The 57,671-nt window shown below is 67.6% G+C and carries 40 protein-coding genes, 1 tRNA gene and 1 pseudogene (1 of these 42 running past the window's edge); 33 read left to right on the top strand and 9 right to left on the bottom strand.

The features are described 5' to 3' along the window. The 5 genes from KAH28_RS08370 to KAH28_RS08350 all read left to right on the top strand — a co-directional run. On the top strand, positions 1-324 hold the 3' portion of the coding sequence (locus KAH28_RS08370; RefSeq protein ID WP_290575590.1) for a 3-oxoacyl-ACP reductase. It extends 1,038 nt beyond the left edge of the window; the window shows 324 of its 1,362 coding nt (coding positions 1,039-1,362); its start codon lies off the left edge, out of view; the stop codon is at positions 322-324. Positions 325-406: 82 nt separating this feature from the next. Beyond that, complete coding sequence (locus KAH28_RS08365; RefSeq protein ID WP_290575588.1) at positions 407-1,216, top strand: crotonase/enoyl-CoA hydratase family protein; 810 nt, start codon at positions 407-409, stop codon at positions 1,214-1,216. Positions 1,217-1,224: 8 nt separating this feature from the next. Next, positions 1,225-3,246 (top strand): NADPH-dependent 2,4-dienoyl-CoA reductase, encoded by a 2,022-nt coding sequence (locus KAH28_RS08360; protein WP_290575586.1) that lies wholly within the window; start codon positions 1,225-1,227, stop codon positions 3,244-3,246. Next, complete coding sequence (locus KAH28_RS08355) at positions 3,243-3,725, top strand: hotdog fold domain-containing protein (RefSeq protein WP_290575584.1); 483 nt, start codon at positions 3,243-3,245, stop codon at positions 3,723-3,725. The genes KAH28_RS08360 and KAH28_RS08355 overlap by 4 nt, the downstream gene beginning before the upstream one ends. Before the next feature lie 40 nt (positions 3,726-3,765). Then, positions 3,766-4,860: a MaoC/PaaZ C-terminal domain-containing protein gene (locus tag KAH28_RS08350; protein ID WP_290575582.1), complete on the top strand. Its 1,095-nt coding sequence runs from the start codon at positions 3,766-3,768 to the stop codon at positions 4,858-4,860. Here the strand turns inward: KAH28_RS08350 and KAH28_RS08345 are convergent. After that, positions 4,841-5,737, bottom strand: a complete 897-nt coding sequence (locus KAH28_RS08345) for an alpha/beta fold hydrolase (RefSeq protein ID WP_290575580.1) — start codon at positions 5,735-5,737, stop codon at positions 4,841-4,843. The genes KAH28_RS08350 and KAH28_RS08345 overlap by 20 nt on opposite strands. A 140-nt stretch (positions 5,738-5,877) precedes the next feature. Here KAH28_RS08345 and KAH28_RS08340 point away from each other — a divergent pair, with 140 nt between their 5' ends. Further along, complete coding sequence (locus KAH28_RS08340) at positions 5,878-7,362, top strand: NAD(P)/FAD-dependent oxidoreductase (protein ID WP_290575578.1); 1,485 nt, start codon at positions 5,878-5,880, stop codon at positions 7,360-7,362. Positions 7,363-7,552: 190 nt separating this feature from the next. Here KAH28_RS08340 and KAH28_RS08335 read toward each other — a convergent pair. Next, positions 7,553-7,644, bottom strand: a tRNA-Ser gene (locus tag KAH28_RS08335). Between the two features lie 138 nt (positions 7,645-7,782). Between KAH28_RS08335 and KAH28_RS08330 the strand changes: the two genes are divergently transcribed. The 6 genes from KAH28_RS08330 to KAH28_RS08305 all read left to right on the top strand — a co-directional run bounded on the left by KAH28_RS08330 (position 7,783) and on the right by KAH28_RS08305 (position 17,612). Continuing rightward, on the top strand, positions 7,783-8,052 hold the full coding sequence (locus KAH28_RS08330; protein WP_290575576.1) for a helix-hairpin-helix domain-containing protein: 270 nt from the start codon (positions 7,783-7,785) through the stop codon (positions 8,050-8,052). A gap of 135 nt (positions 8,053-8,187) precedes the next feature. After that, positions 8,188-8,745 (top strand): outer membrane beta-barrel protein, encoded by a 558-nt coding sequence (locus KAH28_RS08325; protein ID WP_290575574.1) that lies wholly within the window; start codon positions 8,188-8,190, stop codon positions 8,743-8,745. Positions 8,746-8,886: 141 nt separating this feature from the next. Next, complete coding sequence (locus KAH28_RS08320) at positions 8,887-9,711, top strand: cyclopropane-fatty-acyl-phospholipid synthase family protein (protein WP_290575572.1); 825 nt, start codon at positions 8,887-8,889, stop codon at positions 9,709-9,711. A 114-nt stretch (positions 9,712-9,825) separates the two neighbouring features. After that, entirely contained in the window at positions 9,826-10,848 is a 1,023-nt protein-coding gene (locus KAH28_RS08315) for an NADP-dependent oxidoreductase (protein ID WP_290575571.1), read from the top strand. 46 nt (positions 10,849-10,894) lie between these two features. Then, the gene (locus tag KAH28_RS08310) at positions 10,895-13,375 is read left to right on the top strand and encodes an MMPL family transporter (RefSeq protein ID WP_290575570.1); all 2,481 of its coding nucleotides are present in this window, start codon (positions 10,895-10,897) and stop codon (positions 13,373-13,375) included. Positions 13,376-13,493: 118 nt separating this feature from the next. Then, positions 13,494-17,612 carry a Calx-beta domain-containing protein gene (locus tag KAH28_RS08305; RefSeq protein WP_290575569.1) on the top strand — a complete coding sequence of 1,373 codons (4,119 nt, stop codon included), beginning with the start codon at positions 13,494-13,496 and terminating at the stop codon, positions 17,610-17,612. Positions 17,613-17,698: 86 nt separating this feature from the next. On the opposite strand, the gene KAH28_RS08300 is transcribed toward KAH28_RS08305, so the two are convergent. After that, positions 17,699-18,343 (bottom strand): 2-hydroxychromene-2-carboxylate isomerase, encoded by a 645-nt coding sequence (locus tag KAH28_RS08300; RefSeq protein ID WP_290575567.1) that lies wholly within the window; start codon positions 18,341-18,343, stop codon positions 17,699-17,701. 159 nt (positions 18,344-18,502) lie between these two features. Between KAH28_RS08300 and KAH28_RS08295 the strand changes: the two genes are divergently transcribed. The 4 genes and pseudogenes from KAH28_RS08295 to KAH28_RS08285 all read left to right on the top strand — a co-directional run bounded on the left by KAH28_RS08295 (position 18,503) and on the right by KAH28_RS08285 (position 23,812). After that, the gene (locus KAH28_RS08295) at positions 18,503-19,747 is read left to right on the top strand and encodes an alpha/beta fold hydrolase (protein ID WP_290575565.1); all 1,245 of its coding nucleotides are present in this window, start codon (positions 18,503-18,505) and stop codon (positions 19,745-19,747) included. A gap of 55 nt (positions 19,748-19,802) precedes the next feature. Next, positions 19,803-20,747: pseudogene (locus KAH28_RS08290) on the top strand (AraC family transcriptional regulator ligand-binding domain-containing protein); the annotation flags it as partial. After that, positions 20,704-20,835, top strand: a complete 132-nt coding sequence (locus KAH28_RS17450; protein ID WP_366918155.1) for an AraC family transcriptional regulator — start codon at positions 20,704-20,706, stop codon at positions 20,833-20,835. The pseudogene KAH28_RS08290 and the gene KAH28_RS17450, both read left to right, overlap by 44 nt. Positions 20,836-20,992: 157 nt before the next feature. Beyond that, positions 20,993-23,812: a hypothetical protein gene (locus KAH28_RS08285; protein ID WP_290575561.1), complete on the top strand. Its 2,820-nt coding sequence runs from the start codon at positions 20,993-20,995 to the stop codon at positions 23,810-23,812. 42 nt (positions 23,813-23,854) lie between these two features. Here KAH28_RS08285 and KAH28_RS08280 read toward each other — a convergent pair whose 3' ends face one another. After that, a complete protein-coding gene (locus tag KAH28_RS08280) occupies positions 23,855-26,041 on the bottom strand; it encodes a beta-propeller domain-containing protein (protein ID WP_290575559.1) in 2,187 nt (728 codons plus the stop codon). A 207-nt stretch (positions 26,042-26,248) separates the two neighbouring features. Here KAH28_RS08280 and KAH28_RS08275 point away from each other — a divergent pair, with 207 nt between their 5' ends. Next, positions 26,249-28,678, top strand: coding sequence for a hypothetical protein (locus tag KAH28_RS08275; RefSeq protein ID WP_290575557.1), 2,430 nt, complete (start codon positions 26,249-26,251; stop codon positions 28,676-28,678). A gap of 7 nt (positions 28,679-28,685) precedes the next feature. On the opposite strand, the gene KAH28_RS08270 is transcribed toward KAH28_RS08275, so the two are convergent. After that, positions 28,686-29,732 (bottom strand): AraC family transcriptional regulator, encoded by a 1,047-nt coding sequence (locus KAH28_RS08270; protein ID WP_290575555.1) that lies wholly within the window; start codon positions 29,730-29,732, stop codon positions 28,686-28,688. 241 nt (positions 29,733-29,973) lie between these two features. Between KAH28_RS08270 and KAH28_RS08265 the strand changes: the two genes are divergently transcribed. From KAH28_RS08265 to KAH28_RS08235, 7 genes are read left to right on the top strand one after another with little or no spacing between them, the layout of a single operon-like run. Next, positions 29,974-30,741, top strand: coding sequence for a 3-hydroxyacyl-CoA dehydrogenase (locus KAH28_RS08265; protein ID WP_366918152.1), 768 nt, complete (start codon positions 29,974-29,976; stop codon positions 30,739-30,741). A gap of 35 nt (positions 30,742-30,776) precedes the next feature. Then, positions 30,777-31,985: an acetyl-CoA C-acetyltransferase gene (locus KAH28_RS08260; protein ID WP_290575551.1), complete on the top strand. Its 1,209-nt coding sequence runs from the start codon at positions 30,777-30,779 to the stop codon at positions 31,983-31,985. Positions 31,986-32,020: 35 nt separating this feature from the next. Beyond that, positions 32,021-34,183: a 3-hydroxyacyl-CoA dehydrogenase NAD-binding domain-containing protein gene (locus KAH28_RS08255; protein WP_290575549.1), complete on the top strand. Its 2,163-nt coding sequence runs from the start codon at positions 32,021-32,023 to the stop codon at positions 34,181-34,183. Between the two features lie 19 nt (positions 34,184-34,202). Next, the gene (locus tag KAH28_RS08250) at positions 34,203-35,672 is read left to right on the top strand and encodes a coniferyl aldehyde dehydrogenase (RefSeq protein WP_290575547.1); all 1,470 of its coding nucleotides are present in this window, start codon (positions 34,203-34,205) and stop codon (positions 35,670-35,672) included. A 26-nt stretch (positions 35,673-35,698) separates the two neighbouring features. After that, positions 35,699-36,850 (top strand): acyl-CoA dehydrogenase family protein, encoded by a 1,152-nt coding sequence (locus tag KAH28_RS08245; RefSeq protein ID WP_290575545.1) that lies wholly within the window; start codon positions 35,699-35,701, stop codon positions 36,848-36,850. Next, a complete protein-coding gene (locus KAH28_RS08240; RefSeq protein ID WP_290575543.1) occupies positions 36,847-37,647 on the top strand; it encodes an enoyl-CoA hydratase-related protein in 801 nt (266 codons plus the stop codon). The genes KAH28_RS08245 and KAH28_RS08240 overlap by 4 nt, the downstream gene beginning before the upstream one ends. Before the next feature lie 4 nt (positions 37,648-37,651). Further along, positions 37,652-39,001 (top strand): CaiB/BaiF CoA-transferase family protein, encoded by a 1,350-nt coding sequence (locus tag KAH28_RS08235; RefSeq protein WP_290575541.1) that lies wholly within the window; start codon positions 37,652-37,654, stop codon positions 38,999-39,001. Positions 39,002-39,100: 99 nt separating this feature from the next. Here the strand turns inward: KAH28_RS08235 and KAH28_RS08230 are convergent, their stop codons facing one another. Continuing rightward, positions 39,101-40,795: an AMP-binding protein gene (locus KAH28_RS08230; RefSeq protein ID WP_290575539.1), complete on the bottom strand. Its 1,695-nt coding sequence runs from the start codon at positions 40,793-40,795 to the stop codon at positions 39,101-39,103. Continuing rightward, positions 40,792-41,463: a TetR/AcrR family transcriptional regulator gene (locus tag KAH28_RS08225; RefSeq protein ID WP_290575537.1), complete on the bottom strand. Its 672-nt coding sequence runs from the start codon at positions 41,461-41,463 to the stop codon at positions 40,792-40,794. Before KAH28_RS08225 ends, KAH28_RS08230 begins: the two co-directional genes overlap by 4 nt. Before the next feature lie 146 nt (positions 41,464-41,609). On the opposite strand from KAH28_RS08225, the gene KAH28_RS08220 reads away from it, so the two are divergent. The 7 genes from KAH28_RS08220 (at position 41,610) to KAH28_RS08190 (ending at position 53,761) form a co-directional block, all read left to right on the top strand. Further along, positions 41,610-43,970, top strand: a complete 2,361-nt coding sequence (locus tag KAH28_RS08220; protein ID WP_290575535.1) for a hypothetical protein — start codon at positions 41,610-41,612, stop codon at positions 43,968-43,970. 1 nt (position 43,971) lies between these two features. Further along, positions 43,972-46,095, top strand: coding sequence for a molybdopterin-dependent oxidoreductase (locus KAH28_RS08215; protein WP_290575533.1), 2,124 nt, complete (start codon positions 43,972-43,974; stop codon positions 46,093-46,095). Positions 46,096-46,194: 99 nt separating this feature from the next. Continuing rightward, positions 46,195-48,291, top strand: coding sequence for a hypothetical protein (locus tag KAH28_RS08210; RefSeq protein WP_290575531.1), 2,097 nt, complete (start codon positions 46,195-46,197; stop codon positions 48,289-48,291). Between the two features lie 218 nt (positions 48,292-48,509). Further along, positions 48,510-50,939 (top strand): hypothetical protein, encoded by a 2,430-nt coding sequence (locus KAH28_RS08205; protein ID WP_290575529.1) that lies wholly within the window; start codon positions 48,510-48,512, stop codon positions 50,937-50,939. Between the two features lie 42 nt (positions 50,940-50,981). Next, positions 50,982-51,461: a DUF4334 domain-containing protein gene (locus KAH28_RS08200; protein ID WP_290575527.1), complete on the top strand. Its 480-nt coding sequence runs from the start codon at positions 50,982-50,984 to the stop codon at positions 51,459-51,461. A gap of 79 nt (positions 51,462-51,540) precedes the next feature. Beyond that, positions 51,541-52,437 carry an alpha/beta hydrolase gene (locus tag KAH28_RS08195; RefSeq protein WP_290575525.1) on the top strand — a complete coding sequence of 299 codons (897 nt, stop codon included), beginning with the start codon at positions 51,541-51,543 and terminating at the stop codon, positions 52,435-52,437. A gap of 169 nt (positions 52,438-52,606) precedes the next feature. Beyond that, the gene (locus KAH28_RS08190) at positions 52,607-53,761 is read left to right on the top strand and encodes an acyl-CoA dehydrogenase family protein (protein ID WP_366918154.1); all 1,155 of its coding nucleotides are present in this window, start codon (positions 52,607-52,609) and stop codon (positions 53,759-53,761) included. A 21-nt stretch (positions 53,762-53,782) separates the two neighbouring features. Here KAH28_RS08190 and KAH28_RS08185 read toward each other — a convergent pair whose 3' ends face one another. After that, the gene (locus KAH28_RS08185; RefSeq protein WP_290575521.1) at positions 53,783-54,949 is read right to left on the bottom strand and encodes a CoA transferase; all 1,167 of its coding nucleotides are present in this window, start codon (positions 54,947-54,949) and stop codon (positions 53,783-53,785) included. Between the two features lie 33 nt (positions 54,950-54,982). Then, on the bottom strand, positions 54,983-56,128 hold the full coding sequence (locus tag KAH28_RS08180) for a CaiB/BaiF CoA-transferase family protein (protein WP_290575519.1): 1,146 nt from the start codon (positions 56,126-56,128) through the stop codon (positions 54,983-54,985). A 104-nt stretch (positions 56,129-56,232) separates the two neighbouring features. On the opposite strand from KAH28_RS08180, the gene KAH28_RS08175 reads away from it, so the two are divergent. Both KAH28_RS08175 and KAH28_RS08170 read left to right on the top strand, forming a co-directional pair. Further along, the gene (locus KAH28_RS08175) at positions 56,233-56,610 is read left to right on the top strand and encodes an OB-fold domain-containing protein (protein WP_057796766.1); all 378 of its coding nucleotides are present in this window, start codon (positions 56,233-56,235) and stop codon (positions 56,608-56,610) included. A gap of 3 nt (positions 56,611-56,613) precedes the next feature. Continuing rightward, positions 56,614-57,671, top strand: a 1,058-nt coding sequence (locus KAH28_RS08170; protein WP_290575515.1) for an acetyl-CoA acetyltransferase, incomplete at its 3' end; no start/stop codon positions are given.

The following is a 57,671-nucleotide window of genomic DNA, read 5'->3' as shown; positions in this document are numbered from 1 at the left end:
ATCGGCGGCATCGCCGGCAACATCGGCCAGACCAACTACGGCGCGACCAAGTCCGCGCTCATCGGTTACGTCGCTGCCGAGGGGCCGAAGCACGGCGCCAAGGGCATCACGGTCAACGCGGTGGCGCCGGGCTTCATCGAGACGCGCATGACCGCGGCGATGCCGTTCGCCATCCGCGAGGCGGGGCGGCGCATGAATTCGATGTCCCAGGGCGGTACGCCCGAGGATGTCGCCGAGCTGATCTGCTTCCTGTCGACACCGGGTGCCTACGGCGTCACCGGGAATACCATCCGCGTCTGCGGGCAGTCGCTGATCGGCGCCTGATTCCGCGGGTTCCGCCCCCGGTGCGCGCGAGGCGCGCGCCGGGACCGGGCCGATCATCATCCGTCGTGTGCAGGGGAGCCGCATGAGCCAACGCGTAAGAACCGATATCGAGGGCGACATCGCCCGCGTCACGCTGACCCGCGCCAAGGCGCACAACGGCGTCGATCAGGCCATGATGGACGGCGTCATCGCCGCCGCCGAGTCGCTGGCCGACGAGAAGAGCGTGCGCGCGGTCATCCTGTCCGGCGAGGGTCCGAGCTTCTGCGCGGGCATCGACGTCAAGGCCTTCTTCGGCAAGGGCATGAGCCTGGATCTCGCCAAGCTCTACGCGCGCCTGTATTCGCCGATGCGCAACAAGTTCCAGCAGTTCAGCCTGGCCTGGCGCGATCTGCCGATTCCGGTGATCGCGGCGGTGCACGGCAACTGCTTCGGCGCGGGCATCCAGCTCGCGCTGGGGGCCGACTTCCGCATCGTGCGGCCGGACGCCCAGCTGTCGGTCATGGAGGCGAAGTGGGGCCTGGTGCCGGACATGGGCGGTGCCGTGCTGCTGCGCGAGCTGGTGAGCGCCGATATCGCCCGTCTGCTGACCTATACCGGTCGCGTGGTCAGCGGTGAGGAGGCCCGGTCGCTGGGGCTCGCGACGCAGGTCGCCGACGACCCGGTCGCGGCCGCCGAGACGCTGGCGCGCGAGATCGCAGCGCGCTCGCCCGACGCGGTTGCAGCCGGCAAGCTGCTGCTCAACGAGGCCTGGCACGACACCGAGTCGGGTGCGCTGGCCGCCGAGCGACGCCGCCAGCGCCAGCTCATGGGGCGCGCCAATCAGCGCGTTTCGGTGGCGCGCAACACCGGCAAGCCGGATACGCCGTACAAGCCGCGTCGGATCACCGGCTGAGACGCGCCGTGTCCGACGTCTATCCGCACCTGCTCTCGCCCCTCGATCTGGGGCACACGACGCTGCGCAACCGCGTGCTCATGGGCTCGATGCACATCGGGCTCGAGGACCGGGCACGCGATGCCGACAAGCTGGCCGCGTATTTCGGCGCCCGTGCCAGGGGCGGTGTCGCGCTGGCAGTCACGGGCGGATACGCCCCGAATCGGGAGGGCTGGCTCTATCCCTTCGCCGCCAAGCTCGCCACACGCGGCGAGCAGGCGCCGCACCGCAAGGTGACCGAGGCGGTACACGCCGAGGGCGGCAAGATCGCGCTGCAGATCCTGCATGCCGGTCGCTACAGCTATCACCCGCTGTCGGTGTCGGCCTCGGCCGTGAAGTCGCCGATCAATCCGTTCAAGCCGCGCGCGATGAGCGATCGGCGCATCCGCCAGACCATCGCCGACTACGCGCGCTGCGCGCAGCTGGCGCGCGAGGCCGGTTACGACGGTGTCGAGATCATGGGCTCGGAGGGGTATCTGATCAACCAGTTCACCTGTCCGCGCGTGAACCGGCGCGACGACGAGTGGGGCGGCGGCATCGAGAACCGCTCGCGCTTCCCGATCGAGATCGTGCGGGCGGTGCGCGAGGCCTGCGGACCGGACTTCATCATCATCTACCGGCTGTCGATGATCGATCTGGTGGAGGGCGGCAACACCTGGGACGAGGTGCTGTTCCAGGCCAGGGCCATCGAGGCGGCCGGTGCCAGCATGATCAACACCGGCATCGGCTGGCACGAAGCGCGCGTGCCCACCATCGTCACCAGCGTGCCGCGCGCGGCCTTCGCCTTTGCCACCGAACGTCTGCGACCGGAGGTGGGCGTTCCGGTGATCGCGGTCAACCGCATCAATACGCCCGAGGTGGCGGAGGACCTGCTCGCCCGCGGCGCCTGCGACATGGTGTCGCTGGCGCGGCCGCTGCTGGCCGACCCCGACTTCGTCAGCAAGTCCGCCGAGGGGCGCCCGGAGCGCATCAATACCTGCATCGCCTGCAATCAGGCCTGCCTCGATCACACCTTCCAGCTCAAGCGTGCGTCGTGCCTGGTGAACCCGTACGCGGCTTACGAGACCGAGCTCGTGCGGCATCCGGCCACCGAGAAGAAGCGGGTGGCGGTGGTGGGTGCCGGTCCGGCCGGGCTGGCGTGCGCGGTCGAGACCGCGGCACGCGGCCACGAGGTCACCCTCTTCGAGCGCGACTCGTCCATCGGCGGCCAGTTCCGGCTGGCCATGCGCATTCCCGGCAAGGAGGAATTCCGCGAGACCATGCGCTACTTCGCGCGGCGTCTGGAGGAAGAGGGAGTGACGCTGCGCCTGGGGCACGAGGTCGGTATCGAGACGCTCACCGGATTCGACGAGGTGGTCCTGGCCACCGGCGTGCGGCCGCGGCAGCCCGCCATCAAGGGCATCGACCACCCCAGCGTCATGCCGTATCACGAGGCCATCCTGGATCCGTCGCGCGTGGGTGGCCGCGTGGCGCTGATCGGTGCCGGCGGTATCGGCTTCGACGTTGCCGAGCTGCTGTCCAGCGCGGAATCGACCGCGTTGGACGCGCAGGCCTGGTACGCGGAGTGGGGGGTCGACCCCGAGGTCCGCGAGCGTGGCGGACTCGCCGTCAAGCACAGCCCCGAGTCCCCGCGCGAGATCTGGCTGCTGCAGCGCAAGGCCGCGGCGCTCGGCAAGGGGCTCGGCAAGACCAGTGGCTGGGTGCACCGAGCCAGCCTGCGCGACCGCGGCGTCAACATGCTGGGCGGCGTGCACTACGAGAGCATCGATGACGACGGCCTGCACATCACCGTCGGTGACGAGCCGCGCACCCTGGTGGTCGACAGCATCGTGGTATGTGCCGGTCAGATATCGGAGCGCGGGCTCGCCGACGAACTCGCGGCGCGGCACGTGCCGACCCACATCATCGGCGGAGCCGACGAGGCCGCAGAGCTAGACGCCAAGCGCGCCATCCGCCAGGCCACCGAGGTCGCACTGGGGATCGGCGGATGAGCCGCCTGCAGGAACGCATCTCCGTGACGGCGCTGTGGGCGCGTCTCGCCCCGCTGCCCGGCGGCAGGGCACTGTTCACGCGCGCCTTCCAGCTGGCCGCGCCGTACAGCGGGACCATCCCGGTGCGGGTGACGGATCTCGCACCCGGACGCGCCACTGCCGACATGCGGGATACCCGCGCGGTGCGCAATCACATCGGTACCGTGCACGCCATCGCGCTGTGCAATCTGGCCGAGACGGTGATGGGGCTGGTGGCCGAGGCCACCATCCCGAAGACCCATCGCTGGATTCCCAAGGCCATGCAGGTCGAGTATCGCGCCAGGGCGCGCGGTACGCTGTCGGCCGAGGCGCGGCTGGCGACCGATGGAACGCTGCCCGACGGCGGTGCGCTCGCGGTCGCGATCGACGTGCACGACCGTGGCGGTGCGCTCGTCTTCCGCGCCAACATCGATATCTGGGTCACGCGCCGTTCAAGCTGATCGGGCACGCTCGCATCACATCCGGAGGAATACCGCAGTCATGACGCATACGATCGAATTCCAGCAGTTGCCCTCGGCCTGGCTCGGCTTCCTGCGCGCCGCGACGGCGCGTGGGAATGGGCTGCGCTCGGGTGAGTCGATTCCGCGCATCGTCGCGCGCTGCCGCGGCGTCGTCGCCGACGCCACCGCACTGCGCAAGTACCGCAGCCTCTGCGGCTTCCGCATCGACGGCAAGCTTCCTCCGAGCTATCCGCACGTGCTGGCTGCGCCGCTGCATCTGCAGCTGCTCACACACAAGGCCTTTCCGTTCAAGCTGCTCGGTGCCGTGCACGTGCGCAACGCGGTGACGCAGCATCGCGCCATCGCGGCCAACGAGGTTCTGGACATCGAGGTTTCGGTGGAAGGGCACCGCGATGTCGATGCGGGCATCGAGTTCGATCTGGTGACGCGCATCACCGACACCAGCGGGCAGGTGCCGTGGGAGTCCACCAGCACGAATCTGATCCGTCGTTCCTCCGGCGGCGGCAAGAAGAAGGGCGAGTGGACGCCGCCGGACTGGTCAGCCTATCGCCAGGTCGAGAGCTGGACGGTGCCGGAGGACATCGGCCGTCGCTACGGACTGGTAGCGGGTGACGTCAATCCGATCCACATGCACACCGTCGCGGCCAGGCCCTTCGGCTTCAAGCGCGCCATAGCCCACGGCATGTTCTCGTACGCGCGCTGCGCGGCCCGGCTCATGCCGACCGACGTCGAGGCGATGACGCTCACCGTATCCTTCAAGCGCCCCGTGTTCCTGCCGTCGCGCGTGGAGCTGCTGGCGCGCGAGGATGGCGACGGCCGCGAGTACCTGCTGACCAACGCCGCGCGTGATCAGGTCTATCTGGAAGGCCGGATCGACTTCGCCAAGGCGGGGACGACGAGTCCGTCCGCCGACGCGCCGGCCGCAGCGGTGAAGAAGACACCGGTCAGGAAGGCCGCCGCCAAGAAGGCAGCGGGCAAGAAGGCTGGCGCCAAGAAGGTCTCTGCCAAGAAGGCTTCCACGAAGAAGGCTTCAGCCAAGCAGGCAACCGCCAGGAAGGCCGCTGCGAAGAAGGCGACCGCGAAGAAGGCGGCGGTCAAGAAGTCGGCGGAGTAGGCCGCCTAGCAGCCTGCCGGGCCAGCCAGTGGCCCACGAAGGGCCAGACTTCGGCGCGGGCGGCGGTGCTGACCACCATGCCCGCGTGGTCGTAGTCCTCGCCCCAGCCACCGGCGCGGCCGAGCAGTTCGAAGCGCGCATCGGTGCCCGCCAGGCGGCGAGCGAAGCGCTCGCAGCCGCTCGGCGGGTCGACGCGGTCGCCGGCGCCCGCCATGGCCAGCTGAGGGGTCGGCAGGCCGGCGAGTCCGGCCAGCCACTCGCCGCCGCGTCTTGCGCTGGTGGTCCATTCGATGGCGTCGCGGACGGCCGCTGCCGGTTCGTCCTCCGGGCCGAGTCCGGCGATACGCGCCGGCAGGCGGCCGAGCAGCGTGACGATGGCACCGGTCAGCCATGCCCCCGGCGGATGCAGCGGTGCCTTGGCGACCTCGCACTGCGCCGCGAACAGGACCAGCCCGGCGCATTCCCGGGGTGGCAGTGAGCCTGCCAGCGCACGCGCCGCCAGCACGCCGCCGAAGGAATGCCCGACGATGAAGGCCGGCGCGTCGGACCGCTGCCGCACATGGGCCCAGGCTGAGGGAAGGTCATGGCGCTCGGCTTCGTTCAGGCCGAGGCGGGCTTCCGTGCGCCCGGCTGCGGCGCCCATGCCGCGGCGCTCCAGTATCCAGCAGCGCATTCCGGCATCTGCGAGATGGGCGGCGAGACCGATCCCCTTCCGGGACAGCCAGAATCCGCGCGCGGTGAACATGCCGGGAATCATCACGACCTCGGCGGTAGGCCGGCGGCGGGGCGCGACTTCGACCAGCACGCAGTGCCCACCGTCGGCGGCGGCGATGCGGTGGTCGACCGTCGACCGAGCGGGCACTTCCGACAGGGGCATGTGCGCATTGTAGGGTGGCCGGGCAGGAGATGATCCGGGCTCGATCCGCTCTCCACCCGATGGCATAATCGACAAAAGTCGCCAAATATCCGTTCGGTCGGCGATATCCGGACAACAGAAACTTCCCCAGGGAGACGAGCATGAATGCGAGAGCCGAAACCCGCGTCGACGCGTCCGTCGAACTCCTCGACGTGCTCATCATAGGCGGTGGATTCTCCGGACTCGGTGCTGCCGTCCAGGCGCGCATGCAGGGCTGCAAGCGCCTGCTGGTCCTGGAGCGCGGCGATGACTTCGGCGGTGTCTGGCGCGAGAACACGTATCCGGGCGCGGCCTGTGACGTGCCCTGGCACCTCTACTCGTTCTCGTTCTACAAGAAGGTAGGCTTCTCCCGGCGCTATCCGCATCAGCCCGAGATCCTGTCCTACATCCGCTCCTGCGCGAACCATTTCCAGCTCTATCGCGACGCCGAGTTCGGCGTCGAGGTGACGTCGGCCGAGTGGGACGAGGGCTCCGCGACCTGGACCGTGAGCGCCGCGGACGGGCGCACGTGGCGGACGCGCGCGCTGGTGTCGGGGGTCGGTCAGCTGTCACGGCCCAGCTGGCCGGAGGTCACGGGTCGCGATGAATTCGCGGGCGCGAGCTTCCATTCAGCGCTGTGGGACCACGACGTTCCCCTTGCCGGGAAACGGGTAGGGGTCATCGGTACCGGTGCCAGCGCCATTCAGTTCATTCCCCGGGTCGCCGAGGAGGCCGGCTCGCTGACGGTGTTCCAGCGCAGCGCGCCGTATCTGCTGCCGCGGCTCGACGGGCCCTACGGCGTGGCGAATCGATTGCTGTTCCGTTATCTGCCGGGGTATGACAAGCCCTTCCGCTTCGCGCTGTGGAAGTCGGGCGAGATCAGCACGGATGCCTTCGATCAGCCCGACAGTCGCGCCAACGGGATCTTCAGACGAGTGGCGCGCTGGCATCTCGAGCGCCAGGTGACCGATCCCGAGCTGCGCGAGAAGCTCACGCCGGACTATCCGGTCGGCTGCAAGCGCGTCCTGTTCTCGAGCGACTACTACCCCGCGATGCAGCGCGACAACGTGCATCTCGAGACCCAGGGCATCGACCACATCAATGCCGATGGCGTGCGTACGCGGGACGGCGTCCAGCACGATCTCGACGTGCTGATCTGGGGCACCGGCTTCAAGGCCACCGAGTTCCTGTCGCCGATCCGGATCACCGGGCGCGACGGGGTCGATCTCGACACGCAATGGGCGCAGGGTGCCGAGGCCTACCTGGGCATGACGGTGCCGGGCTTTCCCAATCTGTTCCTGATGTATGGCCCGAACACCAACCTGGGCGGCAACTCCATCATCTTCATGATCGAGTGCCAGATGCGCTATCTGGCCGATGCGCTCGATCTGCTGCGCGAGCACCGGTTGATGGCGGTCCGGCCCGAGGTCTACCGGGCGTACAACGACACGCTCCAGGAGCGGCTCTCGCACACCGTCTGGGCTGCCGGTTGCAGCAGCTGGTACCACAACGAGGCCGGGCGCATCACCAACAACTGGCCCGGGCGCACGGCGGAGTACCGGCGCATCACCAGCGCGCTCGAGCCCAGCGACTACGAACTGGCGTGATCCGCTGGCGGCGCTGATTCTAGGGCGGGACCGCGGCGGTAAGCCGTGTCGCCCTTCGGGTTCCGCTTGGCTCCGCGCCATCCGGCTGAAGCCGGATGGTCGAACCCGGGCATCAGTTATCGAGGATTCGAATCCCGTACCGATGGGGCAGCGTGTCGGTCGACGATGCCGCGAAGGGTCGAGGTGATTCTGGCGGAGGGAGAGGGATTCGAACCCTCGATACGGTGGTAACCGTATACACGCTTTCCAGGCGTGCTCCTTCGACCGCTCGGACACCCCTCCGTGAGCGCGGCATTATGCCAGCCCGAGGCGGGCAGGGTGAATCGCGCGGGCGGGGTTGCAAAATACTTCCCAGTCAGTAATGTTGATGTTCCGCGCCGGTAATCCGGGCGGTCATTCACCGATTCAGGGAGTCAAGCAATGTTCCGATTCATGGGGGCAGCAGGTGCACTTCTTCTGTCCGCCGTCGCATCCGCGGCAGCGCTGAACGTCAACACCGCGGACAGTGAGGCGTTGACGGCACTGGACGGCGTCGGTTCGGTCATCGCCGAGCGCATCGTCGCCGAGCGTGATGCCGGCGGCCCGTACGAGAGCGCGGAAGGGATGGCCGATCGCGTCGACGGGCTCGGGAGCACCTTCGTGGAGAGCAACGCCGAGGCGATGCGCTTCTCGACGGCGGCGGAGAACTGAGCAGCCGGAAACATCCGGGGCAACCGGGGTCCGGTTCCGTGACCGGGCCCCTTGTTCACCCTGCGTTCGGCTCCCGCTGCTAGGTTGCTGATTCCGCGATTATCGGCGGAAGGCATTCAACCTTCGGGAGTCATCATGAAACGCACCACCACGACCACGGCGCTGCTCGTCGGCATCATCGCACCGATGGCGGCAGGCGCCGCCGGCATCAACTACAACTATGCCGATCTGCGCTACGTCGATGCCGACGATGCGGGGCTCGACGGCGTTGCCGGCGAAGTATCCGGCCTGGTGGCCGACCAGCTATTCGTTCGCGGCGGCGTGTCGCTGCTGAGCGATGACGGGTTCGACGCCGATACCGTGAGCGGCGAGCTCGGCTATCGCCATCCGCTGTCCGGCGATGTCGAGCTTCAGGCGAGCGCGGGGCTCGTGCACGGCGAGATCGATACTCCGTTCGGCTCGGAGGACGATACCGGGTTCCTGTTGACCGGCGGTGCGCGCGCGATGCTGACGCCCGATATCGAACTCGAGACCACGCTGCTGTACCAGGATCTGTTCGATGACAGCGATCTCGATGCGCGCATCGGCGGTCTCTTCCACCTCAACCCGCGCTGGGCGCTCGGGGCGAGCTATCAGGTCGATGCGGAGCTGCTGGCGCTCGGCGGCCGCTTCAACTTCGGGCATCTGCGCTGATCGCGGCGCAGCGGGGCCGATGTCCGGGCTCCCCTGCGCGTCCCGGCATGTTTTCCTACAACGTCGCGGGGCGCGCGGGGCGCCGAACCTGCTAACTTTGCTGCCTCTCCCGCAACGGCTCGGACGGCATCGGATCACGGCATGGTCAGTGAAAGCACGCAGGCGGTCATCACCCATTACGAGCGCCGGCACGAGATCCGGGGCAACGTCTTCGGTCAGCAGCCCTACGCCAACTACGGCTACTGGACGCGCCCGGGCCTGACCATCGAGCAGGCTTCCGAAGCACTCACCGACCTGGTCGCGGCCTCGGCCGGACTGGGGCGGGATGATCACGTTCTCGATGTCGGATGCGGCTACGGCGCCGGCGCGGTGAAGTTCGTGCAGCGCTATGCAGTGGATCATGTCACCGGCATCGACGTCACACCGGTGCGCATTGCATCCGGTCATGACTACGTTGCCCAGCACGGGTTGAGCAGCAGCATCACGCTGCAGGAAGGGGACGCGACGAACATGGCCTTCGAGGCGGCGTCCTTCGACAAGCTGGTGTCGGTGGAGTGCGCCTTCCACTTCGACACGCGGGTCGACTTCCTCCGCGAGGCGGCACGCGTACTCAAGCCCGGCGGAACCCTCGCGCTTACCGACATCATTCCCCGCCGCGGCGCCAACCCGGACGACTATCTGCTGGGTGAGCGCACCACGCACAGCAATGTCTGCCTGGACATGCCGGTCAACGCCTACGATGCCGAGGTCTATGCCGGGCACCTGCGTGAAGCCGGCTTCGACCTGGTGCAGATCATCTCGATCCTGGAGTGGACGCGCATTCCCTTCGCCGACGCGCTGCAACGCGTGGCCGATGCCAGCGAGGGCGAACGCGCCGAAGCCATCACGCGCATGGTGATGCGCATCCGCCAGCTGGTGGAACTCGGCGAGGACTACGTGCTGGTGGTGGCGCGGCGCGCTCCCTGAGGACCTGCGCGGCGGTACGACGGCGACGGGCCCGGCCGGGCAGCGTCGGGCACGCGCTGCTATGGTGCCGCGTCGGCCGTGATGTCGGGCCGCGCAACCGGGAGGAGAGCCATCGTGACCGAACCACTGCAGCGCTTGCGCAACCAGCGCTTCCTGTTGGCGCAGCGGCCGCAGGGTGAGCCCGGACCGGATACATGGACATACGACGAAGTATCCGTGACCGCGCCGGGCGAAGGCGAGGTCCTGGTACGCAATGCCTATGTGTCGGTCGATCCGGCCATGCGCGGGTGGATGAACGCGGGCAAGTCCTACGTGCCGCCGGTCGGCATCGGCGACGTCATGCGCGCCTATGCGGGAGGCACGGTGGTGGCGTCACGCCATCCCGATTTCGCCGAGGGCGACACCGTCACCGGTGTGCTCGGCGTGCAGGCCTATGCGGTGGCTCCGGGCAGGGCGCTGCGTGCGGTCGATACCGCGATCGCGCCGCTTCCGGTCTACCTCGGCGTGCTCGGCATGACCGGCATGACGGCCTACTTCGGCATGCTCGATGTCGGGGAGCACCGCGAGGGTGACGTGGTGGTGGTCTCCGGTGCCGCGGGTGCGGTCGGCTCGGTCGCCGGTCAGATCGCCAAGATCAGGGGCAGCTTCGTGGTCGGCATCGCGGGCGGCCCGGAGAAGTGCCGCTACGTGGTCGACGATCTCGGTTTCGATGCCTGCATCGACTACAAGTCCGAGGACGTCCGGCAGCGGCTCGCCGCGCTTTGTCCGGGCGGCGTCGATCTGTACTTCGACAATGTCGGCGGAACGATACTCGACGATGTCCTCACCCAGCTCGCCCTGCATGCGCGCATCGTCATCTGCGGTGCCATCTCGCAGTACAACGCCGGCGCCGTGCACGGTCCCGTGAACTATCTGCAGCTGCTCGTCATGCGGGCGACCATGCGCGGCATGGTGATCATCGACTTCGCCGACCGATACGCCGAAGCGGCGCAGGCGATGGGGGCATGGCTGGCCGAGGGGCGTCTCCGGCACCACGAGGACATCGTGGACGGGATCGAGCAGTTCCCCGACGCGCTCATGCGCCTGTTCCGCGGGCAGAATGTCGGCAAGCTCCTGTTGCGACTGAATCCGGCGTGATGTAGCAGCCGGCCGCGGCCAACGCGCCTCAACCTTCGGATACCGCATGCGATCCCTCGCCAACGTCTTCTATCGCTTCTGCCTGGGCGCGCCCTGGCTGGTCGGGCTGCTGCTCGTCGCACTGCTCGCCGCCGCCGCCTGGCAGGCGCAGTACTTCAAGCTCGACGCCTCGGCCGATTCGCTGATCCTGGAAGGCGACGAGGACCTCGCCTACTACCGGGAGATCGCGGAACGGTACGGCACGCAGGATTTCCTGGTGGTGACGTACTCGCCGCGCGGCGAGCGCGGCCTGTTCGATGAGGCGACGCTGGCGCATCTCAAGCGCATGCGCGACGAGATCGCGGCACAGCCCTTCGTCGATTCCGTGCTCAGCATGCTCGATGTGCCGCTCATCGAAAGCCCGCCGATGACGCTGCGCGAGATCCAGGACGTGCAACGCACGCTGCTCGATCCCGGCACCGACATCGAGATGGCGAAGGCGGAATTCCGCACCAGTCCGTTCTACCGCAGCCTGGTGATGAATCCGGAGGCCACCACCACGGCGATGCTGGTGAACCTCAAGCCGGATGCGCGCGCGCAGTCGCTGCTCGACCGACGCGAGGCGCTGCGCCGCATGGAGCGCGAGGAGCCCGATGCCTTCGGCTCGGCGGAGGCGGCCGAGCTCGCGCGGGTGGAGGCTGCCTACGATCGGCGCAAGGCCGAGGTCCAGGGGCAGCTGCAGGACGACATCGCGAGCATGCGCGGACTGCTCGACGACTATCGCGACGAGGCCAGCATCTTCCTCGGTGGATTGCCCATGATCGCCGCGGACATGATCGATTTCGTGCGCAACGACATCGCCACCTTCGGCGTGGGCGTGGCCCTGTTCATCCTGCTTCTGCTCGCGATCTCGTTCCGCCGCGTGCACTGGGTGGTGGTGCCATCGGTGATCTGTGCCGCCGCCGTGGTCGTCTCGGTCGGCTTCCTGGGGCTGGTGGACTGGCGCGTGACCGTGGTGTCGTCCAACTTCATCTCGCTGCTGCTGATTCTCAGTCTCTCGCTGACCATCCACCTGGTGGTGCGCTACCGCGAGCTGCATGCGGAAGCGCCACAGAGCGCGCAGCACGCCCTGATACGCGGCGCCGTGGACAGCAAGTTCCTGCCGTCCCTGTTCACGCTGCTCACCACGGCGGTTTCGTTCGCTTCGCTCGCGATCAGCGGCATCCGTCCGGTGATCGACTTCGGGCTGATGATGACCGTGGGCGTATGCGTCGCCTTCGTGCTCACGTTCGTGATCTTCCCGACGGCACTGGCGCCGATGCGGCCGCGCAAGCCGCAGGATGTCGGTGCCGCGAGCCACGACCTCACGGCACGGATCAACCGCCGCCTTGCGGCAATGAGCGAGCGCGCGCCGCGTGTGCTGCTGATAGTGGGCGTGGCGCTGGCCGGGCTCGCCGCCGCCGGCATCATGCGGCTCACGGTCGAGAATCGCTTCATCGACTATTTCCACGAGTCCACCGAGATCTACCAGGGACTGCTGGTGATCGATCGGGAGCTGGGTGGCACCACACCGATGGATGTCGTGCTCGATCCGCCCGAGTGGTTTCTGGAGGAGCAGGAAGCCTGGGAGGAAGAGGACCTGCCGGACCTGGGCGGCGGTGGACTGACCGCGGAGAGTTACTGGTACAACGCGCACAATCTGCGCCAGGTCGCGGAGGTCCACGATTACCTCGATGCGCAGCCCGAGACCGGCAAGGTGCTCTCGATGGCCACCACCGTGCGCATGCTGGCGATCCTCAACGGTGGGCAGTGGCCGGGTGACTTCGTGCTGGCGCTGATCCAGCGCATGGCGCCCGAGCAGATCAAGGAGACCCTGTTCGACCCGTACATGGCCGACGACGGCAATCAGGTCCGGTTCTCGGCTCGCGTCATCGACTCCGACCCCGATCTCCGCCGCGATGCCTTCCTCGAGCGCATCCGGACCGATCTGGTCGAGAAACTGGAACTCGAACCGCAGCAGGTCAACATCACCGGGATGATGGTGCTCTACAACAATGTCATGCAGAGCCTGTTCCGTTCGCAGGTGGTGACGCTGGGTGCCGTCTTCGCGGCCATCGCGCTGATGTTCCTGTTGATGTTCCGCTCGCTCCGCATGGCCGCCATCGGTGTGGCACCGACACTGTTCGCGGCGGTCGTCGTGCTCGGCACGCTCGGCTGGATGGCGATCCCGCTCGACATCATGACCATCACCATCGCCGCCATCACCATCGGCATCGGTGTCGACGACACCATCCACTACTGTTACCGGTTCCGCGAGGAGGTGCGCCGGTCGGGCTACGAGGGCGCCATAGCGCGCTCCCATCTCAGCGTAGGGCGCGCGATGTTCTACACCACGCTGGTGGTCACGCTCGGCTTCTCGGTCCTGGCGCTCTCCAATTTCGTGCCCACCATCTACTTCGGTCTGTTCACCGGACTGGCGATGGTGGTGGCGCTGGTGGCCAATCTGACGCTTCTGCCCGTGCTGCTCATGCGCCTGCGGCCCTTCTGAGCGTTGCGCTGGCATACCGTCGAGTATTTGGGGTAGTCTCGAAGCGGTTGAAGCGTCTCACGCCATTCAGCGAGGGGGCGGCGTCGCAGCGCCGTGCACACGAGAGGGAGTAAAGCCGATGTTTAAGCGTCTTTCGCGCGCCGCGTTCGCGGCTGCGCTGCTTGCGGGCGTGGTGCCCGCTACCATGGCCCAGGAGAACGTCTGCTCGCTGAGCGGCGGGACCTTCAACTGCACGGTGTCGTCTCAGGACGACCTCGAGGCGGCGCTGCTGGCCATCCAGAACAACGACAACGAAGCGGTCGAGGAGTACGTCGTCTCTTTCGCGCCGCCCGAGGATCGGGGCTTCATCCGTCTGACCGCGACCAACGACGGTGAAGACACGGCGATCCGTCTCACCGGCGATGCCAACCCGGTCTGCGCCGACGACGAGGCGGACAACGCCCGCGCCGGCGCCGCGCTCTGCGTGGACGCGCCCATCCGCTTTCGCGGCGCCAATCCCGAGACCGGCGGTCGGGTCATCCTGACCACGCGCCTCGTCACCGACGATCCCGACAGCGACTTCGGCGATGCCTTCCTCGCCGCGTTCGGCGACTTCTTCCCGTTCCTGCCCGAGCCGGACGGTCCGGTGCCGTGCTTCGAGGGCGTTCCGGCCGAGGCATCGCCGCGCATCTTCTCCTTCGAGCGCGAGGGTGATTTCATCCTCGAGAACCTCTTCCTTTGCGACGCCAACATCGTCGGCAGCGGTGCTGCCGTGCAGCTCAGCGCCGACAGTGCGGCGTTCCTCGACCTTGATCGCGTCTTCGCGCTCAACAATCACGCTGATGGCAGCGGCGGTGCGGTCTACATCGATGGCGCGCCGCACAGCGTGCGCGTCCGCAATTCCAGCTTCTCGGGCAACACGGCCGGCACCATCGGCGGCGGCCTGCACGTCGCCGCGGGTCGGGCGACCATCGTCGAGACCACCATCGGCGCCTATCGCGGACTCGGGCCGGGCATCGATCCGGAGGGCAATCTCGGTGGCAACCGCGCTGCCGAAGCCGGTGGCGGCATCGCGGTCTCCGACAGCGGTCCGGCCGATGCGGACGACGGGGCACCGCTGCTTCGCGGCGCGATCGACCTCGAGAACGTCTCGATCATCGACAACATCGTCAGTGGCGGCACCGTGCTCGGCGGCGCCGGCGTCGCGGTCAGCTATGCAGCCAAGTTCGGCGAGGATGCACCGGTGTACGGCCTGTCGTCGTCGATCAACAGCACCATCGCGCTCAACACCATCGAGGGCGCGGACGGTGATTCGGCCGTGCTCGTCCGGGTCGACAACGCGGCGGCCGCGATTCCGGCGGTGTTCCCCGGAACGCCGGATCGTCCGTTCGTCGCCAACATTGTGGCCGCCAACGAGCGCGTCGATGGCGATACCGTCACGCCGCTGACCGACCCGGCAGCGCTGCCCGGTGATGTCGGCTTCGAGGACAATCTCCTCACCGGCGAGCGAATCGATGTCTTCCAGGGCGGGCCGGCCCGCGGCATCACCTCGCGTGGCCCGGTACTGCCGAGCGTGCTGCCCATCGCCTACGATTCGCCCGCGCGCGATGCCGCACTGACGCCGATCGCGGTCCCGAACGACCAGCGCGGCGCGGACGCGCAGGGCGACGCCCGCGACATCGGCGCCTACGAGTTCGCCGGGTTCGGTGCCGTGCAGTTCGCGCCGGCGCTGGAGCGCGGCTTCACGGTGTTCGAGCCGCCCTTCGACCAGGACGCCGAGCCCGATGCGGCGGCGATCGATGCCGACATTGCGCTGTCGCGCGTCGGCAATACCGACACCGCCATCAGCGTGACCCTGCGCACGGTCGACGGCACGGTCAGCGGCGCCGACGGCGCCGGCTCGATCGAGTCCGGCTCGGCCACGCCGGATCAGGGGCTGATCCTTCGCGACTATGCTCCGCAGGAGACCGAGCTGACCTTCGCCGCCGGCGCGACCGAGGCCAGCGGCACCGTCACCGTGCGGCCCGACGAGCTGCTCGAGGCCGAGGAAACCGCCAAGCTGCTGGTCTCGCGCCCCACCATCCAGCGCGAGGTGCTGCCGGGCGAGACCCTGGCCATCGCCGATGCCGACCTCGACATCCGCGAGCCCATCGACATCTCCGATGGCGACGACCGCCCGGTCTCGCTGGTGGCGCAGCCCTGTCTGCCCACGACCGCGGCCGACAGTGCGGCCGACTGCCTCAGCGACCTGCTGATCATCCGCGACCGCGAGCTGGTGCGGCTGGTGTCGCAGAACGTATCGGTCAATCCGCCCGATCCCGGTGTCGAATCCCGTCTGGAGGGCGACACGCTGGTGCTGTCCAACGTGCCGCGCGGCAGCACGGTGACGGCGCCGCTGCGCCGCCTGGGGCCGGCCGATTTCGCCGGCTCGGTACGCTGTCGCACTGCGACGGCCGCCGGCAACGGCGACAACCCTGCCACGGCAGGTGAGGACTTCCTCGGCGTCGATCGGCGCGTGACCTTCCCGAGCGGGGAGGCACTGGCCCAGCGCGAATGCGCCGTCGATCTGATCGACAACCCCGAGATCTTCACCAACGAGGGCACGGCATTCGCCTTCGAGTTCGTCGAGCCCGCGGGCCGCAATCCCGATCTCGACGATCTCGACAGCAATCCCGGTCTGCAGGTCGGGACGCCCTCGCGGATCCGCATCGAGATCGCACCCAGCGATGCCGATCCGGCCATCACCACGCGTTACGAGTTCGCGCAGGGCAGCGACACGGTCTTCGTCGTCGACCAGGGCGATCCGCAGATCATCGTGCGTCGCCTGGGCATCGCGTTCGACGAGGACAGCAACTACAGCGTGACCGCGAGCATCTCGGGCGAGACCGACGTGCTCGGCGACACTTCGCCGCAGACCCTTACCTGGGGGCCGGACGACTTCGCCGACAAGTCGATCACGCTGCCGGTGACGCAGACCGCGTTCGAGGATGACCGTACCGTCATGATCGCGCTCAGCGATCCCCGTCCGGTCGGCATGTCGCAGATCGGCACGCCGGTCGAGATCGCCGTGACGCTTCGCGGCACGGTACCGGACGAGGTCGAACCCGCCAGCGTCGCGCTGGCCGATGCCACCGTCGAGGTTGCGGGGGACCGTGCCACGGCCGGCATTGAAGTGGTGCGCAGCGGCGATCCGTCCGGAACGCTATCGGTCGACTTCGCTACCGTCGACGGATCGGCCGAGGCCGGCGAGGATTACGAGGCGACGACCGGTACCGTGTCCTGGGCGGCCGGCGAGACCGGTACCAAGACGATCATCGTGCCGGTGGTGCCGGCCGATGGCTTCCGTCCGCAGCGTGACTTCGAGGTCGAGCTCTCGAACCTCTCCGGCACCGCGCTGGACGAGGGCGAGGTATCGCTGACGCCGCCGACCACGGCCACCGTGGTGCTGCAGGCGGCCGGTGTCCAGCCCGAAGTGGCAATGGCCGACGCGAGCATCTCGGTCGCGCCGGACCGCACCACGGCCACCATCGAGGTCGAGCGCAGCGGTGATCCGTCCGGCACGCTGATGGTCGACTTCGCGACCTTCAACGGCAGTGCCACCGCCGGCACGCACTACGAGGCCACCACCGGCACCGTGGAATGGGCCGACGGCGAGGGCGGTACCAAGGTCATCGAGGTACCGGTGCAGGCACTGGCCGGCGGCTTCCGTCCCGAGCGCGACTTCCGTGTCGATCTCTCCAACGTCCGCGGCACCGCGGTCAGCGAGGGCTTCCTGACGCTGGAGGAGCCGGACTCGACGACGGTGGTGCTCGAGCAGTTCGGTACGCCGGCGTATTCGGTCTCGCCGACGCAGACCACGCTGCAGGCGCCCTTCTTCGAGCAGACCGTGCTGGTTTCCATCAACGCGCGTCCCAGCGTTGCCACCACCTTCGCGATCAGTGCCGACAACGGCGTCACACCGTCGCCAGCCGCGCTGACCTTCCAGCCGGGCGGTTCCCTGACGCGGGAAGTCGTGATCAGCCTGCCGTCGATTCCCGACGAGAACGAGACGGCCACCGTGACCATCGATCCCCAATCCGGCGACGCGGCCTTCACCGCGCTCGCGGCCAGGACGGTGGCGGTGACCATCGACGTTTCCGGTCAGCAGCAGGACGACGGCGGCGGTGATTCGGGTGGTGCGCTGTCGCTGTGGATGATGCTGACGCTGCTGGGTGGCGGCATCGCAAGCCGTGTGCGTCGGGCGCGCGGCCGCGACTGATCCGCGGGCGTCAGCGTCCCGGTGATGCGAGGGGCGGCCGGCAACGGCCGCCCCTTTTTTCATGCCGTGCGCGCTCCGACAGCAGCTCAGCCGGCCGGTCCGCGCGCGCCCCGTCGCACCGATCCCTCGCGCAGGGCGTCAATGGCGCGCATCCCGGGGCTGTCCAGCACCGCCGGGTCGCGGATGAAGTCTGCCGCGAATGCCATGCCGTCGACGCCCCAGAACAGCTCCCCGTCGATGCGCAGGGTGGGTACGCCGAATACGCCGGCGGCAGCGGCCGATGCAGTCCCGTCGCGCAATGCCTGCTTGATGGCGGGGTCGGCGGTGCGTGCGGGGTCGATGCCGAGTGAATCGGCGAGCGCGCGATGCTGCTCCGGCGATTCCGGGTCGGCGCCGGTGGTCCAGATCGCGCGGTAGATGGTGCGTATGGCGTCGGGGTTGCAGTCCGCGGCCAGACACAGCCGAAGGTAGGGGAGCGGGTTGAAAGGGTGCACTGCCGGCGCGCGCAACGCGATGCCGTGCTGTTGCGCAAGCCACGTGCACCAGCGGAAGGTCCACTGGCGCTTGGGGGCAATCTCTGCCGGGCCCTTCTGCCCCCAGTGATCGAGCAGGGCCGCGAACAGCACCGGCCGGTACTGGATTCGCACGTCCGCGGGCAATGTATGCAGGCGCTCGAACGCGATATAGGCGAATGGGGATATGAAGTCGAAATACCAGTCGACCGTACGCATGCCGGGCTCCGGGAGTGAGGAATCCCGCATTCTGGCACCGGGGCGGTGCGTCCGCGTCCGGTCTCGATGCCGGGGCGAGCGGCATCGCCTGCGGTAGTATCGGGCCCGGATCCGCGTCGGCGGCGAAGCCGGCGCTGCGCGCAATCGGGGGATACGGGCATGACGCTGGGCACGGTACGTCGCATCCGCCATTCGGGCCTCAAGGCCAACGACCGCGTGGCAGCGTGGCTCGACAATGCCTTCGACTGGCTGTTCATGCGTGGCACGCTGGTGCAGTCGGGGCTCACCGGGTACGACACGCTCCTCGAGGGCGACCCGATGACGCTGCGCTACTACCCCCTGCCCGGTACGTCGCGCATCGAGCTCGCGGATGGCGGCAGCATGGCCGTGCGTCGCGAGCGCCACGCCGTGCCGCTTATCCTGATCCCGCCACTGGGTGTCACCGGCGAGACCTTCGATCTGCTGCCCCAGCGGAGCCTGGTGCGCTACATGGCTGCGCGCGGCTTTCATACCTACATGATCGACTGGGGCAGGCCGGAGCGCCGCCACGCGCATCTGTCGCTGCACGACTACGCGCTGGACATGCTCGACGACGCCGTGCGCGAGGTGCGCCGGCATTCCGGCGTGCGTCCGGTGACACTGATGGGCTGGTGCATGGGTGGGCTGCTGGCGCTGATGTACGCGGGTGCGCGCGGGGATCGCTACGTGCGCAACATCGTCACCGTCGCCAGCCCCATCGACATGCGCAGCGGCGGCCTCATGGCACTGGCATCCGCCGCCCTCAACACGCCGTCGCGTCTCATCCGCCGTTTCAGCTCGTTCCGGCTGCACAACCTCAACCCGGCACATCTGCAGACACCCGGATGGATGACGACGCTTGCCTTCAAGCTCACAGACCCGGTGCGCAGCGTGACCACCTACTGGGATCTGCTGACGCGACTGGCCGATCGCGACTACGTCGAGATCCACAGCACGATGTCCGACTATCTCGACCACATGCTGATGTATCCGGCCGGCGTGGCGCGCGATGTGCTGATCAAGCTCGTGGTCGACAACCGGCTGGCGCAGGGCATGATCGACCTCGACGGCAGCGAGAGCGCAATGTCCGAGATCCGCGCCAATCTCCTGGTCTACGCCGGCGAGGACGACCATCTCGTATCGCCGGCGACCGCGCAGCGCGTGCTCGACCTGGTCAGCAGCCGCGACAAGGCCTTCCGCGTCGCGCCCGGCGGGCACATGGGCGTGATGCTGGGGAGCGAGGCGCAGCAGGCGGTCTGGGAGGCCAGCGCGGCGTGGCTGGACACCCGCAGCGCGGTGACGCGCAGGCGGTCGCGCAGCGCGGAAGCCGAGCAATCGCGTCGTCGTGCGCGGGCGCGGCGACTGGCCGAGGACCCGACCGTCTAGCAGCCGGACAGCGGTCGACGTACCGGCCGTCCGCGAAGCGGCGCACAATGCCGGCATGAGGGTGGAGGATTTCCACAAGCCGCTGGTGCCCGCAACCTACGTGGTGATGTCGCTGGAACTCGCGGCCGAGCGCGGGGTGGCGCGGGACGTCATCCTGCGCGACATCGTGCTGCCCGAGCCGCTGCTCGCGCACAGCGAGGCGCGTGTATCACTGCTGACCTATGGGCGCATCGTCGCGCGCAGTCTGCGACTGACCGGGGATGCGGCGCTGGGTTTCGCATTCGGTCTGCGCAGCAGCCTGACGGCACACGGTCTGCTGGGTCTGGGCCTGATGTCGCAGGCCACCCTGCGGGATGCGCTGACCTTCGGCGCGCAGTATTTCGTGCCGTTGCGCTTCCCCGGTTTCGAGCTGGGCATACGGCCGCTGCGACACGAAGGCGGCGAGCGCTGGATCGGTCTGCAGGAGACGCTGCCCTACGGCCCGCTGCGGCAGTACGCCTTCGATGTGCTGGCGGTGGGCTTCACGCACGTACTGGAGCTGGCGCTGGGGCGCGACGAGTACACGCTCTGCCTGCAGCGCCCCGAGCCGGCCGATTTCGCGCGCTTCGCCGGTCAGCTGCCGACGATCCGTTTCGACAGCGAGGTCAACCGCATCCGCGTGCCGGCGGAAGCGCTGGAGCGCCCGCTGCCAGCGGCCAACGCGATGACCGCTCAGCTGGTGCGCCAGCAGTGCGATCATGACTTGGCGCTGCTGGGTTTTCGCGGCGACGAGCCGGCGCGGGTGCGGGCCCTGCTGTACGACAGCGGATCGGAAGGCTATCCGGGCGTCGAACAGGCTGCGGCGCGCCTTTTCATGTCCGTGCGCACACTGAAGCGCCGCCTGCATCAGCACGGCCTGAGCTACCGCGTGCTCGTGCAGGAAGCGCGCTTCCGGAAAAGTCAGCGGATGCTGCGCAATACCGACCTCAGCGTCGGCGAGATCGCGACGCGCCCTGGGCTACCGCAGCCCCGCGAACTTCACGCGGGCCTTCCGCAACTGGGCCGGCGTGTCGCCGGGCGCCTACCGCAAGGGTGACGGCGCGGACTGAGTGCTGGCTGATTGGCGCAAAGCGCTAGATTGGCCCGCAATGACAGCCACCTTGGCACGGCGGCCTATCACGCTGGGCGCGTTGCGCGCGCGACAATGCCGCAATCACTACACAGATCCGCGAGCAAGTGGACCGGAGGCAGACCGTGATCAGGCAGATGGCAGGCATCGTTGCCGCGGCGCTGGCGTTGACCGCGTGCAGCGGCGATTACAGTGGCGGGCCGGTGGAGGCCGACGACGGCGGCGGCAACGGCGGCAATGGTGCTGGCGACGGCGGTTCGGCGCGCTTCGCCTCCGTCGAGGACTTCTTCGCCGCGGAGGTCCAGCCGGGACTGGCCTTCTGTCGCAGCTGCCATGTGCCCGAAGGCGTTGCCGGCAGCGACCCGGATGCGGCGCGCTTCATGCTGTCGCGCGATCCGGAAGAAGACTACCAGCGCCTGCAGGCCGCGTGGCAGGCGCTGGGCGAGGGCGTGACGGAGAACCTGCTGCTGATCGAGCCGGTCGACCCGGCGGAGCCGCATTCCGGCGGCAAGCCCTGGCCGGAGGGCGGCGCGCGGTACGCCGCGATGCGCACGCTGCTGGCCTGCTGGGCCGGCAGGGGCGACTGCGAGGGACTGGCCGGCGGCAGTGATGACGGCGAGGCCCGGCCGCTGCTCGGCAATCCGGGAAAGCACTTCTTCGTCAACGAGCTCTGCGACGGCGCGCCGGACGACACGCCCATCGATTGGCGCGAGGATCCGCGGCGCCTGCTCACGCCCGACGGCGGGCTGATCGACAGCGAACAGTACGCCGTCCACTTCAACGATCCCTACGAGATCTGCAAGACCGAGACCCTCTTCGAGACCCAGGCGCGCCAGAACGAGCTGCGCCAGGCCGCCGGACAGGCGCCCATCTATTCGGCGCGCCCCGATCCGCAGACCTGCGGGGAATGGCGCGCGTCGGTGCAGCGCGGCCACGACTGGATCGCGGGATGGCCGAGCGATCAGCCGATGGGGACCGGCGAGGCGCACGGCGAGGGATTCTTCGGTAGCGGCATCAATGTGTCCGGTACATCCGCGGCGGCCTGGAACAATCTCTGGCGCGTGTGGGGCATGCCGGGGCGGCCCGAGAACTTCGACCAGCAGCTCTTCGAGCGCTACGGTCACAGCCCGCCGCCCGCCCACATCCACAATCCCTATCCGCTGCCGGGCGAGATGGATCAGCTCAGCGAGGACTTCGGCGGCAGCGGCACGCTGCCGCTGGGCTGGGCGCAGGGCCGCGATGCGGACGGGAATTACAACGGCACGCTCGGGCTCAACTGCTTTTCCTGCCACGCCGGCCAGATCGGCAGCGGCCAGGTGGCCGGGCGCGACGGCACCGGCAACAGCCGCAGCTACGGCGCCAACGCGCACGGCAGCTTCATGGGCCTGCCCAACACGAATACCGAGCTCGGGGTGTTGCTGGCCGATCTGATCAACGCCGGCGCTCGCGACATTCCCGGCGTGGGCGAGGCGATGGACGCGCTGCAGGTGCCGGCCTTCGGCTACATCCCGGTCGTCAACACCACACGCGGGACCAACGCCGCCGATACCGAGATCGAGGCGATCTTCCTGATCCGCGACTGGGACACCCTCGATTTCAACCGGATCTTCGTCTATCCCACCCACGCCAACACCGGGGATCAGGATCCGCCGGCCTGGTGGTGGCTATCCAACAAGACGCGCTATCTCTGGTTCGGCGGACATTCCACCGATTCGGTGCGCGGCAACATGTACTTTGGCAGCGTCAATGCACTCTCCGGCGACCAGGTCAAGGCCAACGAGGGCATCTTCGAGGATGTCCATCAGTGGACGCTGACCGTCGAGGCACCGGACTATCCGCACGGCTACTGCAGTGGTTCCGACGGCGAACCGACCGGAGGGGACGATCCCCGCTGCATCGATCGGCAGCTGGCGGAGCAGGGAGCGGTCCTCTTCCACGAGAAGGACCTCTGGGCCGAGGAAGCCAATGCCGACATCCCGCGCCCGAAGGGCAACGGCGCCTGCGCCGGCTGCCACGGCGCCTATTCGCCGCGCTATGTCCACGACGCGCGCTTCCTTCCCGATCCCGCGCTGGCCGGTACGGTGGGCTATACCGTGCCCCTCGGGACCATCGATACCGATCCCGCGCAGACCACGGGGTGGTCCCCGGTGATGCGCGAACACGTATCGACGATGTGGCACTCGTATCCGGATGCCGTCGACGGCTACGTGGTGCCCGAGGAGAAGAACCGGCTGCGCGAGACCCTGGATGACTACCTCATCCAGGGTGTCAGCGGCGCCGATCTGGCCGAGCAGCTCAATCAGCATCTGCAGGGGATGGGGGCACTCCAGCCGGTCGCGGACCTGGTGAGCAGCGTTCTTGTTCCGGTCGTTGGGGGCCTGGTGCCGGAGCTGCCCCTGGGAGAGATCGCGGGACGCGTGAAGGGAGCCTGCAGTTTCGAGGAGAAGACCGTGGGCTATGTCACGCCGCCGCTGCATGGCGTCTGGGCCAGCGCGCCCTATTTCCACAACGGCTCGGTGCCGGATGTCTGGGGCGTGCTCAAGCCCGAGGCCCGACCCGACATGTGGCGGCGCCAGCGGACCACCACCGATGTGCACTTCAACCAGTTCGAGACGCGCATCACCGACGGCGCCGCCGGGCGGAGCGGCTACGACTGGGAGCGGATGGGCTGGAAGCACGATGTGCTGTCATGCAGCGCCGGCAGCGGCATTCCCTACTACAGCTGCCAGCCGGACCGGGACCTGCCGCAGGAGATCCAGTGGCTGTACGACACAATTCTGGGCGGGCTGGTCTGGCCGACCTGGCTGGTGCCCCCACCCATCGGCGAGCAGGGGCTGGCCCAGCGCATGATCTACAACACGCAGATATACTCCAAGAAGAACCGCGGCCACGAATGGACGCAGGCCCTCACGGACAGCGAACGGCGGGCGCTGCTGGAATATCTGAAGACGCTGTGAAGGCCGTCGGTGTGTTGTCGCGGCCGCTGCCCCGGCGGTCGATCAGTCCAGGCGCAGCGTCGCGCGTTCCGATGCCGTTGCGTCCGAAGCATCGAGCACCTTCAGCTTGGCGGACGAGAAGGTGAACAGGGTCGTGGTCTCGCCTTCCCGTGCGATGGCCGAGCGCAGCGGCTCGTTGTAGCGCACCGGCGCGAAGGCACCGCAGCCGTCCGGGGGCAGTTCGTCGCGCTGCGGCGGGCAGCGGTCGCCACCGTCGGCCGGCACGTCCTTGTGGTCGATCCGGGCGTATTCATCGATGCCGTCGACGCCCTGTGTCGGGTCGATGCGGTAGGCCATGAAGCCGCTCAGCGCGCGTGTGCTGTCGGGCGCGCTGATCTGCGCCGGGATCGACAGCAGGCCGGAGCGTGCGTCATCGCCGTCCGCGAGGAAGGTGAAGGCCAGCGGCTCGTACTCGGCGAGGCTGTAGGCGTACTCGTTGGCCAGAAGCGCGGGGGTCTCGTCGGCCAGCGCGGTGGGCGCGGCGAGGTTGGTGACGTCGAACAGGCGCAGCTGGAAGCCGTTGCCGGTGCCGATGCCGCCGTCGCCGGCGGACCGTCCGATGGTCAGCAGATAGTCGGAGCCCAGCGGGTAGATGTAGCTGGAGAAGCCGGGGATGTCGAGCTGGCCGGCCAGGACGGGATTCGCCGGGCTCGAAAGGTCGAAGGCCACCAGGGGGTCGATCTGCTCGAAGGTCACGACATAGCCTCGGTCCCCGAGGAAGCGCGCCGAGCGGATGGTGTCGCGCGGCTTGTCGGGGAGGAAGTTGCGCAGCGCACCGACCTCGTCCATGGAGGCCACGTCGAGCACCATGAGGTTGTTGCGCTCGGTGCGCTCGCCGGCATCGTTGTAGCGGGTTTCGGTGGCCGCGACGCGCAGGTGGCCTTCGTGCTCGTCGAGCTGATAGGGGTCATCGATCCAGCCGTCGGCGAGGCCCACCGGGCCGGGCACGGCGCTGCCAGTGCCGATGGCGTATCGGTAGATCGCGGTCTGCTGCTGCTGGTCGCGGTCGAACCACCAGCCGCCGCTGGTCTGCAGCAGGTAGAGATTGTCGCGGCTGCCGTAGACCGTCCACGCATTGTTGATCGTGCCCAGTGTCGCGGGGCGGCCGCCATCGGTATCGATGCTGGTGATCATCAGCATGCCGAGGCGGGTATCGACATCGGCACGCTGGACCGACGTACAGGCGAGGGTCTGTCCGGGGGCGTCGCCCACGCGCTCTTCCGGCAGCAGATCCGCTATCGGCATGGCCTCGACCGCGGCCGTGATGCGGCCGCGTATCTCCCGTGCCAGGCGCTCCTGCTCGGCGGTGTCGCCGTTGCGCAGCGCCCGCGGATAGTCGCCGTAGACCAGATCCTGGAACGCGGCATCCTGCTGCAGCGCCGAGGGGTAGGGGAAGCCGAACTGCGTGACGAGGTGAATGCGGTCGTCGATGCGACGGCTGTCGACCAGCAGTCCGTCGTTGCGGTAACGGCCCACGGCCATCGGCGCCGCCGGATCACTGACGTCGAAGAAGCGCACCTCCGTTCCATCCGCGAAATTTGGTGGCGGCGCGATGACGGCATCGGCAGCGATACCGGTCACCGCCGGTGCGTCGAGATAGACGTAGCCGGCCTCGAACAGGATGGCCAGTCGGTCATTGGCAGCGTCCAGGTACATGCCGCGGACCCGGCGCTCGCTGTCGAGATCGATGCGGGCGCGCACGGCCGGACTCGCCGGATCGGCGGTATCGATCACCAGCAGCTCGCCACGGTCGCGGGAGACGAAGTAGATGTCGGTGCTGTCGGGGTCGGTCTCGATGAGATCGGCTTCGTCGACGCCGCTCACCTGCGTGTTGGTGTCCGTCACATCGCGCTGCGGCGGCGCACTGGGTTCGGGCGACGCCACCGGCGCGCCATCGGCGCCGCCGAGGTCGTCACCACCTTCGGCGATTGCCGGCCCGCATCCGAAGCATCCGTATCCGTACGCGTATCCGGTGAGGTACTCCTCGGCCAGCGCATCGGCAAAGTAGGTGCGGAACGCGTCGCAGCTCTCGAAGGCCTGCTGCGCAAGGCGGTTCTTCGGCGTGGCGAGCGGATCCGACCCCGGCGCTGCCGGCTCATCGCCTCCCGATGATCCGCACGCCGCCAGGGCCGCAGCGGCGAGCGGGAGGATGGATCGGCAGAGGCGCGAGCGAATCTGGGCGTGGGACATGACCTGTCTCCGAGGGTCGGTGTAGCGGCAGCCGCCAATGTATCCCGACCGTCGCGCCGGCGGAAGCACCCGGTTCGCGCGGCTGCGTTGCGCCGACAAGTGGTGGGCGAGGCGCCGATTGACGCCGTAAAATGACATATGTAGCTTTTACTCGAACCATTCGGGCCGGCACATCGACGCCGAGCCATGCAGAGGTGATTTCCCGAAATGCTCCGGTATCGTTTCAAGGGCGTCCTGCCGGGCGCGTTGATGATGTGCCTCGCCGCATGCAGCGGCGACTACAGCGGCGGTGCGGCATCGGGGGGCGGCAGCACCGGCGGCACCGGTGTACGCGCTGCCACCATGGAGGCGCTCTTCACCGACCAGATACAGCCGCGTCTGACCTTCTGTCGCTCGTGCCACGTGCCCGGGGCGGCGGCCGATGTCGAGGACGGTCGCGACTTCATGCTCGGCGACAACCCGGACGCGGATCTGGGTCATCTGCGGGCCAGCTGGGAGCGGCTGGGCGGCAACAACCCGACGTCGCGCATCCTGCTCATGGCCTCGGGCGGAGAGGCGCCGCATACCGGTGGCGCGCCGTGGCCGGAAGGCAGTTCCGCACACGACGCCATGGCAGTGCTGCTGGGCTGCTTCGGCGACCCGGACGGCTGCGAGGCGCTGCTCGCCGGTGCGCCCGATGATGCGCCCGAGGACGAACTGCCCCTGCTGGGCAGCCGGCGCGGCGGGCACGCCTGGTTCGATTACTGCGCCGGCCGGGACGACGCGGCCGCGCTTCCGGCCGATCCGCGATCGCTGGTCCGGCCCGGTGTCAACGAGGGGCGCGCCGTCTACTTCAACTCGTACTGGAAGCACTGCCACGCCGATCCCGAACTGGTCGGCGAGGATGCGCCGCCCGCGACCTGCGGGGAGCTTCGCGCGCAGACCGCGGCGGGGCGCACGCTGATCCTGGGCAACGGGGCCGTCGGCGCCGGCACCTTCTTCGCCGGAGACGATACCGACGGATTCCTCCAGATTGCGGCGCGCGACTACAACAATCTGTGGCGGCAGTGGGGCATGGCGTCGCGGCCGGCCAACTTCGATCAACTGGTGGCCGAACGCTACGGACTGGCGATGGGCGAAGCGTCCAATCCCTATCCGCTGCCCGGCGAGGATCCCGACGCCACCGACGGTGGCAGTGGCCAGCTGCCGACCGGCCTCACGCAGGTCCGCGAGCCGGACGGTACGTGGACCGGGAAGCTGGGCGTGACCTGTCACTCCTGTCATTCCGGCAGGATCGGCACCAGCGCCGACGGGGACGACCTCGGCGTGGTGTACGGCAACGGCAACAACTTGAGCGAATTCCCGCTGCTGTTCACGGACGCGATCCTGCGTCCCAAGCTCCCGGTCGTGGGCGCGCTGCTGCCGCTCACCGTCGGCAAGACCCGCGGAACCAACAATGCGCTCGCCCTGCAGATCATCACCCTGCTGACGCCGAACGACGAAGGGCTGCGCCGCGGCATGCTGCGGTTCTATCTCGCCTCCCCCAACGGCGGTTCGCTGGATACGCCGGCGTGGTGGAACGTGGGCAGTCGCGCCACCAAGTTCGTGGACGGATTCCTGCCCATGGGGGCGCTGCGCTCGAACATCGGCTTCTTCATCCCGATGATGGATGCCCCCGTACCCTTCGACTCGCGCAGCGCGACCGCGTGGGTGCGCGAGCACGCGCGCGAGGCGGATACCTACCTGATGTCGCTGAAGTCCCCCGCGTACCCGGGGGATGTCGATCCCGAGCTCGCTCGCCAGGGCGCGATCCTGTTCCACAGCAAGGATCTGTGGGCCGGGAACCTGGACAATCCCGCGCCGCCGCCTGCCGGTGGCAACGGTTCCTGCTCGAGCTGCCACGGCGCCTACTCGCCGCGCTACGTGAACGATCCCGCCTGGCTGGAAGCGCCGGAACTCGCTGGCGTGTCCAGCTACATCGTCGCGCAGGATGTCATCGGTACGAATCCGCAGCGCATGCTCAGCGACAACGAGGCCGCGGAGCAGTATGGCAAGCGCGACTTCTTCGCTTATCCCGAGACCGTGGGCACGGCCGAGGACTGCTCGACCCAGAACCGTGCCGAGCTGCGCGAGGGCCGACCGACCGGGTATCTGGCGCCACCGCTGCATGGTGTCTGGGCGTCGGCCCCGTACTTCCACAACGGTTCGGTGCCCGATGTCTGGGGCGTGCTCGATCCCGGGGCACGGCCGACCATCTGGCGTCGTCCATCCAGGCCGATGCCGCAGGGCCAGGAGCACGCCGATCAGGTCGTGATGGGTTACGACACGGATCTGCAGCGCGCCTACGACCATGACCGGCTCGGCTGGAAGCACGAGGTGCTGCAGTGCGGCGATGACGGGGCGACACCGGGCATCGATTGCGTGCGCCGCGGCGAGTCGATCCCGTCCGCGGTGCAGTCGCTGTCATCGCTGCTCTACAGCGTGAACCCCTTCCTGTGGTACGCGCCCTCCATTCCGGTCCTGACGCAGGCGCAGATCGAGCAGCGCAAGGTGTACAACACCAACGACTACAGCCAGAGCCATGACGGGCACGACTTCACGGTCGTGCTCACCGATCAGGAGCGACGCGCCATCATCGAGTACCTGAAGACGCTGTGATCCGGGGCTACCGCCCTGCCGGAAGGTCGCGGGGCGGCTCGCTCCGGCTGCGCCGGAAGGCGCTGGGGGAAATGCCCTTCCAGCGCTTGAAGGCATTGTGGAAGGCGGCGGGCTCGGTGTAGCCCAGGCGCTCGGCAATCTCCGCCAGGGTCATGTGCGTGGAGGTCAGCAGTTCCTCGGCGAGGGTCTGACGGACCTCGTTGACCAGCGAACGGAAGGAGGTGCCCTCCTGATCCAGCCGCCGGCGCAGGCTGCGCGGCGCCATGTGCAGCTCCTCGGCGACCAGTTCCAGCGAGGGGATCTCGCCGGGCTTGCGCAGCAGGCGGTCACGGATCTGCCCCGAGAACCCGGAACGGATGCGGCGGCGCGTGAGAAGCTGACGACACTGCTCCTCGCACATGCGCGCCATGATCGGGTCGGCCTGCGGAAGCGGGGCGTCCAGCGACTCGGCATCGATGAGCACCGCGTTCATCGCGGCACCGAACTGCGGGCGCACGCCGCACAGCTTGTCGAAGCGCCAGGCATACGAGGGCCGCGGAAAGCGGAACTGGGCGCTGCGCGCCGGGAAGCCGCCGGGGCGCATCTCCCAGGCGGCGTTGGCCCAGGCCGCGAAGTCACGCTCGATCAGGAACTGGCGCACGTCGTCCGGGACATCGCTGTCGTCGAGGACGATCAGCATGTCCTGCCCCCGGCTCTCCAGGCGATAGCGGGCGAAGGCGTAGCTCAGGTCCAGATAGCGCACGGCGATCTCGGCGGCGCTGCGGAAGGTCGGACTGCTGAGCAGCGCGAAGCCCCATATCCCGTAGGAGGACAGGTGATAGCGCAGCCCGGCATCGAGACCGAGCCCCGGCATGGGACCCAGTCCGCGCAGCATGTTCCGGATCAGGTGGAGCTCCTGTGCCGCCGTGATCTCGGTGGCCGGGTCGGCCAGTGCGTTGGCCGTGATCCCGGTTCCGGCGAGGCATTCGCTCAACGGCAGTCCACGCTCGGCGGCAACCCGAGTGAGCAACTGGGCGCTGATGACCGGACGACGCACGTCGCTGAAGGGCATCATCGTGTCATGACCCTGATTTGGCCGATTCCATAAAGCTCGCGATTCCGATGCGAAGCGGCAACCCCAGTCATTCCGGGGTTTTCCAGCGGGGGCGGTCATGCGGCATGGCCGCTTGGCCCGAATTATTAACCATATGGCCGGACGGCGCATACCGGTGATGCGCCCCCGGGGGCAGGATTGCTCCCCTTAACAGGGCGGAGTGGCTCACGCTCCGCGGCCAAGTGCGAACAGGGGACAAGCTATGCAGACCGAGGGCAGTGTGTTTCTGGTGACCGGCGGTGCGTCGGGGCTCGGGGAGGCCACCGTGCGTGCGCTGGCTTCGGCCGGTGCGCGCGTGGTCATCGCCGACCTCAACGACGAGCGCGGACAGGCGCTCGCCGGCGAGATCGGTGATGCCGCGCGCTACGTGCACGTGGATGTGACCGACGAGCAGCAGGTCCAGACCGCTGTCGATATGGCGGTGAACGAACTGGGCGGGCTGCACGGCGCCATCAACTGCGCCGGCATCGGCGCGGCAGAGAAGGCGCTGGGCAAGGAGGGGCCACTGCCGATGGCCAACTTCACGCGCATCGTCAACATCAACCTGATGGGGTCGTTCAACGTCATCCGGCTGGCCGCCGCGGTGATGGCACAGAACACGCCCAACGAGGAGGGCGAGCGCGGCGTGGTGGTCAACACCGCATCCGTCGCCGCCTTCGACGGCCAGATCGGCCAGCCCGCCTATTCCGCCTCCAAGGCTGGTGTGGTCGGCATGACGCTGCCGCTGGCCCGCGAGTTCGCGCGTCACGGCATCCGCGTCATGACCGTGGCGCCGGGCATCTTCGAGACGCCCATCCTGGGCGGCCTGTCTCCCGAAGCGCTGGATTCGCTCAACCGCTCGGTGCCGTTCCCGTCGCGCCTCGGCCGTCCCGGCGAGTTCGCGCAGCTCGCGGTCCACATCGTCGGCAATCCCATGCTGAACGGCGAAACCATCCGCCTCGACGGCGCCATTCGCATGGCGCCGCGCTGAGTGCGACCCGAATCCATCCTTCCATCGAGATCACCATGACCGAAGCCTATATCTACGATCACGTCCGCACGCCCCGTGGCAAGGGGCGCCCGGACGGTGCCCTGCACGAGATCACCCCGCTGCAGCTCGCCACCCAGGTGCTGACCGCGCTGCGCGAGCGCTCGGAGCTCGACACCTCGCTCATCGACGACGTCGTGATGGGCGTGGTTTCCCCGGTCGGCGAGCAGGGTGCGGTGCTGCCGCGCTCGGCGGCCCTCAATGCCGGCTACGGTGACGGCATTCCCGGTGTGCAGGTGAACCGCTTCTGCGCCTCCGGTCTGGAAGCCTTCAACATCGGCGCGGCCAAGGTGATGTCCGGTCAGGCGCCCGCCATCGTGGCGGGGGGTGTCGAGGCCATGTCGCGCGTGCATATGGGATCGGACGGCGGCGCCTGGCCGACCGACCCGTCGTTCGCGCCCGAGGTGCACTTCGTGCCGCAGGGCATCGGCGCCGACCTGATCGCGACCATCGACGGCTACTCGCGCGAGGATGTCGACGCCTTCGCCGCCGAGAGCCAGCGCCGCGCCGCGGCGGCATGGGAGGAGAACCGCTTCGGTCGGTCGGTCCACCCGGTGCGCGACGTCATCGGACAGGTGGTCCTGGACCGCGACGAGCACATGCGGCCCGGCACCACCGCGGCCGATCTCGGCAATCTCAAGCCCTCCTTCGACAAGATCGGCCAGATGGGCGGCTTCGACGCCGTCGCCATCCGGCGCTATCCGCAGGTGGAGGCGCTCCGGCACGTGCACACGGCCGGCAACTCGAGCGGCATCGTCGACGGCGCCTGCGGCATCCTCATCGGCAGCAAGGAGTACGGCGAACAGGCCGGCCTCAAGCCGCGCGCCCGCATCCGCACCTTCGCATCCATCGGCTCCGAGCCCTGCATCATGCTGAGCGGCCCGGCCCACGTCACGCAGAAGGCGCTCAAGCTGGCCGGCATGTCGGCCAGCGACATCGACCTCTACGAGGTCAACGAGGCCTTCGCGTCGGTGGTCATGCGCTTCATGCGGGCGCTCGACGTGCCGCACGACAAGGTCAACGTCAACGGTGGCTCCATCGCCATGGGGCATCCGCTCGGCGCCACCGGCGCGATCATTGTCGGCACCGCGCTCGACGAGCTCGAGCGCACCGACAAGTCCACCGCGCTCTGCACGCTGTGCGTGGGTGCCGGCATGGGCACCGCCGCGATCATCGAACGCGTCTGACGCGCCGCGCCTCCCATCGAACAACGGATCACGACATGACCACGCTGAATATCGACATCGACAGTCAGGGCATCGCGCTGCTCAGCATCGACCTGCCCGATCGCTCCATGAACGTCATCACGCCCGAACTCACCAGCGAGCTCGATGCGGCGATCGATCGCATCGCCGGCGACGACGGCATCAAGGGCGCCATCATCACCTCCGCGAAGCAGGGCAGCTTCGTCGCGGGTGCGGACCTCAAGGGCATGCTGGCGTCCTTCGACCGCGGCATCGATGCGGTCGAGGCCGCGGGCAATTCGGAGGAGCTTTCGGTGCTGTTCCGCCGCATGGAAACCTGCGGCAAGCCCTTCGCCGCCGCCATCAACGGGCTGGCGCTGGGCGGCGGTCTCGAGATCTGCCTTGCCTGCCACTATCGCGTGCTGAGCGACGACCCGCGCGCCGTGGTCGGCCTGCCCGAGGTCAATGTCGGGCTGCTGCCCGGTGCCGGCGGCACCCAGCGCCTGCCGCGACTCGTCGGCATCCCGGCGTCGCTGCCGCTGCTGCTGCAGGGCAAGCAGGTCAAGCCGGCCGAGGCGCTCAAGATGGGCATCGTGCACGAGACGGCGCCGGCCGCCGAGCTGGTGGATCGCGCGCGCGCCTGGCTGAACGGCGAGCCCAGCGCGGAGCAGCCCTGGGACCGCAAGGGCTTCAAGATTCCCGGCGGTGCCGGCCCCATGGCGCCGCACGCGAGCGAATCCTTCGTCGCCGGCAACGCACTGACCGCGTCGGCCACGCAGGGCAACTATCCGGCGCCGCAGGCGATCATGTCCTGCGTCTACGAGGGCACCCAGGTGCCGATCGACGTCGGCCTGCGCATCGAGAGCAAGTACTTCGGCAAGCTGCTGTCCGGCACGGTCGCGCGCAATCTGATCCGCACCATGTTCGTGAACAAGGGCGCTGCCGACAAGCTCATGGGCCGACCCAAGGACGTGCCGAAGTCGCAGGTGCGCAAGCTGGGTGTGCTCGGTGCCGGCATGATGGGCGCGGGCATCGCGCACGTCAGTGCCAAGGCGGGCATGGAGGTCGTGCTGCTCGACGCCAGCCAGGAAGGCGCCGACCGCGGCAAGGCCGGCATCGAGAAGCTGCAGGCCGACAGCCTCAAGAAGGGGCGCACCACCCAGGAGAAGATGGACCAGATCCTGGGCCGGATCACCACCACCACCGACTACGCCAAGCTGGACGGCTGCGATCTGGTGGTCGAGGCGGTGTTCGAGGACCGCGCCATCAAGGCCGATGTCACGGCCAAGACCGAGGCCGTGATTCCCGAGACGGCGGTGTTCGGCTCCAACACCTCGACCCTGCCCATCACCGGCCTCGCCAAGGCGTCGAGCCGTCCGAACAACTTCATCGGCATCCACTTCTTCTCGCCGGTCGAGAAGATGCCGCTGGTCGAGATCATCGTCGGCGAGCAGACCAGCGACGAGACGCTTGCGCGCACGCTCGACTACGTGCAGCAGATCAAGAAGACGCCGATTATCGTGCACGACTCGCCGGGCTTCTTCACCAGCCGCGTGTTCGGCTGCTTCACGCAGGAAGGCCTGCGCATGCTGCTCGACGGCATCGCGCCGGCGCTGATCGAGAACGCCGCCAAGCAGGCGGGCTTCCCGGTCGGTCCGCTGGCCGCCTCCGACGAGGTCACGCTCAGCCTGCAGCAGAGCATCTTCCGCCAGCAGGATGCCGACGGCCTCGATGACAAGTTCCGCGGCAAGATCGGTCGTCCGGTCATCGACAAGATGGTCGACGAGCTCGACCGGCCCGGACGCCGCTTCGGGGGTGGCTTCTACGACTACCCCGAGGGTGGGCCCAAGCGGCTCTGGCCCGGGCTCGCCGAGGCCTTCCCGCAGGCCGCCGAGCAGCCGGACGTCGAGGAGGTCAAGAAGCGCTTCCTCACGATCATGGCGCTGGAGAGCGCGCGCTGCTTCGAGGAGGGCGTGATCAATACCGCGGTCGATGCCGATGTCGGTTCGATCCTCGGTATCGGGTATCCCGCCTGGACCGGCGGCGTGCTGTCGTACATCGATACGGTCGGCGCGGCGGAATTCGTCGCCGACTGCGAGGCCCTGGCCGCCAGGCACGGTCCGCGCTTCGAGCCGTCCCCGGGGCTGGTCGAGCGCGCCCGCGAGGGCCAGGCCTTCTATCCCACCGCCAAGGCAGCCTGACGCGCTGCAGGAGCCGGTCATGTCCGCGCAACCCGCCGTCGCTTCAACGAACGATCACGGGATCGATGATCTCGCGACTCTCCTGGACCGGCAGCGGGCCGCCTTCACGGCCCGCGGCGAGCCGTCGGGGTTCCGCGAGCGGCGCGATGCGCTGCGGCGCTTCGAGGACGCGCTGGTGGCGCGGCGGACGGATATCGCCGCCGCCATCAGCGCGGACTTCGGCGGCCGCGCGCCGCAGGAGTCGATGCTCGAACTGTTCGTGGTGCTCGATGACCTGCGGCATGCGCGTGGCCGACTCAAGCGCTGGATGCGCCCGCGGCGGGTATCGGCCAACTGGCAGTTCCTGCCCAGCCGCGCGCGGCTCATGCCGCAGCCGCTCGGTGTGGTCGGTGTCATCGGGGCCTTCAACTACCCGGTGATGACGGCGCTGTCGCCGGCAGTGGGTGCGCTGGCAGCGGGCAATCACGTCATGATCAAGCCGTCCGAGCGCACGCCGAAGACGAGTGCGCTGATCGCCGAGATCGTCGCCGGCGTGTTCGCACCCGAGGAGGTCGGCGTTGTCGTCGGCGATGACGCGGTGGCGGAGCAGTTCTCGAAGCTGCCCTTCGACCACCTCGTGTTCACCGGGTCGACCCGGGTCGGCAAGCTGATCATGCGCGACGCGGCCGAGCATCTGGTGCCGGTGACCCTGGAGCTGGGCGGCAAGTCCCCGGCCATCGTCGGGCCGGGCTACGATCTCAAGCACGCTGCCGAAACCATCGTCCAGACCAAGCTGCTCAACGCTGGCCAGACCTGCGTTACCGGCGACTATGCGCTGGTCGCCGACGGCGATCGCGATGCATTCCTGGAGCACGCACGCGCGGCGATCCGCCGCTTCTACCCCAGTCTGGTCGACAATCCGGACTACGGCCGCGTGCTGATGGCCCGCGACTGGGAACGGCTCGACGCCTGGGTGCGCGAGGCCGGTGACGGCGGTGCCACGGTGGAGCAGTTCAATCCCGCCCGGGAGGACTGCAACAGCGGCAACGGCGTGTTCCCGCCGACCCTGGTCTCGGGTGCTCCCGACGACATCAGGCTCAGTCGGGAGGAGATCTTCGGCCCGGTGCTGCCGGTGGCGACCTATCGCACGCTCGACGACGCCATCGCGCAGGTGAATCGCGGCGAGCGCCCGCTCGCGCTCTACTTCTTCAGTCGGCGCAGGGCCGATGTCGATCGCGTGCTGCGGCGGACCATCGCCGGTGGCGTGAGCATCAACGGCTGCGGCTATCACGCCATCCAGCACAATCTGCCCTTCGGCGGCGTCGGTGCCAGCGGCATCGGTGCCTATCACGGACGCAGTGGTTTCGAGCGCTTCTCGCACATGAAGCCGGTGCTCTTCCAGAGTCGCCTGACCAAGGCGGGTGCCCTGCTGCAGCCTCCGTTCGGCGCGATGGCGGCGTGGGTACTGGGCTTCATGCTGCACAACCGACCGCGCCGCGAGCGCTTCTAGCTTCTTTCGTCACCGGAAACCGCTGAATGCAACGTCCCGAAGTCCCCTCCGAGCTCGAGCTCTTCCGCGACAACGCCCGCAAGTTCTTCCAGACCGAGATCCATCCGCACGGCGAGGCCTGGCGGGAGGCGGGCATGGTGGACCGGGAGGCGTTCCGGAAGGCCGGCAACGCCGGCTTCCTGTGCATGTGGGCGGACGAGAAGTACGGCGGTCTCGGCATCGAGGACTTCCGCTACGAGCAGGTCCTGATCGAGGAGAACGCCCGCTTCGGCGACAGCGGCTACTTCATCACGCTGCACAGCCGGCTGGTGGCCCCTTACCTCAAGCACTTCGGTACCGAGGAGCAGCGCGAGCGCCTGCTGCCCGACATGATCAGCGGCGAGCGGATCCTCGCCATCGCCATGACCGAGCCCGATGCCGGCTCCGATCTCGCCGGCATGAAGACGCGCGCCGAGGACAAGGGCGACCACTGGGTGCTCAACGGGGCCAAGACCTACATCTCCAACGGCATCCTCGCGGATGTCGTGGTGGTGGCGGCCCGCACCGATCCGGAGAATCCGCACGGCGTGACCCTGTTCCTGGTCGAGCGCGGCATGGAGGGCTTCGAGCGCGGGCGCAGGCTCAAGAAGATGGGCATGCACTCGCAGGACACTGCCGAGCTCTTCTTCCGCGACCTGCGCGTGCCCAAGGCGAACGTGCTGGGCAAGCCGCACATGGGCTTCATCCATCTCATGCAGGGGTTGGCCGAGGAACGCCTGATCGCGGCCTGCGGCAATCTCGCCGGTGCGCGGGCGGCGATCGACGTGACGCGCGAGTTCGTGCGCAACCGCAAGGTCTTCGGCAAGCCGCTCAGCAAGATGCAGAACACCCGCTTCAAGCTCGCGGCGCTCGATACCGACGCCGACATCGCCCAGGTCTATGTCGACCGCTGCGTCGCGGAGCACAATGCCGGCCGCCTGACCGCCGAGGATGCCGCCCGTGCCAAGCTGTTCACCAGCGAGCTCCAGGGGCGCGCGGTCGACGAGGGCGTGCAGCTGCACGGCGGTGCCGGCTACATGGACGAGTACCCGATCTGCCGCATGTACCAGGATGAGCGCATCCACCGCATTCTCGCCGGCACCTCCGAGATCATGAAGGAGATCGTCGCGCGCGCCATACTCGACAAGGAGACGTCATGAGTTACCAGGACATCCTCTACGCCGTCGAGGACGGCGTAGCGCACATCAGCATGAACCGGCCCAAGGCGCTCAACGCCATGACCGTCGAGCTCATGGACGAGCTCACCGATGCCTTCGGCAGGGCGGCCGACGACGATGCCGTCGGCGCCATCATCATCACCGGAGAGGGCCGTGCCTTCTCGTCGGGCGCCGACCTCGATGCCTCCAGCGCGAACCCGCCGCTGGACGTCAAGGGCCGGCTAGATCTCGGCTACCCGCTCGACCGGTACTACAACCCGCTGCTGCTCAAGATGCGCGATCTGCCCAAGCCGGTGATCGCCGCCGTCAATGGTCTGGCGGCGGGCGCGGGTGCCAATGTGGCGTTGATGGCCGATCTCACCATCGCGGGGCGTTCCGCCTACTTCCTGCAGGCATTCGTCAACATCGGCCTTATCCCGGACGCCGGCGGCACCTGGTTGCTGCCGCGCGTCATCGGTACCCAGCGCGCCATGGGCACGGCGCTGCTGGGCGAGCGCCTGCCGGCCGACAAGGCCCTCGAGTGGGGGCTGATCTGGGACATCGTCGACGACGAGAAGCTCATGGAGACCGCGCAGACGCTGGCGCTGCGCCTTGCGAAGGGGCCGACCGTGGCCATCAGCCGCATCAAGCGCGCGATTCACGCCTCGGCGCAGAACAGCCTGGAGGCGCAGCTGGACCTCGAGGCCGATCTGCAGCGCGAGTGCGGCCGCTCGGAGGACTTCCTGGAAGGTAGTATGGCCTTCGTCCAGAAGCGCAAGCCCAACTTCAAGGGCCGATGACTCCATGACCACCACCAATCCGCTGCTCGAGGGCATCCGCGTCCTCGACCTCTCCCGACTGCTGCCCGGGCCCTTCTGCACGCTCTATCTCGCGCAGATGGGGGCCGAGGTCATCAAGATCGAGGATCCTGCCGGAGGCGACTATGCGCGCGGCACGCCCGACATGTTCGCTCTGGTCAACCGCGGCAAGAAGTCGGTCACGCTGGATCTGCGCGACGAGCAGCACCGCGCCCAGTTCTTCGAGCTGGCGCGCGATGCTGACGTTGTCCTGGAATCGTTCCGCCCCGGCGTGATGGAGCGGCTGGGCTGCGGGTACGAGCAGCTCAAGGCGTTCAATCCACGCCTGGTGTACGCGTCCCTGACCGGTTACGGCGCCACCGGGCCCTACCGTGACTGGGCCGGTCACGACATGAACTACCTCGCCATCGCGGGCGTCATGGACCAGATCGGCCGTGCCGGCGGTGCGCCGGCGCAGAGCAACGTGCAGATCGCTGACCTCGCCGGCGGCGGCCTTACCTGTGCGCTCGGCATTCTGGCGGCCGTCATCGGGGCGCGTGCGTCCGGTCAGGGCACGATGATCGATTCCGCCATGATGGATGGCTCGCTGGCGCTGCAGACCATTGCGATGTCGACGCTGCGTGGCAGCGGCAAGGCGCCGGAGCGCGGCGCCGACATGCTCACCGGCGCGCTGCCCAACTACACGGTCTACCGCTGCCGCGACGGAAAGTATCTCGCCGTGGGCGCGCTGGAGCCCAAGTTCTTCGCCAAGCTGCTGGAAGCGCTCGCGGAGCTGGCGCCGAAGCCGCTGCGCGGGCGCCTGCTGAAGGCGCTCAAGGGTGGAGGAAAGAGCGGCAAGGGTGGCAAGAAGAAGGCGAAGTCCGACAGCGGCACGGGGGGCAATCAGTTCGACAAGCTGCTGGCCAGCGTCGGGGACATGAGCCGCGCGCGTCGCGTGACCGCACCGGTGCGGCTCGCCCTGCAGGCGATCTTCCTCACCCGCACGCGCGACAGCTGGGCGGCGCTGCTCGGTGATCGCGATGCCTGCGTGACGCCCATCCTTTCCCTCGACGAGACGCTGCGCGATCCGCAGGTGGTGGCCCGCAACCTCATCGAGGACGACAACGGCAAGCCGGCCTTCGCGTTCCCGCTGCGCTTCTCGCACCCGCTCACCCCGGTGGCGCCTGCGCCGGCGCTCGGCGCCGACAACGACGCCGTCCTCGGCGGGCTCGGCAAGGCGGCGCCGGCGTCCGGCGGCGGAGCGGGCAAGAAGGCGGCGGGCACGGCCCGGAAGGCCGGTGGCGCGCGCAAGACCCCCGTCAGGAAGGGGCGGGCGGCGAAGAAGACTGCTGGCTGAGGGCGCCATGCGTCGCGCGAGTGCGCGACGACATCATGGGCATGAAACGAAACGGGCGCCTCAGGGGCGCCCGTTTCGTTGTTGCCGGCGATGCAGTGGTCAGTCCTCCCAGATGACGGACTGCCGCATGCCGAACCACTGCGGCGCGTGCGGTTCGTAGTGGTTCTCGATGACGTTGCGACGGATCTTCATGGTGGGCGTGAGGAAGCCGTTCTCGATGTTCCATTCGGAGCGCAGCAGCACCATGAACGCGATGTGCTCGTGCGGGTCGAGGGTCGCGTTGACCTCGTCGCGCAGTGTCACCATCTCGGCGGCGATCTCCTCGCGCTCGGTGGCCTCGATGGCGCGTCCGCGCAGTTCCTCGGATAGCAGGATCAGCGCGAAGGTGGCCGACTGGTTGGCGCCGCACAGGCAGGCGACCTCGACCTTGCTGTGGGCCCCGAGCTTGTTCTCGATGGGGACCGGCGCGACGTACTTGCCCTTGGCCGTCTTGAAGAGATCCTTCACCCGCCCGGTGATGCGCAGGCGGCCCTGGTCGTCGACCTCGCCCATGTCGCCGGTCTTGAAGAAGCCGTCCTCGGTCATGCATTCGGCGGTCTTCTCGGGCTCCTTGTAGTAGCCCATCATCTGGCCCGGACTCTTGACCTGCACCTCGCCGGTCTCGGGGTCGATGCGGCACTCGACGCCGGGGTTGGCCGGTCCGACGTAGCCCGACTTGGCGTCACCGGGACGCGTGAAGTGCGAGTAGGCGCAGTTCTCGCTCATGCCGTAGGCCTCGAGCAGATCGAGACCGAGTCCGCGATACCAGGCGAGGATCTTCTCGGGCAGCGGTGCCGCACCGGTGAAGGCCACCCGCACGTTCTCCAGACCCAGCTGCTCGAGGATCTTGTGCTTGATGCGCTTGCCCAGGATCGGGATGCGGAAGAGCACCCGCTGCTTCTTGAGCGGGAGCTTGTCGCAGACCGCGAGATAGAACTTGGTCCACAGACGCGGGACCGAGAAGAACATCGTCGGGCGTGCGCGCCGGAGGTCCTCGACGAAGGTGTCGAGGGACTCCGCGAAGTAGACGTGGAAGCCGTGGTAGACGGCGTTGTTCTCCACCACCATGCGCTCGGCGACATGCGCCAGCGGGAGGTAGGAAAGCATGCGGTCCTCGGTCGACACCGGGAACAGGTCCTGCAGCAGCGTTCCGCAGACCTGGAACGAATGGAAGCTCTGCATCACACCCTTCGGCTGACCGGTGCTCCCGGAGGTGTAGACGATGGTGGCGAGCTCGTCGGACTGGCGGTCCGGCTTGCCCGTCAGGGGCTCGGTGGCGGCGGTGATGTCGTCCCAGGCTCGGCCCTCGACCTCGGCCGGTGCCAGGGGCAGGGTAACCACCGGGAGTTCGCCGGGAATCCCGGGCGCCATCATGTCCCAGTCGTCCAGCTTGCCGACGAAGAGCAGCCTGGCTTCGCTGTGGTCGAGCACGTAGCGCACGGTCTCGGCATTCAGCGTCGGGAACAGCGGCACCGTGACGTGACCGGCCATCCAGATCGCCCAGTCGGCCAGCATCCAGTGCGCCGAGTTCTTAGCCAGCAGCGCGATATTGCTGCCGGGCGGGAGCTCGAGCGAGCGCAGGTGCGCGGCCATGCGCCGGACCTGATCCATGCTCTGCGCCCAGGTGTACTCGGCGACCTTTCCGTTGCCGAGGGGCTGGGTCAGGTGAACGACATCCGGGCGTGTCGCTTCCCAGTGATAAAGGCGGGCGAGCGTCGTCTGCTCGGCTAGGGTGGACTGCTTGGCTCCAGTCACGATCTCCTCCGTGTGGCCGTCGATGGTTGAGCGGGCGCAGTGTCGCCGCGCTCCCTTGCATAGTGCTCGAGGAATCCCGTCATGGCGGCGATTGCCGCGTCGCGGTATTCGGTGGTGATCTCGCCGTGCTCGAAGAACGAGCGGCGGAAGCAGGCCGTTCCGATGTCGGCGGAAAGGGTGCCGATATCGGGCGGGGCATCGGGTGCTAGTCGGGCCGTCGGCCACGCCATGCGGCCAAGTTTCCCGAGGCGCTTGTTGGTGAGCTCCTGTGCGCGATAGCTGTCGTCGGTGACCGCGCCGCCGAGCAGCAGCAGGCGCGCGGCGGGGTGGGCATTGTGGTAGGCGACCGCGTGGTCGACCACGCGTGCGATGCCGTCCCGCCAGCCGAGCTTGCGCAGTTCCTCGGCGTCCGAGAAGAACACCTTCTCGAGCTCGCGCAGATGCCGCTGCACCAGCTCGTTGAGCACGGCGTAGGGCGTCGGGAAGTAGGCGTAGACGCTGCCGCGCGTGAAACCCAGGCGCTCGGCGATGACCGGGATCGAGAAGCCCGAGAGGCCGCGTTCGATGAGCACGCGCTCGGCTTCCTCGAGAATGCGGTCGAACCGCTCCTGGGCGCGCTTCTGCGTTGGGCGTCGCGCAATCGCGAGCGGGTCGAGGGCCTCGTTCATCCGCCCAGAATATAACCGTTCCCAAGATTTGACAAATGTCAACATAGGCGTATATTGACAATTGTCACATAACGATACGGTCATGCAGGGACGGAGGAGACAGCATGCACCAAGAGACTGGGGTGATTCGGGGGCGAATCGCTTGGATGGTGCTGCCCGTGGCGCTCGCCGCGTGCAGCGGCGACTACAGCGGCGGCACTGCTTCGGGCGGTGGCGGCGGCGGTGGCGGCGAGGGGGCACGCGCCGCCAGCATGGAGGCGCTGTTCAGCGATCAGGTCCAGCCGCGGCTCGACTTCTGCCGCACCTGTCATGTCCCCGGCGCCGCCGCCGATGTCGAGGACGGTCGGGACTTCCAGCTCAGCAGTGATCGAGGCGCCGACCTCGCCAATCTGGAGACGAGCTGGGAGCGTCTGGGGGGCAACGACCCGACATCGCGCATCCTGCTGATGGCGTCCGGGCAGGAGACGCCGCACACCGGTGGCGCACCCTGGCCGGAGGGCAGTGCCGCGTACGATGCCATGGCCACTCTGCTCGGCTGCTTCGGCGATCCGGAGGGCTGCGACGCGCTGCTCGAGGGCGCGCCTGATGACGCGCCGGCGGACGAGCTGCCGCTGCTGGGGAGTCGCCGCGGCGGCCACGCCTGGTTCGACTACTGCGAAGGGCGCGACGATGCCGCCGAGCTGCCGGCGGATCCGCGCTCCCTGGTGCAGCCCGGTGTGAGCGACGGCAAGGCGGTGCACTTCAATGCCTACTGGCAGGACTGCCACGCCTATCCGGAACGCGTCAACGAGCGCCCGCATCCGGAGAACTGCGGCGAGCTGCGGACCGCGCTGGATCGCGGCGCGACCCTCATGGAAGGTCAGGGTGGCGAGGGCGCCGGCAACTTCTTCGACGCCAACAACACCGGTGGCCTGTTCTCGATCTCGGCCCAGAACTACAACCGGCTGTGGCAGATCTGGGGGCTCTCCGAGCGTCCGGAGAACTTCGACCATCTGGTGGCCGAGCGCTTCGGCGTACCGCGTACCAGTCGGCGGAATCCCTATCCGCTGCCCGGCGAGGATCCCAACGAGACCGACGGCGGTTCGGGCCAGCTTCCGGCCAACTTCACTCAGACGCGCAACCCGGACGGCAGCTGGACCGGGCAGATCGGGCTGACCTGTCACGGCTGCCACAGCGGCGAGATCGGCTCGCCCGAGGACGGTCCCGGGCTCGGGCTGGTCTACGGATCCGGCAACAGCAACGGCGATGTCGGCGTGATATCGCGGGACCTGGCTGCCGCCGGCGCGCCCGCCATCGGCGTGTTCAGTCTGTTCGCGGAGTCGCGCGGCACCAACAATGCCGCCTTCTTCAACATCGCCGCGCTCGGCGGCGTCCGTCCGGACCGCTCGCTGCTCGGGGTGCTGTTCTCCGGTTCCAACGCCTCCGGCGACACGCCGGCCTGGTGGAACGTGGGCAGTCGTCCGCTCAAGTTCTGGGACGGCCTGTTCCCCTCCGATGCGGTCCGGGTCGATCTGGCCTTCTACACGCCGCTGGGGCAGGACGGCGCCGACCAGTGGGTGAACGAGCACGCCCAGGATGCCGACAAGTGGGTGCTGTCCCTGAAGGCACCCGAATATCCCATGCCGATCGACGAGGACCTCGCGCGTCAGGGTGCGATCCTGTTCCACAGCAAGGACCTGTGGGCGGAGAACCTCGACAATCCGGCGCCCCCGCCGCAGGGCGGCAACGGCTCCTGCGCGAGCTGCCACGGGGCCTACTCGCCGCGCTTCGTGCACGATCCCGGCTACCTGGCCACTCCCGAGCTGGAGGGCATCGCCAGCTATGTCGTCAGCAAGCCGGTGATCCGCACCGATCCGGCCCGTGCCAACACCCACAACGAGGGCACGTCGCAGGCGATGGCGCGGACCTCGATCGGCTACCCCGAGCTGCAGGGCACGGATGTCGACTGCGGCACACAGACGCGTGCCTCGGCGCGCGGCGGGCATCGCGAGCTCGGCTATCTGGCGCCGCCGCTGTACGGCATATGGGCCACCGCGCCCTATCTGCACAACGGGGCGGTGCCCACGGTCTGGGACCTGCTCAAGCCCGAGGAGCGGCCGGCGCTGTGGAAGCGGGTCTCGACGCCGGCTCCCCCGGATCAGGCGGGCGAGGTCGTCATGGGTTTCGACACCGATCTCGACCGTGCCTACGACCAGCAGCGCATGGGCTGGCACTACGAGTCGCTGTCGTGCGGTGCCGGCACCATCCCCTTCCTGCAGTGCAACCCGATGAATCCGGAGCGCGACCCGGTCCTGCAGCAGATCCTCGGAGTGCTCTACGACAACCTGTTGCTGGCCTGGAATGTGGGCAACGCCGATTCCCTCGGTGCGTTCACGCCGGAGCAGGTCGAGAACCGCAAGATCTACAACACCCACATGTACAGCCAGGGCAACGAGGGGCACGACTTCACCGCCGTGCTCACCGATGCGGAGCGCCGCGCCCTCATCGAGTACCTCAAGACGCTCTGACATGAGCCGGCGCATACCGACCTTCTGCCGCGTCTGCGAACCCTCCTGCGGCCTGGTCGCGGAGGTGGACGGAGACCGACTGGTTCGTCTGCGGCCGGACGCCGACCACCCGGTGACACGCGGATTCGCGTGTCACAAGGGTGTCGGCTTCGACGCCATCCATCACGATCCGGACCGGCTGGATCATCCGCAGCGGCGCAATGCGGACGGTGGTTTCGATCAGGTGGGCTGGGACACGGCGGTGAGCGATATCGCCGATCGGCTTGGACGCATCGTCGCGGAGAGCGGCGGCGATGCCGTCGCCGCCTACTTCGGCAATCCGGGCGCCTTCAGCGCAACCGCGGCCCCCGCGCTCGGGTCGCTGATGAAGCAGCTCGGCGCGCAGCGCCTCTTCAACTCGGGAACACAGGACTGTTCCAACAAGTTCGCGGGCGGCGAGGCGGTATTCGGCACCAGCACCCTGCATCCAGTGCCCGATCTCGAGCGCACCGACTACGCACTGATATTCGGGGAGAACCCCCGCGTATCGCACATGAGCTTCGTGTCGATGGCGGACCCGATGGCGGCCCTGCGTCGCGCGCGCGAGCGGGGTGCGCGCATCCGGTTCGTCAATCCGCGCCGCATCGAGTCGGTTGCGCCGGGCTCCGACGAGCTCGTGCAGATCCGCCCCGATACCGATCTGTACTTCATGGCGGCGCTGCTGCACGAGATCGATGCGGCGGGGATGTTCGACGAGACCGTGATTGCCGATCACGGTCGCAACATCGCGGGCCTGCGCGCCTTCATCGCGCCTTACAGTGCCGATGCCGTGGCGGACGTGGTCGGGATCGATGCCACCGCCATCCGCACCATCGCCCGCGACTTCGCCTCGGCCGAAGCAGCCAGCGCTCACATGAGCACGGGCGTCAACATGGGGCGTCAGGGCACGCTGTGCTACTGGCTCCTGCAGATGCTCAGCTTCGTCACCGGCAACCTCGACCGACCGGGCGGGAACCGCTACGGAGCCGGCTTCTATCCCGCGACCCGTTCGGGGCGCGTCGACCCGGAAGCCGACCCGTTCTTCGACAGCGCCTTCGGGGAGCTGCGCGCGGTTCGCGGAACGCTGCCCGGCAACCTGCTCGCGGACATGATCGAGGGAGGCGACACGCCGATCCGCGCCCTCATCGTGATCGCCGGCAACCCGTTGCTGTCGATCGCCGGCGAGACGCAGCTGCGCGCGGCCTTCGAGAAACTCGACCTGCTCGTGGTGCTCGATCTCTATCGCAGCGCCACCGGCGAGCTCGCGGACTATGTGCTGCCCTGCGCGGACATGCTCGAGCGGCCGGACATCAACATCTGCGGACTCGGCCTGCAGGCGGAGCCCTTCGTTCAGTACACCGATGCCGTCGTCCCGCCGGCAGGCGAACGCCGCGAGGAGTGGTGGATTCTCGCGCGTCTCGAGCAGGCGATGGGGCTGCGTTCGCTGCTCGATGCCGGCGAGAGTGCCGATCCCTTCGCGCGATTCGGCCGCATGCTGTCCTACGCGGGGCTCTCGGTGCAGGCGCTGCGCGACAGTCCGAGCCAGACCGTGAAACTGCCGCCGCCGGAGACCGGACGCTTCTATGACGACTGGATCCAGACGCCCGACCGACGGGTGGATTGTTGCCCGGCGCTGTTCGGCGGGGCGCTGCGGCGCGCGCACGAGCTGTTCGACGAGCTGCGTGCCGAGCCGGCGGAACAGCTCAAGCTGATCAATCTGCGCACGCCCTACATGCAGAACAGCTGGTACCAGAACGTCGCCAAGCTGAAGCGCCCCGGGCAGCAGGAGAACCCCGTGCACGTATCGCCGGAGGATGCCCGGCAGTACGGCGTGCGGGACGGCGACGCCGTCGAGCTCTCGAATACCCACGGTCGTCTGAGCGCTTCGGTGCGGGTGGACGACACCCTGCGCGACGGCGTGGTCGCCATGACCCATGGCTGGGGCAATGCCCGGAGTTCCGGCATGCGCGTGGCGCAGCGCTATCCCGGCACCAACGTCAACGTTCTGCTGCCCAGCGGGCCGGGCAGCTACGAGCGGCTGAGCAATCAGGCGCACATGACCGGTATCCCGGTGGTCATGCGGACGCTCGCCGATAACGGCGCCTAGCCCCGCGGGTTGCGGCCCGCCCGGTCAACGGCCGCCCTGCGCCACGAGTCACACAAGAGCGCTCGATCACGGTCGAAGCGCAGCGAAGGAGGAGATCCGATGAAACGGAACCACGGAGTGGCGCTTCGCCCGTTCGAATGGGCGAAGTACCTGCGACGAATCACCGTCGCCACCACAGGCATGTCGATGGCCCTGCTCACCGGGCTCGCACCCGCGTACTCGGGCGAGGAGGGGCCGTTGCTGGGCAGCAGCCGCGGCGGCTCGGCGCAGTGGGATTTCTGCGACGGCAAGCCCGACGATGCCGTGCTGCCGACCGACCCCAGAACGCTCGTGCAGCCGAACATCAGCGATGGCAGGGCGGTGCACTTCAACGCCTACTGGAAGGATTGCCACGTCGACCCCCAGGCCGTGGGGGAAGAGGGGCCGGCGCAGACCTGCGGCGAACTGCGCGATCGTTTCCAGCGCGGCGAAGCGCTGCTGACCAACGGGCACCCCGGGGTCGGTGCCCTGTTCAGCGGAACCGATCCGATGACACCTGAAGCGGGATTCGGGGTCGCGACCTTCAGTGCCCAGCAGTACAACAATCTGTGGCGTTCGTGGAACGGCTTCTTCTTCCGCCCGGACAATTTCGACTATCTGGTTGCCGAGCGCTACGGCTCCGGCCTGAGCGAGGCGCGCAACCCTTACCCCAGGCCCTGGGAGGATCCCAACCGCACCAACGGCGGCACCGGGCAGCTGCCCGAGATGTTCACGCAGCTGCGTAACGAGGACGGGAGCTGGAGCGGTCGCATCGGCATCACCTGTCACGCCTGCCACAGCGGTGTCGCCGGTTCCCCCGAGGATGGAGAGGATCTCGGCGTCCTGCAGGGGAGCGGCAGCAGCCTTGCCGATCTCGACCTGTTGCTGCGCGACATGCTGCCGCTGGGCTATCCCGCGTCGCTGGCCACCTTCGCGAATCTCAACAGGACCCGCGGCACGAACAACGCCAGCGACATCAATCTCGCGTTCCTGTTTCCGGACGAGGGTTTCCTGCCGCCGGATGTCGTGCTGGGGCTGCTGAATTCCGGCTCCACCGCCGGCATGGACACGCCGGCGTGGTGGAACATGGGGCACCGCCCGGTGAAGTTCGTCGACGGCGTGTTCCCGATGGACGCTCCGCGCGTGGACATGGTGTTCTACACGCCGTTCTTCGGGCTGTTCGGCAGCATCGGGGGGCCGGTGAGTGAGGCGGGGCAGGACTGGATGCGCGAGAACGGACCCGCACTCAATACCTGGGTCGAGTCGCTCAAGTCGCCGGCGTATCCCTACGATGTCGATACCGAGCTCGCCGAGCAGGGTGCCGAACTCTTCCACACGCTCGACATGTGGGCCCCCGAGCGCGACAACCCCGTACCGAAGCCGGAAGGCAACGGTTCGTGCGCGAGCTGCCACGGCGCCTACGCGAACCAGTACGCGAACGACCCCGGATTCCTCGCCACGCCAGAGCTCGAAGGCATCGCCAGCTACATCGTGCCGATGGACATCATCGAGACCGATCCGGTACGCCTCGAGACCAACAACGAGGCCGTGCAGGTGGCCGGTGCCCGCAACTTCTTCGGCTATCCCCCGACGCAGGGCACCGCGAACGACTGCGGTCCGCAGAACCAGGAACGGCTGCGCGGCGACCGCGAGCCCGGCTACCTGGCGCCGCCGCTGTTCGGGGTCTGGGCAACGGCGCCGTATCTGCACAACGGCTCGGTGCCCGACATGTGGTCGCTGCTCAAGCCGTCGGAACGGCCTTCGATCTGGCGTCGCGTGTCGGAGCCGGCACGCCCCGATCAGCGGGGACGCGCGGTAATGGGTTTCGATACCGACCTTGATCGTGCCTATGACCGGACGCGCATGGGCTGGGACTACGAGCCCATCGCGTGCGAGCACCGGACCTGGTGGAACCCCTCGGTGACGCCCTACCTGAGCTGCGATCCCAACGACGAGGACGCGACTCCGGTGGCGCAGGAGCTGCTCTCAGGGCTCTACTCGAACCTCATTGCGGTATGGAACGTGATGTTCCCTCCCACGCTGACCAGGGCGCAGATGGAGGACCGCAAGATCTACAACACCCACATGTTCGGCCAGGGCAACGGCGGGCACGAGTTCAATGCGGTGCTGACCGACACCGAGCGGCGCGCCATCATCGAGTACCTGAAGACCCTCTAGGAGGGCATGCGCTCCCGGCGCCCGTTCGGGCGCCGGGAGACCTTCCGGTGTCACCCGCGGGCAGTCCGGTTCGCCGGACGGTTCCGCGCCTTCCGCGCCGGCTGGATTCGGGCTGGACGGCGGTTCGACCCCGCCGAACATTATTGACATATGTCAATTTACGACGATAATGACAGATGTCAGAGACGATTCCAGTTCCGACCGGCGGAGGAGACCGCATGCCAACGGGACACCAGAGGCCCAATCCGATTCGTGTTCTCGCGCTCTCGTTAAGCGCTGCCATCGCTGCGTGCAGCGGTGACTACAGCGGCGGCACTGCCGCGGAAGGCGGCGGCGGCAACGGGGACGGTGGCGCGCGCGCCGCCAGCGTCGAGCAACTGTTCACGGACCAGGTCCAGCCACGCCTCGATTTCTGCCGCACGTGCCACGTGCCCGGCGCGGCCGGCGACGTCGAGGACGGCCGCGAGTTCCAGCTGAGCCCCAACGCGGGAGAGGACCTCGCCAATCTGGAGGCGAGCTGGGAGCGCCTGGGCGGGAACAATCCGACCTCGCGCATTCTCCTCATGGCCTCCGGCCAGGAGACGCCGCACACCGGCGGCGCCCCGTGGCCCGAGGGCAGCTCCGCCTACGACGCGATGGCGACGCTGCTCGGCTGCTTCGGCGACCCGGATGGCTGCGACGCGCTGCTCGACGGCGCTCCGGGCGATGCGCCCGAGGACGACCTGCCGCTGCTCGGCAGCCGCCACGGCGGCCATGCATGGTTCGACTACTGCGAGGGCAAGGACGATTCGGCGGCGTTGCCGCCGGACCCGCGCTCGCTGGTGCAGCCCGGGATCAGCGACGGCAAGGCGGTGCACTACAACGCCTACTGGGTGGACTGCCACGCGTACCCCGAGCGCATCGACCAGAAGCCGCATCCCGAGACCTGCGGCGACCTGCGCGCCCGCGACGAAGCCGGCGCCGAGTTGATGCGCGGCAACGGCGGCATCCACGCCGGCACCTTCTTCAACGGCGATGCCGACGGCTCGCCGCTTGAGGTTTCCGCTGATCAGTACAACCGCCTCTGGCGGGCATGGGGACTCAACGAGCGTCCCGACAACTTCGACAAGCTGCTCGCCGAACGCTACGGCATGCCGCTCGGCCAGGAGCGCAACCCGTACCCGCTGCCCGGCGAGGATCCGAACGAGACCGAGGGCGGCTCCGGTCAGCTTCCGATGTTCATGACCCAGTTCCGCGAGGATGACGGAACCTGGACGGGCAAGATGGGCTTCACCTGCCATGCCTGCCACAGCGGCAAGGCCGGTGATCCGGAAGAAGGCGGCATCGGGCCGGGCTTCATGTACGGCAGCGGCAATCCGCTCCCCGACATATCGCTGATGTCGCGCGAGGTCGGTGTGCGCAGCCTCAACCCGGGGGCGATCTTCAGCATATTCGGCAAGAGCCGCGGAACCAACAACGCCAGCGTCGTCAACGTCTTCTTCCTGCTGAATCAGCAGACCGGGCTGCGGCTCGATCGGTACACCCTGGATGTCATCACCTCGGGATCCACCGCTTCCGGCGATACCCCGGCGTGGTGGAACGTGGGCAGCCGCCCGGTCAAGTTCCAGGACGGCATCTGGTCCGGTGATGCGTCGCGGGTGGACATGATCTTCTACACCCCGCTCAACGGCGTGTTCGGCGGCATCGAGGGCGAGAACTGGGTGCGCGAGCATGCCCAGGACGCCGACACCTGGATGATGGGGCTCGAGTCGCCCGAGTACCCGATGGACGTGGACGAATCGCTGGCCCGCCAGGGCGCGATCCTGTTCCACAGCAAGGATCTCTGGGGCGAGAACCTCGACAATCCCGTGCCGCGTCCCGAGGGCGGCAACGGTTCCTGTGCCAGCTGCCACGGCGCCTACTCGCCGCGCTACGTGAACGATCCCGCCTTCCTCGCGGATCCATCGCTCGACGGCGTGGCCAGCTACATCGTGCCGAACGAGATCATCGGTACGGATTCCGCGCGCGTCGACACCAACAACGAGGCGGTCAACGAGTACGCCACGACCAGCTTCCTGGCCTATCCCGAGACCGTGGGCACGGATCAGGACTGCAGCGCGCAGAACCGTACTGCCGCCAGCGGCGACCGGGCGCCCGGCTATCTGGCGCCGCCCCTCTACGGGGTCTGGGCGACTGCTCCGTATTTCCACAACGGCGCGGTGCCGGATGTCTGGGGCGTGCTCGATCCGGAGGATCGTCCGGCGCTCTGGCGCCGGGTGTCCGAGCCGGCGCCGGCCGGGCAGGAGGGCCAGGTCGTGATGGGCTACGACACCAGCCTCGAGCGCGCCTACGACGAGCAGCGCATGGGCTGGAAGTACGATGAGCTCGATTGCGGAGACAGCGGGACCACACCGCTCCTGACCTGCTCGCCCGGCGGCGAGAACGATCCGGTGCTGCAGGAGATCCTCGACCTGCTCTACGGCAACGTCATCGCAGCGTGGAACATCGGCAACGTGCCGACGCTGCTGCAGGTGGGCCGCCGGCAGATCGAGAATCGCAAGGTCTACAACACGCACCTGTACAGCCAGGGCCGGCAGGGGCACGAGTTCACGCGCGTGCTCACGGACCAGGAGCGCCGCGCGATCGTCGAGTATCTCAAGACGCTGTAGCGCACCGGCCCGACGATGGATCAAGCGAGCACAAGGGTGGAGATGGACGCGGTGGCAGCGGTGGAGCGCTTCCGGGAACTGCGGGGGCAGTCGGGGCGCATTGCAGTCGGCGAGCTCGAGCGCGTGTACGACGCGCTCGAGCCGGTCGAATGCGAGTCCATCCTGGGACGCTGGAAGGGCGGGGACTTCGATACCGGGCACCCGGTCACGCAGCAGCTTGCGGCGACCGGCTGGTACGGGAAGACCTTCCACTCGGTCGAAGAGGTCGATCCGCTGATCTGCCGGGGGGCGGATGGCGAGCTGTTCTCCGATCTCGAGACCATGGGCGGCGGCGCCAGCCTCTGGATGGTTGCCTACCGGGGCAAGGTGTCGGCGACCATGGTCTACGACCGGCGCCCGGTGCTCGACCATTTCCGCCGCATCGACGATGACACCCTCATGGGTGTCATGAACGGCAAGGGTGTGCTGCACGACGGTCACCCTTACTACTTCTACCTTCAGCGGGTCGACGCCGGTGCCTAGTGCCGCGCTCCGGACTCCGTCGAAGCGACTGCCTTGAAGCGCCGCCCTCGTGCGGCCCAGCTGAATACATTCGAACAAGATGCCCTACTTCCAGGCGCGTGACGGCGCGCGATTGCACTATCTCGACATCGGTCGCGGCACACCCAACGTCATGCTGCATGCCTTCGGCATGCGTGCGGCGTTCTGGCTGCCGTACGTGTTGCCCTACGTGCTCACCAACCGCTTCGTCATGCTCGACTTCCGCGGTTTCGGTGGTTCGCGGCACGTACGATTGACGCGTGCCGATGCGCTGGGCCAGAACGCCGACGATGTCCAGGATCTGCTGGCGCACCTGAAGCTCGACAATCCGCGCATGGTCGGATTCTCGATCGGAGCCGCCAGCGCCTTCGCGTACCAGCAGCGCTATGGCTTCGATCATCTGCGTGCCTACATGCACGTCGACCAGACGCCCTGCATCGCCAACAAGCCGGACTGGCGCTGGGGCCTGATGGGCGACGACAACGAGGCCGCCTTCGAGCGCGGTCGCGCGCTGCTGCAGGCCTTCGACGGCGTGGACCATGCGCTGCCCTTCAAGCAGCTGCCACCGGACCTGCAGGAGCAGTTCTGGGCCTGGTTCGCGGAGTTCTTCCGCAGCTGCTTCGGGAGCATCTGGTGGCGGCTCGTGCTCGGCGCCGGCGGGGTGCGCTACGGCCGCATCCTGCTGGAGCCGAACAACTGGAGTGCCTACCTGCGCTGCGTGGCATCGTTCATCGAGCAGGACTACGACTTCCGGGATTCGCTGCGCTCGGTGCGCACGCCGCTGTGGGTGCTGGTCGGCCGATCGTCGCAGGTATTCCCGGCGCAGGGGCAGCGCCACATCGCCCGGTTGGTGCCCGGCGCCCGCGTCCACGAGTTCCGCGGCGCGGGGCATGTGATCCCGGTCGAGGCGGCAACGCGATTTACCTATACGCTGGGTCGCTTCCTTGCCAGGACCTGAGGGCATGGGGCGGAAGCGGCGTCGTCCTTTCACGGGAAGCCGCGCGCATCCCGAAATGGCACGCTGACGCCGGGCGCATCGACGGCGCCCGTCCCCGAGAACCATTCACTGAATCCGGATACACGACATGACATCGACACCGCCATCCGTGCAGAGCACGGTTTCCCCGATGATTCCGCGCACCATCTTCGGTGACGAGCACGAGGAGTTCCGCCGCAGCGTGCACCGCTTCCTCGCGGAAGAGGTCATGCCGCATCACGAGGCATGGGAAGAACAGCAGCACGTCGACCGCAAGATCTGGAACCTTGCAGGCGACATGGGCATGCTCTGTCCGACCGTTCCGGAGGAATACGGCGGACCGGGCGGCGACCGGCTGTACAGCGTGGTCGCGCTCGAGGAGATGATGCGCGCAGGCGCCTCGGGCATCGGCTGGCCGGTTCACTCGGACATCGTGGCACCGTACATCGTTGCCTACGGCTCGGAAGAGCAGAAGCAGCAGTGGCTGCCGAAGCTGGTATCCGGCGAGACGGTCGGCGCCATCGCGATGACCGAGCCCGGCACCGGCTCCGATCTGCAGGGCATCCGCACGCAGATTGCGGAGGATGGTGACGACTACATCCTCAACGGCAGCAAGACCTTCATCACCAACGGCTACCTCTGCGATCTCGCCATCGTGGCGGTGCGCTCCGCCGATGGCGAGAAGGGTGCCAAGGGCGTGTCGCTGCTGCTGGTGGAAGCCGATCGCCCCGGCTTCAGCAAGGCCAAGCCGCTCAAGAAGGTCGGCATGAAGGCGCAGGACACCTGCGAGCTGTTCTTCGAGAACGTGCGGGTGCCCAAGTCCAACATCCTGGGCGGCGAGAAGGGGCTGCATCAGGGCTTCACGATGCTCATGCGCGAGCTCGCCTGGGAGCGCATGGTGATCGCCGTGATGTGCGCCGCCGGCGCGCGCAGCGCCTTCGAGCAGACCGTCGAGTACACCAAGAACCGCAAGGCCTTCGGCAAGCCGGTGGCGAGCTTCCAGAACAGTCGCTTCAAGCTCGCCGAGATGCGCTCCGAGATCGAGATCGGGCAGGTCTACGTCGACCGCTGCCTGGAGCTCGTGCTGCAGGACAAGCTGTCGCCGGAGGCCGCCGCGGCGGCGAAGTACTGGTGCTCCGACATGATGAACCGGGTGATCGACGAGTGCGTGCAGCTGCACGGTGGCTATGGCTACATGCTCGAGTATCCGGTGGCGCGGGCGTGGGCCGATGCCCGTGTCATGCGCATCTTCGGCGGCACCAACGAGATCATGAAGGAACTGATCGCACGCTCGATGGATGTTTGATCCGTCCGGTGCCGGGTGGGGCTACTCCCTGCCCGGCCCCAGAATTTCGTCGCTGTGTTCCCCAAGTCGCGGGGCCGGGCGATGATCATGTCGCGCAGGGGTCGCCGAAAAGCGAACCGGCGGGCGTGTCGTCCAGATCGCACCTTCGGTCGGGTGATCAATCCGTTGAAAGAACCCGGTTGCGGCAAGATGGGGATCGTTCGGCAAATCTGACAGGTTGCGCACTGGCATGGCGGGTATGTCGGCCTGCTCCATGAGGTCAAGCCACTCATCTGTGGTCCGGGTCAGCGCAATGTGCGCCACCATATCGTATACTGCGCCGATGTTGCGGCTACGGGCGTCCATGTCCGTGACCCAGACATGGTCGATCATGTCATTGCGCCCAACCGTCTTGAAAAACCGCGCCCATTGTACGTTGGTGTAAGGCAGAATTGTGATGTAGCCATCAGCGGTCTGAACTGGATGCCGGTGCGGAACCAGCATGCGGGCATAGCCGAAATCCTGCGGAAGCTCTTCAAAGGTGGCACCATCCATATGTTCGGCCAACAGGAAGGCGGCCAGCGTCTCAAACATCGGAACCTCGACATGCTGGGCCTCTCCAGTACGTTCGCGGTGGAATAGGGCACCCATCACGGCATAGGCAGCGGTGACCCCGCCAAGCTTGTCGGCGAGAATTGTCGGGGCATAGGCGGGCGGTGCCTCGGGGTCGCGAAGGGTCGCCAGGCTGGCCAATCCCGACACCGACTGGACGGAATCGTCGAATGCAGGCTTGGCGGCATAGGGCCCGTCCTGCCCGAAACCGGTGGCGGATACCGTGATCAGGTTCGGGTTTTCCTGGCGTAGGGTTTCGGGATCCAAAGACAATCTGGCCAGCGCCGCAGGCCGGATGCTCGAAATCGTCACATCGGCATCGATGAGCAACTTGCGCAACTGATCGCGACCGGTTTGCGTTTTGAGGTCGAGTACGACACTGCGCTTGTTACGGTTGGCCCCCAGAAAAGCGGCACCCATCAGCTTGTTGCGCGATGGCTGGACCTGGCGAAGAAGATCGCCCTCGGGGCCTTCGACCTTGATCACATCGGCCCCCAGATCGCCCAGCATCTGCGTCGCCAAAGGTCCGAAAACCACAGAAGTCAGATCGACGATCTTCACGCCTTGAAGGATCCCCGGTTTGTTCTCAGCGGCCATTTGGTTGTCCACCCTTTTAGTTGCCCACCGTTTTTATGAACGACGGCCGAACTCAGCGCGAAGGGCTTTGCCTTGCGCATCGAAGGCCGGGCAGGCACCCAGTGCCGTTTCACCGAGGCTGCGACGGATCGGGGGTGACGGGACGTTGATTTCACCGGACGGCGTGGCAATCACGGACCGGTCGAGCTGGGGGTGATCGGACAGGGTCGCCACATCGTTCACCGCGCCAGACGCAATGCCCGCAGCGTCAAGCCGCTTCAGCATCTCGGCGCGGTCATGCGAGGCGAACACGGCCTTGATGAGAACTTCGAGCGCGGGTTTGTTTTCAATTCGCGACGTGTTGTCATGGAACCGGGGGTCGGTTGCCAAAGCCGCATCGCCCAGTATGTGTTCACAGAACCGTTGCCATTCGCCGCTGTGCTGAACGGTAATGACGACAAGCTGACCGTCCTTGCATTCATAGGCCCCGTACGGGCAGATGACCGTGTGGTTCAGTCCGACACGAGGTGTCGGCTTGCCAAGGTAATCGTGATACAGCAGCGGAACCGACATCCAGTCGGCCATCACATCAAACATTGCCACGGAAACGCCGCTGCCCTTGCCGGTGCGATCACGCCCGACAAGTGCTTCGCAGATTCCAGCATGGGCTGTCATACCGGTGGCGATATCGCAGACCGACACGCCCACCCGTCCTGGTCCGTCGGGTGTACCGGTCACTGATGCCAGACCGCTCTCGCATTGCACCAGAAGGTCATAGGCCTTGGCGTCGCGCATCGGGCCGTCTTCGCCATATCCGGTGATGTCGCAGGTCACGAGACGCGGGAAGCTCTCTCTCAGAGTCGCGGAATCGAGCCCGAGCTTGGCCAGCGCGCCCGGCAGCAGGTTTTGAATAAACACATCTGCGTTTTCCAGCATCCTGAGCAGGATTTCACGGTCTTCGTCGGCTTTAATGTCCAAGGCGACCGATTCTTTGCCTCGGTTCAGCCATGTGAAATAGGCGCTTTCACCGTTGGCGGCGGTATCGTAGGCGCGGGCGAAATCGCCGGCTCCCTTGCGTTCGATCTTGATCACACGCGCGCCGGCATCGGCCAGCCGCGAGGAGCAAAAAGGCGCGGCGACTGCCTGTTCCAACGCAACGACGAGTTTGCCGGAAAGGGGGGCTAAGTCTGAACCTGACATGAGTTTCTCTCAATTGATCCTGAAAGGTTGACTAAATCTAACAAATGTTAGAAAGGTTATCAATACGCTTAAACAAAGACTGGGTCGCTTGAAGGAGAACGCCTATGCAGGATGCCAAAGGACCAGACCAGCTTTTCCAACGCGCGCTGGCAGAGGGAGAGATCCTGCTGCCCAAGTGCGACGACTGCGGGGCCTATCACTTTTTCCCGCGAGTCCTGTGTCCACATTGTCATGGCACCGCGATTTCGTGGAAGCAGGCCGGCGGCAAGGGACGGGTCCACACCACAACAGTCGTGCGCCGAAAGCCCGAACGGGGCGGCGACTACAACGTATGCGTCGTCGAGCTGGACGAGGGTGTCCGGATGATGAGCCGGGTCGAGGGCATTGCCCCGGGTGAGGTCGTCATCGACATGCCTGTAACCGCATTCGTGGGCGAGGCCGAGGGTGTTCCGGCCGTGCTTTTCAAACCGTCGGAGGGATAGGCCATGACCACTGAACTTCGGGGGAAATCCGCCATCGTGGGAACCGGTCATGCCGGTTTCGGAGAAGCCCATGGCCTGACGGCCTATGATGTCATGGCGCAATCTGCGCTTGCGGCGCTTGGCGATGCCGGGCTGAAACTGTCCGACGTCGACGGGCTGTTTTGCACCATGATGGAAGACAGCATGCCGGCGCTTATGGCGGCGGAGTATCTGGGCATCCAGCCCCGTTTCATTGATGGCACGATGTCGGGCGGTTCGTCCTTCGTAAACTACCTGACGTCCGCGACCATGGCGCTGGACGCCGGTCTGTGTGATGTCGCGCTGATTGTTTATGGCTCCAACCAGCGCACCGCGTCGGGCAGACTGGTGACCGCTTCACGTCCTCCGGCCTACGAGGCGCCGTATAATCCGCGCTATCCGATCTCGGCCTATGCGATGGCGGCGGCGCGGCACATGCATGAATATGGTACCACCCGCGAACAGCTGGCCGACGTGGCCGTTGCCGCGCGGGCCTGGGCGCAGCGCAACCCCGAAGCGTTCGAGCGCGGCCCGCTGACCCGCGAGGACGTGTTGGGTTCGCGCATGGTGGGCGATCCATTGACCGTGCGCGACTGTTGTCTTGTCACCGACGGTGGCGGCGCGATCGTAATGGTCCGCGCGGACCGCGCCCGGGATTTCCCGAAGGCACCTGTCTATGTGCTGGGCAGTGCTGCGGCAAGCTCGCACCGGCAGATTTCCCAGATGAAGGATTTCACCGTGACCGCGGCCCGCGACTCGGGCGCGCGCGCCTTTGCGGCGGCCGGAGTGACCCCTGCGGATATCCAGGCGGTCGAGCTCTATGATGCCTTCACCATCAACACGATTTTGTTTCTCGAAGATCTTGGGTTCTGCGCGAAGGGCGAGGGAGGGGCCTTTGTCGAGGGCGGACGCATCGCGCCTGGCGGCGTGTTGCCGGTGAACACGAATGGCGGCGGCCTGTCCTGCGTGCACCCCGGGATGTACGGCATCTTCACAGTGATCGAGGCTGCCCGTCAGATCCGTGGCGACGCGCCGGGCATTCA

Source organism: Algiphilus sp., from assembly GCF_023145115.1.
In the GTDB taxonomy this organism is placed as follows: Bacteria; Pseudomonadota; Gammaproteobacteria; order Nevskiales; family Nevskiaceae; genus Algiphilus.
This window is presented reverse-complemented; position numbering and strand designations above follow the sequence as displayed.

Bases quoted from the DNA above. Each gene is read 5' to 3' on its own strand.
- KAH28_RS08250 (WP_290575547.1), top strand. From the start codon at position 34,203: ATGTCCGCGCAACCCGCCGTCGCTTCAACGAACGATCACGGGATCGAT.
- KAH28_RS08255 (WP_290575549.1), top strand. From the start codon at position 32,021: ATGACCACGCTGAATATCGACATCGACAGTCAGGGCATCGCGCTGCTC.
- KAH28_RS08190 (WP_366918154.1), top strand. From the start codon at position 52,607: ATGATTCCGCGCACCATCTTCGGTGACGAGCACGAGGAGTTCCGCCGC.
- KAH28_RS08280 (WP_290575559.1), bottom strand. From the start codon at position 26,041: ATGTCCCACGCCCAGATTCGCTCGCGCCTCTGCCGATCCATCCTCCCG.
- KAH28_RS08185 (WP_290575521.1), bottom strand. From the start codon at position 54,949: ATGGCCGCTGAGAACAAACCGGGGATCCTTCAAGGCGTGAAGATCGTC.
- KAH28_RS08345 (WP_290575580.1), bottom strand. From the start codon at position 5,737: ATGCCCCTGTCGGAAGTGCCCGCTCGGTCGACGGTCGACCACCGCATC.
- KAH28_RS08265 (WP_366918152.1), top strand. From the start codon at position 29,974: ATGCAGACCGAGGGCAGTGTGTTTCTGGTGACCGGCGGTGCGTCGGGG.
- KAH28_RS08215 (WP_290575533.1), top strand. From the start codon at position 43,972: ATGAGCCGGCGCATACCGACCTTCTGCCGCGTCTGCGAACCCTCCTGC.
- KAH28_RS08200 (WP_290575527.1), top strand. From the start codon at position 50,982: ATGGACGCGGTGGCAGCGGTGGAGCGCTTCCGGGAACTGCGGGGGCAG.
- KAH28_RS08180 (WP_290575519.1), bottom strand. From the start codon at position 56,128: ATGTCAGGTTCAGACTTAGCCCCCCTTTCCGGCAAACTCGTCGTTGCG.
- KAH28_RS08340 (WP_290575578.1), top strand. From the start codon at position 5,878: ATGAATGCGAGAGCCGAAACCCGCGTCGACGCGTCCGTCGAACTCCTC.
- KAH28_RS08350 (WP_290575582.1), top strand. From the start codon at position 3,766: ATGACGCATACGATCGAATTCCAGCAGTTGCCCTCGGCCTGGCTCGGC.
- KAH28_RS08210 (WP_290575531.1), top strand. From the start codon at position 46,195: ATGAAACGGAACCACGGAGTGGCGCTTCGCCCGTTCGAATGGGCGAAG.
- KAH28_RS08240 (WP_290575543.1), top strand. From the start codon at position 36,847: ATGAGTTACCAGGACATCCTCTACGCCGTCGAGGACGGCGTAGCGCAC.
- KAH28_RS08330 (WP_290575576.1), top strand. From the start codon at position 7,783: ATGTTCCGATTCATGGGGGCAGCAGGTGCACTTCTTCTGTCCGCCGTC.
- KAH28_RS08270 (WP_290575555.1), bottom strand. From the start codon at position 29,732: ATGATGCCCTTCAGCGACGTGCGTCGTCCGGTCATCAGCGCCCAGTTG.
- KAH28_RS08365 (WP_290575588.1), top strand. From the start codon at position 407: ATGAGCCAACGCGTAAGAACCGATATCGAGGGCGACATCGCCCGCGTC.
- KAH28_RS08235 (WP_290575541.1), top strand. From the start codon at position 37,652: ATGACCACCACCAATCCGCTGCTCGAGGGCATCCGCGTCCTCGACCTC.
- KAH28_RS08275 (WP_290575557.1), top strand. From the start codon at position 26,249: ATGCTCCGGTATCGTTTCAAGGGCGTCCTGCCGGGCGCGTTGATGATG.
- KAH28_RS08225 (WP_290575537.1), bottom strand. From the start codon at position 41,463: ATGAACGAGGCCCTCGACCCGCTCGCGATTGCGCGACGCCCAACGCAG.
- KAH28_RS08305 (WP_290575569.1), top strand. From the start codon at position 13,494: ATGTTTAAGCGTCTTTCGCGCGCCGCGTTCGCGGCTGCGCTGCTTGCG.
- KAH28_RS08245 (WP_290575545.1), top strand. From the start codon at position 35,699: ATGCAACGTCCCGAAGTCCCCTCCGAGCTCGAGCTCTTCCGCGACAAC.
- KAH28_RS08295 (WP_290575565.1), top strand. From the start codon at position 18,503: ATGACGCTGGGCACGGTACGTCGCATCCGCCATTCGGGCCTCAAGGCC.
- KAH28_RS08260 (WP_290575551.1), top strand. From the start codon at position 30,777: ATGACCGAAGCCTATATCTACGATCACGTCCGCACGCCCCGTGGCAAG.
- KAH28_RS08300 (WP_290575567.1), bottom strand. From the start codon at position 18,343: ATGCGTACGGTCGACTGGTATTTCGACTTCATATCCCCATTCGCCTAT.
- KAH28_RS08195 (WP_290575525.1), top strand. From the start codon at position 51,541: ATGCCCTACTTCCAGGCGCGTGACGGCGCGCGATTGCACTATCTCGAC.
- KAH28_RS08325 (WP_290575574.1), top strand. From the start codon at position 8,188: ATGAAACGCACCACCACGACCACGGCGCTGCTCGTCGGCATCATCGCA.
- KAH28_RS08220 (WP_290575535.1), top strand. From the start codon at position 41,610: ATGGTGCTGCCCGTGGCGCTCGCCGCGTGCAGCGGCGACTACAGCGGC.
- KAH28_RS08285 (WP_290575561.1), top strand. From the start codon at position 20,993: ATGGCAGGCATCGTTGCCGCGGCGCTGGCGTTGACCGCGTGCAGCGGC.
- KAH28_RS08205 (WP_290575529.1), top strand. From the start codon at position 48,510: ATGCCAACGGGACACCAGAGGCCCAATCCGATTCGTGTTCTCGCGCTC.
- KAH28_RS08355 (WP_290575584.1), top strand. From the start codon at position 3,243: ATGAGCCGCCTGCAGGAACGCATCTCCGTGACGGCGCTGTGGGCGCGT.
- KAH28_RS08175 (WP_057796766.1), top strand. From the start codon at position 56,233: ATGCAGGATGCCAAAGGACCAGACCAGCTTTTCCAACGCGCGCTGGCA.
- KAH28_RS08310 (WP_290575570.1), top strand. From the start codon at position 10,895: ATGCGATCCCTCGCCAACGTCTTCTATCGCTTCTGCCTGGGCGCGCCC.
- KAH28_RS08320 (WP_290575572.1), top strand. From the start codon at position 8,887: ATGGTCAGTGAAAGCACGCAGGCGGTCATCACCCATTACGAGCGCCGG.